The sequence below is a fragment of the Inquilinus limosus DSM 16000 genome (assembly GCF_000423185.1).
Classification (GTDB): domain Bacteria; phylum Pseudomonadota; class Alphaproteobacteria; order DSM-16000; family Inquilinaceae; genus Inquilinus; species Inquilinus limosus.
Genome location: NZ_AUHM01000038.1, coordinates 1 through 54269, shown reverse-complemented (window position 1 = coordinate 54269; position 54269 = coordinate 1). Strand labels below are relative to the sequence as shown.

68 protein-coding genes (1 of these 68 running past the window's edge) are annotated in these 54269 nt (G+C 67.2%); 55 read left to right on the top strand and 13 right to left on the bottom strand.

Annotated elements, in window-relative coordinates:
- A protein-coding gene (locus tag G537_RS0126390) for a DUF4190 domain-containing protein (RefSeq protein ID WP_155888788.1) crosses the window boundary here: on the top strand, positions 1–1566 show its final stretch. The gene continues 2055 nt to the left of window position 1, outside the view; 1566 of the gene's 3621 nt are visible here — the last part of the coding sequence; its start codon lies off the left edge, out of view; its stop codon occupies positions 1564–1566.
- 434 nt (positions 1567–2000) lie between these two features.
- On the opposite strand, the gene G537_RS0126385 is transcribed toward G537_RS0126390, so the two are convergent.
- The gene (locus G537_RS0126385; RefSeq protein WP_026872655.1) at positions 2001–2987 is read right to left on the bottom strand and encodes a methyltransferase; all 987 of its coding nucleotides are present in this window, start codon (positions 2985–2987) and stop codon (positions 2001–2003) included.
- Between the two features lie 213 nt (positions 2988–3200).
- Complete coding sequence (locus G537_RS45485) at positions 3201–3335, bottom strand: hypothetical protein (RefSeq protein WP_281171507.1); 135 nt, start codon at positions 3333–3335, stop codon at positions 3201–3203.
- 733 nt (positions 3336–4068) lie between these two features.
- Between G537_RS45485 and G537_RS0126375 the strand changes: the two genes are divergently transcribed.
- Entirely contained in the window at positions 4069–4815 is a 747-nt protein-coding gene (locus tag G537_RS0126375; RefSeq protein WP_155888787.1) for a hypothetical protein, read from the top strand.
- 3 nt (positions 4816–4818) lie between these two features.
- Positions 4819–5079 carry a hypothetical protein gene (locus G537_RS43950; protein WP_155888786.1) on the top strand — a complete coding sequence of 87 codons (261 nt, stop codon included), beginning with the start codon at positions 4819–4821 and terminating at the stop codon, positions 5077–5079.
- A 185-nt stretch (positions 5080–5264) separates the two neighbouring features.
- On the opposite strand, the gene G537_RS0126365 is transcribed toward G537_RS43950, so the two are convergent.
- Positions 5265–5864, bottom strand: a complete 600-nt coding sequence (locus G537_RS0126365) for a dioxygenase family protein (RefSeq protein WP_026872653.1) — start codon at positions 5862–5864, stop codon at positions 5265–5267.
- A gap of 512 nt (positions 5865–6376) precedes the next feature.
- On the opposite strand from G537_RS0126365, the gene G537_RS40020 reads away from it, so the two are divergent.
- On the top strand, positions 6377–6733 hold the full coding sequence (locus tag G537_RS40020) for a hypothetical protein (RefSeq protein WP_034853085.1): 357 nt from the start codon (positions 6377–6379) through the stop codon (positions 6731–6733).
- A gap of 298 nt (positions 6734–7031) precedes the next feature.
- Here the strand turns inward: G537_RS40020 and G537_RS43945 are convergent, their stop codons facing one another.
- Complete coding sequence (locus tag G537_RS43945; RefSeq protein ID WP_155888785.1) at positions 7032–7634, bottom strand: hypothetical protein; 603 nt, start codon at positions 7632–7634, stop codon at positions 7032–7034.
- Between the two features lie 952 nt (positions 7635–8586).
- Here G537_RS43945 and G537_RS44780 point away from each other — a divergent pair.
- Entirely contained in the window at positions 8587–9372 is a 786-nt protein-coding gene (locus G537_RS44780) for a phage terminase large subunit (RefSeq protein ID WP_051249164.1), read from the top strand.
- Between the two features lie 123 nt (positions 9373–9495).
- Here G537_RS44780 and G537_RS0126350 read toward each other — a convergent pair whose 3' ends face one another.
- Positions 9496–10125 (bottom strand): hypothetical protein, encoded by a 630-nt coding sequence (locus tag G537_RS0126350; RefSeq protein ID WP_026872652.1) that lies wholly within the window; start codon positions 10123–10125, stop codon positions 9496–9498.
- 35 nt (positions 10126–10160) lie between these two features.
- Positions 10161–10955 carry an XRE family transcriptional regulator gene (locus tag G537_RS40010; RefSeq protein ID WP_034853083.1) on the bottom strand — a complete coding sequence of 265 codons (795 nt, stop codon included), beginning with the start codon at positions 10953–10955 and terminating at the stop codon, positions 10161–10163.
- 176 nt (positions 10956–11131) lie between these two features.
- On the opposite strand from G537_RS40010, the gene G537_RS40005 reads away from it, so the two are divergent.
- The 13 genes from G537_RS40005 (at position 11132) to G537_RS0126280 (ending at position 18170) form a co-directional block, all read left to right on the top strand.
- Positions 11132–11527 carry a helix-turn-helix domain-containing protein gene (locus tag G537_RS40005; RefSeq protein ID WP_051249162.1) on the top strand — a complete coding sequence of 132 codons (396 nt, stop codon included), beginning with the start codon at positions 11132–11134 and terminating at the stop codon, positions 11525–11527.
- Positions 11527–12000 carry a hypothetical protein gene (locus tag G537_RS0126335; protein WP_026872651.1) on the top strand — a complete coding sequence of 158 codons (474 nt, stop codon included), beginning with the start codon at positions 11527–11529 and terminating at the stop codon, positions 11998–12000. The genes G537_RS40005 and G537_RS0126335 overlap by 1 nt, the downstream gene beginning before the upstream one ends.
- Positions 12001–12022: 22 nt before the next feature.
- Positions 12023–14074, top strand: a complete 2052-nt coding sequence (locus G537_RS40000) for a Mu transposase C-terminal domain-containing protein (RefSeq protein ID WP_162146152.1) — start codon at positions 12023–12025, stop codon at positions 14072–14074.
- Positions 14074–14841 carry an AAA family ATPase gene (locus G537_RS0126325; RefSeq protein ID WP_026872650.1) on the top strand — a complete coding sequence of 256 codons (768 nt, stop codon included), beginning with the start codon at positions 14074–14076 and terminating at the stop codon, positions 14839–14841. Before G537_RS40000 ends, G537_RS0126325 begins: the two co-directional genes overlap by 1 nt.
- Positions 14841–15407 (top strand): hypothetical protein, encoded by a 567-nt coding sequence (locus G537_RS42400; RefSeq protein WP_051249159.1) that lies wholly within the window; start codon positions 14841–14843, stop codon positions 15405–15407. The genes G537_RS0126325 and G537_RS42400 overlap by 1 nt, the downstream gene beginning before the upstream one ends.
- Complete coding sequence (locus G537_RS0126315) at positions 15391–15732, top strand: hypothetical protein (RefSeq protein ID WP_026872649.1); 342 nt, start codon at positions 15391–15393, stop codon at positions 15730–15732. The genes G537_RS42400 and G537_RS0126315 overlap by 17 nt, the downstream gene beginning before the upstream one ends.
- Positions 15725–15958, top strand: coding sequence for a hypothetical protein (locus G537_RS0126310; RefSeq protein WP_155888784.1), 234 nt, complete (start codon positions 15725–15727; stop codon positions 15956–15958). Before G537_RS0126315 ends, G537_RS0126310 begins: the two co-directional genes overlap by 8 nt.
- The gene (locus G537_RS0126305; RefSeq protein ID WP_026872647.1) at positions 15955–16266 is read left to right on the top strand and encodes a hypothetical protein; all 312 of its coding nucleotides are present in this window, start codon (positions 15955–15957) and stop codon (positions 16264–16266) included. Before G537_RS0126310 ends, G537_RS0126305 begins: the two co-directional genes overlap by 4 nt.
- A 118-nt stretch (positions 16267–16384) precedes the next feature.
- On the top strand, positions 16385–16687 hold the full coding sequence (locus G537_RS0126300) for a hypothetical protein (RefSeq protein WP_026872646.1): 303 nt from the start codon (positions 16385–16387) through the stop codon (positions 16685–16687).
- Positions 16688–16715: 28 nt separating this feature from the next.
- Positions 16716–16994, top strand: coding sequence for a LexA family protein (locus G537_RS39990; RefSeq protein WP_162146151.1), 279 nt, complete (start codon positions 16716–16718; stop codon positions 16992–16994).
- An 8-nt stretch (positions 16995–17002) separates the two neighbouring features.
- The gene (locus tag G537_RS0126290; protein ID WP_026872644.1) at positions 17003–17266 is read left to right on the top strand and encodes a hypothetical protein; all 264 of its coding nucleotides are present in this window, start codon (positions 17003–17005) and stop codon (positions 17264–17266) included.
- A gap of 12 nt (positions 17267–17278) precedes the next feature.
- On the top strand, positions 17279–17695 hold the full coding sequence (locus tag G537_RS0126285) for a hypothetical protein (protein ID WP_026872643.1): 417 nt from the start codon (positions 17279–17281) through the stop codon (positions 17693–17695).
- The gene (locus G537_RS0126280) at positions 17685–18170 is read left to right on the top strand and encodes a DnaA N-terminal domain-containing protein (RefSeq protein WP_026872642.1); all 486 of its coding nucleotides are present in this window, start codon (positions 17685–17687) and stop codon (positions 18168–18170) included. The genes G537_RS0126285 and G537_RS0126280 overlap by 11 nt, the downstream gene beginning before the upstream one ends.
- 5 nt (positions 18171–18175) lie before the next feature.
- Here G537_RS0126280 and G537_RS0126275 read toward each other — a convergent pair whose 3' ends face one another.
- On the bottom strand, positions 18176–18541 hold the full coding sequence (locus G537_RS0126275) for a hypothetical protein (RefSeq protein WP_026872641.1): 366 nt from the start codon (positions 18539–18541) through the stop codon (positions 18176–18178).
- Between the two features lie 137 nt (positions 18542–18678).
- Here G537_RS0126275 and G537_RS42395 point away from each other — a divergent pair, with 137 nt between their 5' ends.
- The 35 genes from G537_RS42395 (at position 18679) to G537_RS42375 (ending at position 48960) form a co-directional block, all read left to right on the top strand.
- Positions 18679–19092, top strand: a complete 414-nt coding sequence (locus tag G537_RS42395) for a regulatory protein GemA (protein ID WP_051249158.1) — start codon at positions 18679–18681, stop codon at positions 19090–19092.
- Positions 19089–19319, top strand: a complete 231-nt coding sequence (locus G537_RS0126265) for a hypothetical protein (RefSeq protein ID WP_026872640.1) — start codon at positions 19089–19091, stop codon at positions 19317–19319. Before G537_RS42395 ends, G537_RS0126265 begins: the two co-directional genes overlap by 4 nt.
- The gene (locus tag G537_RS0126260; RefSeq protein WP_026872639.1) at positions 19316–19561 is read left to right on the top strand and encodes a hypothetical protein; all 246 of its coding nucleotides are present in this window, start codon (positions 19316–19318) and stop codon (positions 19559–19561) included. The genes G537_RS0126265 and G537_RS0126260 overlap by 4 nt, the downstream gene beginning before the upstream one ends.
- The gene (locus tag G537_RS39980) at positions 19558–20211 is read left to right on the top strand and encodes an MT-A70 family methyltransferase (protein ID WP_064742218.1); all 654 of its coding nucleotides are present in this window, start codon (positions 19558–19560) and stop codon (positions 20209–20211) included. The genes G537_RS0126260 and G537_RS39980 overlap by 4 nt, the downstream gene beginning before the upstream one ends.
- A complete protein-coding gene (locus tag G537_RS0126250) occupies positions 20208–20615 on the top strand; it encodes a hypothetical protein (protein ID WP_026872638.1) in 408 nt (135 codons plus the stop codon). Before G537_RS39980 ends, G537_RS0126250 begins: the two co-directional genes overlap by 4 nt.
- A 123-nt stretch (positions 20616–20738) precedes the next feature.
- Positions 20739–21245 (top strand): glycoside hydrolase family 24 protein, encoded by a 507-nt coding sequence (locus G537_RS0126245; protein ID WP_026872637.1) that lies wholly within the window; start codon positions 20739–20741, stop codon positions 21243–21245.
- Positions 21242–21682: a hypothetical protein gene (locus tag G537_RS0126240; RefSeq protein ID WP_026872636.1), complete on the top strand. Its 441-nt coding sequence runs from the start codon at positions 21242–21244 to the stop codon at positions 21680–21682. The genes G537_RS0126245 and G537_RS0126240 overlap by 4 nt, the downstream gene beginning before the upstream one ends.
- Positions 21683–21694: 12 nt before the next feature.
- Positions 21695–21880, top strand: coding sequence for a hypothetical protein (locus G537_RS0126235; RefSeq protein ID WP_026872635.1), 186 nt, complete (start codon positions 21695–21697; stop codon positions 21878–21880).
- Between the two features lie 131 nt (positions 21881–22011).
- Positions 22012–22239 carry a TraR/DksA C4-type zinc finger protein gene (locus G537_RS0126230; protein ID WP_026872634.1) on the top strand — a complete coding sequence of 76 codons (228 nt, stop codon included), beginning with the start codon at positions 22012–22014 and terminating at the stop codon, positions 22237–22239.
- Positions 22239–22598: a DUF2730 family protein gene (locus G537_RS0126225; RefSeq protein WP_026872633.1), complete on the top strand. Its 360-nt coding sequence runs from the start codon at positions 22239–22241 to the stop codon at positions 22596–22598. Before G537_RS0126230 ends, G537_RS0126225 begins: the two co-directional genes overlap by 1 nt.
- Positions 22595–23191: a hypothetical protein gene (locus G537_RS42390; RefSeq protein ID WP_051249157.1), complete on the top strand. Its 597-nt coding sequence runs from the start codon at positions 22595–22597 to the stop codon at positions 23189–23191. Before G537_RS0126225 ends, G537_RS42390 begins: the two co-directional genes overlap by 4 nt.
- Before the next feature lie 2 nt (positions 23192–23193).
- The gene (locus tag G537_RS0126215; RefSeq protein ID WP_026872632.1) at positions 23194–23694 is read left to right on the top strand and encodes a DUF1804 family protein; all 501 of its coding nucleotides are present in this window, start codon (positions 23194–23196) and stop codon (positions 23692–23694) included.
- 2 nt (positions 23695–23696) lie between these two features.
- A complete protein-coding gene (gene terL / locus G537_RS39965; RefSeq protein ID WP_051249156.1) occupies positions 23697–25343 on the top strand; it encodes a phage terminase large subunit in 1647 nt (548 codons plus the stop codon).
- Complete coding sequence (locus G537_RS39960; protein ID WP_081689053.1) at positions 25340–26872, top strand: DUF935 domain-containing protein; 1533 nt, start codon at positions 25340–25342, stop codon at positions 26870–26872. Before terL ends, G537_RS39960 begins: the two co-directional genes overlap by 4 nt.
- Positions 26862–28106 (top strand): PBECR2 nuclease fold domain-containing protein, encoded by a 1245-nt coding sequence (locus G537_RS0126200; RefSeq protein ID WP_026872631.1) that lies wholly within the window; start codon positions 26862–26864, stop codon positions 28104–28106. The genes G537_RS39960 and G537_RS0126200 overlap by 11 nt, the downstream gene beginning before the upstream one ends.
- 168 nt (positions 28107–28274) lie before the next feature.
- A complete protein-coding gene (locus G537_RS43170) occupies positions 28275–29363 on the top strand; it encodes an AAA family ATPase (protein ID WP_162146150.1) in 1089 nt (362 codons plus the stop codon).
- Positions 29364–29367: 4 nt separating this feature from the next.
- The gene (locus G537_RS43935) at positions 29368–30027 is read left to right on the top strand and encodes a DUF3226 domain-containing protein (protein WP_155888783.1); all 660 of its coding nucleotides are present in this window, start codon (positions 29368–29370) and stop codon (positions 30025–30027) included.
- A gap of 249 nt (positions 30028–30276) precedes the next feature.
- Positions 30277–31401 carry a hypothetical protein gene (locus G537_RS39955; protein WP_051249154.1) on the top strand — a complete coding sequence of 375 codons (1125 nt, stop codon included), beginning with the start codon at positions 30277–30279 and terminating at the stop codon, positions 31399–31401.
- Entirely contained in the window at positions 31394–31756 is a 363-nt protein-coding gene (locus G537_RS0126190; protein WP_026872630.1) for a capsid cement protein, read from the top strand. The genes G537_RS39955 and G537_RS0126190 overlap by 8 nt, the downstream gene beginning before the upstream one ends.
- A 17-nt stretch (positions 31757–31773) precedes the next feature.
- A complete protein-coding gene (locus tag G537_RS0126185; RefSeq protein ID WP_026872629.1) occupies positions 31774–32715 on the top strand; it encodes a major capsid protein in 942 nt (313 codons plus the stop codon).
- A complete protein-coding gene (locus G537_RS43930; protein ID WP_155888782.1) occupies positions 32715–32888 on the top strand; it encodes a hypothetical protein in 174 nt (57 codons plus the stop codon). The genes G537_RS0126185 and G537_RS43930 overlap by 1 nt, the downstream gene beginning before the upstream one ends.
- Positions 32885–33313 (top strand): gp436 family protein, encoded by a 429-nt coding sequence (locus G537_RS0126175; protein WP_026872628.1) that lies wholly within the window; start codon positions 32885–32887, stop codon positions 33311–33313. The genes G537_RS43930 and G537_RS0126175 overlap by 4 nt, the downstream gene beginning before the upstream one ends.
- On the top strand, positions 33313–33810 hold the full coding sequence (locus G537_RS42385) for a phage virion morphogenesis protein (RefSeq protein WP_051249153.1): 498 nt from the start codon (positions 33313–33315) through the stop codon (positions 33808–33810). The genes G537_RS0126175 and G537_RS42385 overlap by 1 nt, the downstream gene beginning before the upstream one ends.
- A complete protein-coding gene (locus tag G537_RS0126165; RefSeq protein ID WP_026872627.1) occupies positions 33807–34247 on the top strand; it encodes a phage tail terminator protein in 441 nt (146 codons plus the stop codon). The genes G537_RS42385 and G537_RS0126165 overlap by 4 nt, the downstream gene beginning before the upstream one ends.
- On the top strand, positions 34244–34420 hold the full coding sequence (locus G537_RS43925; RefSeq protein ID WP_155888781.1) for a hypothetical protein: 177 nt from the start codon (positions 34244–34246) through the stop codon (positions 34418–34420). The genes G537_RS0126165 and G537_RS43925 overlap by 4 nt, the downstream gene beginning before the upstream one ends.
- A gap of 3 nt (positions 34421–34423) precedes the next feature.
- Entirely contained in the window at positions 34424–35362 is a 939-nt protein-coding gene (locus G537_RS0126155; RefSeq protein WP_026872626.1) for a hypothetical protein, read from the top strand.
- A 14-nt stretch (positions 35363–35376) separates the two neighbouring features.
- Positions 35377–35709, top strand: coding sequence for a hypothetical protein (locus tag G537_RS0126150; RefSeq protein WP_026872625.1), 333 nt, complete (start codon positions 35377–35379; stop codon positions 35707–35709).
- Positions 35706–36092 carry a DUF1799 domain-containing protein gene (locus tag G537_RS45655; protein WP_064742217.1) on the top strand — a complete coding sequence of 129 codons (387 nt, stop codon included), beginning with the start codon at positions 35706–35708 and terminating at the stop codon, positions 36090–36092. Before G537_RS0126150 ends, G537_RS45655 begins: the two co-directional genes overlap by 4 nt.
- Entirely contained in the window at positions 36089–41050 is a 4962-nt protein-coding gene (locus tag G537_RS0126140) for a tape measure protein (RefSeq protein ID WP_026872623.1), read from the top strand. Before G537_RS45655 ends, G537_RS0126140 begins: the two co-directional genes overlap by 4 nt.
- Positions 41047–41532 carry a hypothetical protein gene (locus tag G537_RS42380; protein ID WP_051249152.1) on the top strand — a complete coding sequence of 162 codons (486 nt, stop codon included), beginning with the start codon at positions 41047–41049 and terminating at the stop codon, positions 41530–41532. Before G537_RS0126140 ends, G537_RS42380 begins: the two co-directional genes overlap by 4 nt.
- A 5-nt stretch (positions 41533–41537) precedes the next feature.
- Positions 41538–43499 carry a hypothetical protein gene (locus G537_RS0126130; RefSeq protein WP_026872622.1) on the top strand — a complete coding sequence of 654 codons (1962 nt, stop codon included), beginning with the start codon at positions 41538–41540 and terminating at the stop codon, positions 43497–43499.
- Positions 43500–43508: 9 nt separating this feature from the next.
- Positions 43509–44258 (top strand): hypothetical protein, encoded by a 750-nt coding sequence (locus G537_RS0126125; protein WP_026872621.1) that lies wholly within the window; start codon positions 43509–43511, stop codon positions 44256–44258.
- A gap of 16 nt (positions 44259–44274) precedes the next feature.
- Positions 44275–44814: a DUF1833 family protein gene (locus G537_RS0126120; protein WP_026872620.1), complete on the top strand. Its 540-nt coding sequence runs from the start codon at positions 44275–44277 to the stop codon at positions 44812–44814.
- Positions 44811–45218: an NlpC/P60 family protein gene (locus tag G537_RS0126115; protein ID WP_026872619.1), complete on the top strand. Its 408-nt coding sequence runs from the start codon at positions 44811–44813 to the stop codon at positions 45216–45218. Before G537_RS0126120 ends, G537_RS0126115 begins: the two co-directional genes overlap by 4 nt.
- Positions 45208–48960, top strand: coding sequence for a host specificity factor TipJ family phage tail protein (locus G537_RS42375; RefSeq protein ID WP_026872618.1), 3753 nt, complete (start codon positions 45208–45210; stop codon positions 48958–48960). Before G537_RS0126115 ends, G537_RS42375 begins: the two co-directional genes overlap by 11 nt.
- 224 nt (positions 48961–49184) lie before the next feature.
- On the opposite strand, the gene G537_RS0126100 is transcribed toward G537_RS42375, so the two are convergent.
- The 5 genes from G537_RS0126100 to G537_RS43920 form a co-directional block, all read right to left on the bottom strand.
- A complete protein-coding gene (locus G537_RS0126100) occupies positions 49185–49901 on the bottom strand; it encodes a TylF/MycF/NovP-related O-methyltransferase (protein ID WP_026872617.1) in 717 nt (238 codons plus the stop codon).
- A 618-nt stretch (positions 49902–50519) separates the two neighbouring features.
- Positions 50520–50723, bottom strand: a complete 204-nt coding sequence (locus G537_RS0126090) for a hypothetical protein (RefSeq protein ID WP_155888780.1) — start codon at positions 50721–50723, stop codon at positions 50520–50522.
- A gap of 45 nt (positions 50724–50768) precedes the next feature.
- Complete coding sequence (locus tag G537_RS0126085) at positions 50769–50945, bottom strand: hypothetical protein (RefSeq protein WP_155888779.1); 177 nt, start codon at positions 50943–50945, stop codon at positions 50769–50771.
- Between the two features lie 35 nt (positions 50946–50980).
- Positions 50981–51679, bottom strand: a complete 699-nt coding sequence (locus G537_RS39935) for an SOS response-associated peptidase (protein ID WP_051249151.1) — start codon at positions 51677–51679, stop codon at positions 50981–50983.
- A 13-nt stretch (positions 51680–51692) separates the two neighbouring features.
- The gene (locus G537_RS43920; RefSeq protein ID WP_155888778.1) at positions 51693–52190 is read right to left on the bottom strand and encodes a hypothetical protein; all 498 of its coding nucleotides are present in this window, start codon (positions 52188–52190) and stop codon (positions 51693–51695) included.
- 181 nt (positions 52191–52371) lie between these two features.
- On the opposite strand from G537_RS43920, the gene G537_RS39930 reads away from it, so the two are divergent.
- On the top strand, positions 52372–53151 hold the full coding sequence (locus G537_RS39930; RefSeq protein ID WP_211230515.1) for a DNA-methyltransferase: 780 nt from the start codon (positions 52372–52374) through the stop codon (positions 53149–53151).
- Here G537_RS39930 and G537_RS43915 read toward each other — a convergent pair.
- A complete protein-coding gene (locus G537_RS43915) occupies positions 53148–53966 on the bottom strand; it encodes a hypothetical protein (protein ID WP_155888777.1) in 819 nt (272 codons plus the stop codon). The genes G537_RS39930 and G537_RS43915 overlap by 4 nt on opposite strands.
- A 37-nt stretch (positions 53967–54003) precedes the next feature.
- Here G537_RS43915 and G537_RS45480 point away from each other — a divergent pair.
- On the top strand, positions 54004–54269 hold a 266-nt coding region (locus G537_RS45480; RefSeq protein ID WP_211230514.1), incomplete at its 3' end, for a phage terminase large subunit.

Sequence of the window (54269 nt, the reverse complement as noted above, 5' to 3'; positions counted from 1 at the left end):
CTCAGGGGCAACCCGGATGCGCTGCCCAGCGAGTATGCCGCCGCGACCATGCAGTTGCTGGGCGGAGTGAGCATCGCCGGGATGGCCGGAACCAGCTTGGCCAGCATGATCGCCGGACCGGCGACGGCCTCGGCGCTCGGCATCGCGTCCGGCGTCCTGGGCATCGCCGGCGTCGGCTTCGGCGCCATCGCCGCCATCGTCACCGGCGTGATCGCCAAGCAGAAGCAGGATCAGAAGGCCGAGGACGTCCGGGACGACTTCAGGAACTGGAGCACGCTGGGCGTCACCGAGGACAGCTGGGGCGACAAGCTCAACTATACCATCCACTCGCGTTACGAATACAATTACTATCACGGCTCCGATCGCTATTACAGTCTCTATCCTGAAGATGTTCCGATGTGGGTCGCACGGCCCGAGCAATATAAAGACTTTACCAAATATGTTGATGAACACGGCAACATCTCGGACGACTGGTTCCGGGGTTGGGACAAGGAGCATGATTCGGGCATCGGCGACGATCGGCCCGATCCGTCCGGCCTGCCGCGCTTCGGCGATGACGGCAATCCCGGAACCTTCGGCGACTTCAAGGAGGATGTCGACCGGGTGGATGTCGGTTCGATCGAGCTGGCGGAGGATGGCCGTGTCATCTTCAAGAAGGATGGCGTCAAGCAGGTTATCGATCCTCTCGTCGGTGGAGAGGCCGATGACAAGGACCGGCAGAAGATCGTCGACTATCTGAAGGATCTGTATGAGATCTCCCATCCCGGAGGCAAGGCCGACCAGGGCATCATCGACAGGATCACCAGGCTGCACGATGAATCGGATCGCTATAACGAGATCGAGGATCTGAAGCGCGCCCTCGACGACTCCAGGCCTCCCCTGCTGGGCAAGGATGGGGAAGGCAGCGCCGGGACGTTCTCCGATTTCAAGGAGGACATCGATCGCGTGGACGTGGGATCGATCGAGCTCGACGCCACGGACAGCGGAAGCCTCACTTTCGTCAAGGACGGCAGGCGGTGGCAGCTGGACAGGGACGACCACGGCGGCCTGTCCAAAAAGGATGCGGACGATATCTTCGATTATCTGAGGAATCTGTACATCATGGTTCACCCGAACGGCGACCTCGATCAGGATCTCGTAAACAAGATCACCGATCTCCACAATCGATCGGATGACTTCAATGATCTCGATGCGCTTCGGGAAGAGCTGGAACTGGATGCCGACCCGACCGGGCTGCCCGTCTTCGGCGATGGCGGGATCCCCGGCACCTTCGGCGACTTCAAGGAGGATATCGACCGGGTGGACGTCGGTTCCATCAAACCGAAGGACGATGGTCGAGTGATCTTCGTGAAGGACGGCGTGAAGCAGATCATCAATCCGTCCGCAGGCGATGAATCGGACCGTGACACCCGCGAATCGATTATTCGCTATCTGAAAGGTTTGTACGAGTTGACCCATCCCGACGGCAAGTTCAGTCAGGATCGGGTTGACAGGATGAACGATATCTTCGGGAAAACTGATCAATACAACGACCTCGATGCAATCAAGGAGTATGTCGAAAAATAGCGAGCCGGCTCTTACCGCCGGCCCGGCAATCGCGGCGGCAGTGCATTTAACAAGCGTCGGCGACCAGTCGGTGAGCGGCCGAGGACCCGCGCGCCGGCGGCATCCTGCCCGAGCTGGAGGGCCGCGAGAACCACGCCATCGACGCCCTGCGCCATGCGCTGGAAGGGCACAGGGCGACACCAGCATGCGCTGGGTGGGATCGGGGTCATGGTGAGGGGCAGGGAAGAGGCGTAGGACTGCGGTCGCCGTGCCTGTCCGCCGTGGATCTTTCATCCTCCACCTCCCTCGGCGGGAGGGGGTGTCGACGATCAGAGCCGGCGTGGGGTTGCCGGGATTTCTGCGGGGCGGGTGGTGACGCTCGACGTCGGTCCCGAGCGGCCTACCGATCTGCCCGGCCCGTCCCCAATCGTGCACTGTCACCGAATTCCCGTGCCTTACGGCTTGCGGCCGATCACGGCGCCGTTCGCGGCGGGTGCGTCGAACCAGACCGTCTCGACGTGCCGGAATCCGGCCTCCTCGAGCCACGCCGAATATTCGGCGGACGTGTAGTTTCGTCCTTCCGTCTCGATCAGCATGTTGAGGCTCATCAGCGCGGCCGGCGCTGGTCCGGTCTTTTCGTCATTGACGAGAAGCTCGCTGATGACGACTGCGCCGCCGCTCGGCAAAGCCTCGAAGGACCGGCGCAGCAGGGCGCGGTTCTTCGCCTCGTCCCAATCGTGCAGGATCATCGACAGGAGATGCACGTCGTGATCCTTCGGAAGCTGCTCGAAGAAGCTGCCGCCTGCGGTCTCGATCCGGTCGGTCAAGCCGGCCTCGGCGATCTTTCCCGCGGCGATCGCGGCCACATGCGGCAGGTCGAACACGGTCGCACGCAGCGCCTCATACTGTTTGCAAAGCTCGATGTCGTACGCGCCCGATCCGCCGCCGATGTCCAGGAGGCGGCGGAACTGACCGAGATCCACGGCTTCGCCGAGCTTGCGCGCGGTCATCGTGGAAAGCGAATGCATCGCCTCCCAGAAGAGTGCCAGCATCGTCGGATCCTCGCCGTCGAAGATCGAGGATTGCACCGCCGGGTCCCACGTGGTCCGCCGGTTCGTGCGCAGCGCCTCCGTAAGCCTTCCCCAGCCCGCGTAGAGCCGCTTGTCGGCCATCTGCACGAAGCCACCGAAGTAATACGGTTTCCCGCGCACGAGATAGGCGTCGCTCAACGGCGTATTGCGATAACGGCCGTCCGTTTTCTCCAGAAGCCCGAGCGCGGCGCAGCCGGTCAACAGCATCTCGGCCGGGCGCGGATGCAGACCGAGCGCTTGCGCCAGCTCCGCAACCGTGGTGCCGGCCCCGCCCGCGAGGCGGCTGAAGAGGTCCAACTCGTGCGCAGCGGCCAGAGTCTTGAAGGCCCAGAAACCGGTCGAAAGCGCCATCAGCGGGACGGCGGAAGGAAGCTCCAACGGGGCGGCAGGAGTTCTTGTTCGAGGCATTTCGGCCTCCCATGTTCCAGACTGCGACCGATCCGCCTGCGAAACTTATGGAAAATTTCGTCAAGGCGCTGTTACCCGGGTCACAGGCCGCGGCCTCTGTGGACTGCACCCCTGGACTGGGACACGGGAATTGGGGTGACATGGGTTGATCGGCGATCAGGAGACGAGGCCGGCCCAGCCCCAGGCCAGGGCTTCGGATGTCATCGGCGACAGACTCAGAAGAAGCACGACGAACAGGACGAGGATCAGCGCGAACCAACGCAGGCGGCGATGCGACAGGGCGAGCGCCATTCCCACCGTGAGAGCGGCCCAGATGGCAATGCTTCCGGCGGCGCTGATCAGGGTAGTTGCGAGGGGACCGATAGGCCCATCCGCCGCCTTCCCAGCCCCAGGGATACCCTTCGGCAAGACCGAGGGCCACATCGACCGCATCGGCCACCACCACCGCCGTCACCAGCCCAGCCAGGGCGACAACGGGCCAGCCGGCCCAGACAGCGATCCTGGATCCGTTCGTTGTAGACGACATCAACCGTCACGCTTTGGCCGTATGCTCTGAGGTGTCCGACGAAGTCGTTCATGCTGCCGGTCAAATCGATGCATCCCGCCGAGCCGGGAATCAAGCCGCCGTGGATGCTGAAACCCTCTCGTCCGAGGGTATTGATGCCCCGCAGCGGCCGCAGCCAGAGTCGGTGATCGCTCCAGCTGAAGCCGTTGCCGATGACAGTGCACTTCCAGCGGGCTGCCGTCCGAGCCTGGCAGGAGCGAGAGGCCGGCCGCTCTCATGTTCGAACCGGTGCAGGAAGTCGAGGCGGCCGGGCAGCCTGCCGGTATGCTCGAATCGCTCTCCAGTTCGTGCGCTGTCAGTCAATTCCGAGAAGGCGATCGCGTCGGTAGATCGCTGTAGGAACTTCAGGCAAGAATGAGGTCGACCGGCCGCCTTCGCGGCGCGTGGTCCTATCCGCCTGGTGGTGTGCCGGAGTGTATGGTGGGCGATCGAACTCTGCGACAGTTGGCGATCCGTTCCGTGGGTGAGAGGGTGCTGGAACATCAATGGATCGGGCCAACGCCAGGCTCGTGGGGCATGTATGGTTTCGGAGACCCGTTGCTTTCGAGGAGTGATGCGCGGGCGTCCGGGCTGTTCACCGCGGAACGCGCCATCGACGGCTTCGTTGGTTACTTCGAAGCGATGCAAGCTGCCATCACGATTCAATGGATGCAGTACGGCTTCTACGGAAAAGAACAAAGGATCCGGGCCGACCTGATCAATCACACGATATCATTTATAATGTACCAAGCGCTTCAGGACATCGGGCTCAGTGTCCAGATTGCAAAGAAAGTCGCCTACCACATCGCCACGACGACGCCGGATTCGGCGCTGGCGCGGACCGCCGCCTCGATCTTGACCTCGAACTCCATATTCGTGAACGCTCTCCGTGAGGGAAGCGCGATCCGAAAAATCATAAGAGTAGGACCTACGGCCGAGGTTCCTCCTGTACGTGGCTTTGTGGTCAGAGCTCTCATCGGTATAGCGAGCTTCACGATGGCAGGCTATGGATCGGCCGTTTTGCTGGTCAATGACGGTCTTCGGGGCTTCGAACACCTCCTGTCTGGCGCGCTGTCCGGCCAGAAACTCGGTGTACCGTTGGAGCAAATTCTCATTCCTGGAGACGATCAAGAGATCATGGATCTCCTGATCGTGGCGGACGAGCTGGCCGACATACTTCGGGAGCTCTACGACTGGGCGTCCGATTTCCCGCTTCTCGACAGGTGACCGATGTTCAATCGGCGGTGCCTGAATTGCGGACAGCGCGCAGTCAACAGAAAATCGTACACGTGCACCGTCTGCGGGACGAAGCATGTCAAGCGCCGTGGCTTTGAGTTGGCATCTGCGACCGTCTGCGGCGTCATGGCGCCGATTCTCTTCATCAACCTGTTCGCGGGTTGGTTGGCATTCGCCGTCGTCTTCGGGCTGATGTTCCTGATCATGGTGCTGATGGACATCTTCTGGCCATTGAAGGTCAAACCCGACGAGTAGGATTCAGAACTACGGGAATTACGGCGGCGGTGCGCTTTCGCCCGCGCTTTGCGGGAGCGAGAGACCGGCCGCTCTCGTGTTCGGGCCGGTCCAGGAAGTCGCGGCTGCTGGGCGCTGCCCGATCTGCTCGGCCCGATGTGCATCGTCACCGAGTTCCCTGGAATTTCGTTGGATCGCCCTACTGCTCACAGCACGATGTCGAACCGCCCGAACCGCCCATCGGCCGTCTCGCCGATGCGCAGAAGCAGGCGCTCGTCGAACAGGCGGTCGCGGGCGTTCCGCGGCTCGCCGGGGAAATAGAGCTGGGTGGTGAGGATCGGCCCCGACGGCTTCCGGGCCTTCAGGTGATAGTGCCGGGTCCGGCCGGAGTAGAGCGCCGGGACGATCGTGGTGAACCACCACCGGCCGCTTCGGTCGGTGAACTGATGGCCGCGGAGGCGATAGCCCGCCGTGTCGTACCGGCCGGTGTCGTCGGCGTGCCAGATCTGCACCATCGCCTCCGGAATCGGGCGGCAGAAGGTGTCCAGCACGAAACCGGCGACGATGATCCTGTCCCCATTCGGCGCGTCGGCGGCGAGGTCCCGCCGCAGCGGCGCATCCGGCTTGAAGAAGGGGCCTTCCGTCTGGGCCGGGGTCGGATGATCGCCGTCGTCGCAGGCCGGCGTGGGCGCCAGCTCCACCGGCTGGGCCAGGGCGAGGCCGAGCCCGGTTAGCTGCAGGGCCGGCGCGGCGAGACATGCGGCGAGAACGGTGCGCCGCGTCGGCGGTTCGGCTCGCGTGACCATCGTCGGATCCTCCTGTGCCCTCGAGGGCTGACCGGTCGGCGCCCGCTCATCATCGCGCTGCCGGACCAAACGGCAAGACAAAGCGACAGGGAGAAGCCGCTCCCTCCATGGGATGTCGGGCGTTTTCGCGTAGCCTCTCCCGCCGGATGCGGGAGAGGTCGGGCTCGCGCAGCGAGACCGGGTGAGGGTTGGTCCCGGCTTCGACAAAATCCCCTCACCCGGAGCCGCTTCGCGGCTCCGACCTCTCCCGCAAGCGGGAGAGGCAACACTTCTCTGCCTTTGATTGAGATGACCCGATCGGGCCTAAACTCATCCCGCTTAGCGGGCTTGGCAGGAGTGAGAGGCCGGCCCGTCCCAATCATGCACCGTCGCCGAATTCCGCCACCGGACTCCGGCTGGAATGCGTCTGAAGCGGAGCTCGCCCGGTCTGCCCTTCCGGCTTTTCATTGCGAGGCCGGAACCACCGCCGCCTCCCGCGCGTGGATCTCATGAGTCACCAATGGAGGCAAAGGATGACGCTCCAGATCCGATCGATCAGGGCCGTCTTCGTCGCCACGGCCCTTGCCATCACGGCTCCGATCGCGGCCGTGCCGCCGGCTCAGGCCCAGTCGGGCTGGGAGTCCAACCAACGCCGCTGGATCCCGCCCGAAGAGCGCTGGGGAGACGACGACCGGTACGACGACCGGCGTCACGACGACCGGTACTACGATCGACGCGACGGCGAGCGGTACTACGAGCGGCGCTCCTACCGCGATCGCGATCGCCGATACGATGACGACGACCGGTATCGATACAGCCGTCGGGACCGTGACCGCGATCGTGACCGCGTCGACGATCCCGCCGAGATCCTTCGGCGGCTGCTGCGTTGAGGCAGGCGCTCGGATCCGGGACTGCCGACCGGATCCGAGCGGGGGCCGCCTGTCGGCGAGGCCGTGCGATCCGAGGTCGCGAGGCACGGCTCGCGCGTGACGGGATCGTGGTGACGGTGCACTTCCGGCGGGCTTCCGCCGCGCCAGGCGGGAGCGAGAGGCTGCCGCTCTCGCGTTCGAGCGAGTGCAGGACGTTACGGCTGGCGAGCGGTCTGCGATCTGCTCGGCCTCTCCCGGATTCGTGCACTGTCACCGAATACCGTCACCGAATTCCTCGGCATCGATCGGCGATCAGTGATCACGGATTGTTGATCTGAAATGCCCAGCCATCCTCGGTCCGGTATGAGCGCTGCCAGTTGTAGGAATCCTTATTATCCCACTCCATCTCCGACCACGGCCCGAAGCAGTTGTTGTCGTGCGAGCACAGGGCTTGGATCCAGCCCGGCGGCGCGTCGCCGTCGCCTCCGGCGATCCCGCCATTGTCGTTGTTGACGGCAATCCACGCCGCGTAGAATTGCCCATTGTACCATGTGCTGCCGGAAAGCTCGCGATGGGTTATTCCGATATAGCCGCCGTATTGCTGGGGGGCTCCGTCAAGAGTAAATGAGACTGCAACAAACTTGTCTTTGCCGTTGCAGCCGTAGCCGTTGTAGTCGAATGCATTGTTAGAGTCGTCCCAATTAATGGTATAAGTTTGGCCAGGATCGATCGTTGAAGGCCAATTGACGGAGTTTCCCCACTCCTTGACGCATCGAGCCTTCCAGTCCTTGAGCCTGAACGTGTACTGTGAATTGTTGATGATTTTGAAGGAGTGCCATTCCTCGGCCTGACTTCCGGCCGTCCCGGCGAGCAAGGCGACTGCGGCAAGCAGGCCTCGATGCCAGCAAGCTGTCATGTGCATGGTTCCATCCCTATATGGCTGGCCCGCCGCTGTCTGCGCCCAGGCTGTATGGTCCTGGAGCGCGATCCCGCGGCTGCGTCGTGCTTTTCAAGCTAAGTCGCGGCGGCCGAACGGCCTGCCGATCCGCTCGGCCGTCAACCCAGTTCGTGCATCGTCACCGAACTGGTCGCCGAATTCCCAATTCCCGAGACTATCGCGGTATTGCTGTCCAGTTTTCGATGGGGACAAGCGTGAACTCGCCACCCCAGCCTATTCTTGCCAACGGAGTCTCATCCCTGATCAATAAAATCGAGCCGTCGCTTTCATGGATCACAGAAAAACGACCGCCAGGCCCCATAGCGGTAAGGACTGTCTGCGGAACAGAACCGGGACAGCCGTACTGGCTGCTGTTATTCGGTACAATAAAATTTGGCCCTTGTATTCCATCGCCAAGCTGCACCTCAAACGCAAACTCGGTGTTATTCCTAATTGTCAACATAGAACCCTCGCATAAGCAGAAATTAATCAACTGCATGAATATATATCTATCCTCGTCGTTACGGAAGACATAATTCTCAAAATTATTTTGAGCGAAAATTTAGAGATTGTTTAGAACCAATTGTTCAGAATTCGTGGACTGGGCGCGCCGCGTCCATTTGGGATCCAGCGATCTGGTCGCGATAGCCCCCAGATCGATACGGTGGGAACTACGGTGACGGCATACTTTAGAGCTTCCGGCGCGTCCATGACCTCGGGCTTGTCGGTGGCGGGCTCTCTGCGCCAGTCTTCCGTCGCTCAGCCTGGAGTCCCTGGATGGCCACGCCTTGCGGGGCTCGCCATGACGGGTCGGGAGTGGGTAATGTTCGCTTTTTGTTCTTGACGTGACGCCGCGTCGCGCCGCATAATTCAGGCATCGTCAGACAGTTGCGCCCGCCCGGCCCCGCCGCGGCGGGTTTTTTCGTGCGAGGGCGGGATGGAGCCGAAGACGCTGGACGAGTGCGACGAGGATTTCGCCGAGTGCTGGGTCAGCCACGGCGATGCGGCCCGGGCGGCCCGCGAAACGGGCCTGTCGGAAAGGAGCGCCGCGGTCCTGGGCTACCGCAAGCTGCATGAGCCGCAGGTCCTGGCCGCCTGCCTCATGAAGGTGGTCGAGATGGTGACCGAGGGGCAGTGGCCGGAGGGCCGGGTGGTGCGCCGGCTGCGCAAGGTGGCCCCGGACTGCCTGGCGAAGGGCCTGAACGAGCACGGTATCGAGGGCCTGCCGCCGGTCGAGGAGGCGTACCGGCAGTTCCGCCTCGCCGTGCGGCTGGACGAACGCAGGACGAGGCGGAAGCCGATGCCGCGGCCGGACGGGACCGGGACGGCGCCGGACGGGGCGGAGGCCGCACCGGCGGAAGCAGCCAGGCCGGCGCCCTTCGGCCCGCCGCGGCTGAGGCTGCCGCGCGCCTTCCGGGACCTCAGGAAGGCGTCGCGCTACAAGGCCGTCCATGGCGGCCGCGGCTCGGGCAAGTCGCATGTCTTCGCCGAGCTCTTGGTGCGGCGCTGCGTCGAGGCGGCGCCGGTGCGGGCGGTGTGCATCCGCGAGGTGCAGCGCTCGCTCGACCAGTCGGTCAAGCGGCTGCTCGAGGACAAGATCCAGGCGCTGGGCCTGGGTCCCGCCTTCACCATCCAGGCCGACCGCATCCTCGGGCCGGGGTATAGGGGGGTGATCGGTTTGGCAGAGGGTCAGAGACCAAAATTCGTCCCTAACCCTCGATAAACCAACAAAAAATCGTCCCAATGGGGCTGCCGGCGCTTTGGCACGGAATGGGCAGAAGTGAGCGTTTTGGGCGGGCGGTTTGGCAGAAAATCGATCAGGACCGATCGGGTCTGGGCCGATCCTTCACGTCGGCAGCAGGGTGGTTCTGCATCGGCTGCGCAGATCGGCGACGACCTCATCAATTCCGACGAGCGAGAAATTCGCGAAAAGATGATAGACCCCGTCAGCCTTGATCGAGAACATCAAGGAGCGGTGGCCGGCAATATCGCGCAGCAGGGCCACAGACGTGCGGCTGACCATCGTTTTCCGATCCTCAGATAATCGCCAATAATCTTTGATGTTGGAGAGCGCATCGATTCCGAATTCCAGGAACATCATCGATTTGACCGGGCGCAGGTGAGACTGCTCGGGCAGCGCTAAGCCCCAATCGACGCCGACCTCGGCCCAGCCATCGGCGCATTGCAGGTAAAGCTTGGGCACGGCCGCCATCGAGCCGATAACGACCGCATCATTCGCGAGTGCTACCCATCGGCTCTGCTGGTTCGGCGTTAGCGCCTCCTCCCTCGACCAATTGGGGCGATCCTTCATCTTGCTGAGGACGCGGTCGAGACACTCCCGTTGCCCGTCGCCGCGCAGAGAAGTGCAAGCCCGGAAGTCCTGCGGATCCAGCTGCACGATGTCTCGCCAGAACGCGGCGACACCAGCGCCCAACAAGACGAAAAGGATCAAGGGCGCAAATATCTTCGTGGCCATTATAGCATCAAACTAAGTTGATGGTCCGAAACGGGCTATCCGCGCGCCAATCCGCCGTGCCAAACGACCAGGCCAACAACATTGATCCGGTTGGCCTCATTCGCCGGCAATTCCTGCGCGGGATAGTTGGTGTTGTCTGAAATGATCTTGAGGGCTTGGCTCTGCAAATCCTTGTAGAGACGCTTCACCATCAGGTCGCCCTCATAGCTGAAGCAATAGATCCCATTGTCCCTGACCCGCTCCACGCTGGTGTCGACGATCAGGACATCACCGTGGGCGATGCGCGGGTACATGCTGTCGCCATGCGCCTGCATGCAAATCAGCTTTTCCGGCGGTCTCCGAAGAGTGCGCCAGAGCCACTCGGCATTGAACAGAAGGTCCGCGGCGAGGGCCTCGTGTTGCACGGCAACGCCCGGCCCGGCCGATACGCGCGGCTCAAGGTAGAGCGGCAGGCGCACATAGATCTTTTCCGGGTCATCATCGAGGGCGAACGCGGCGACGCCTGCAGGGGTGATTGCGGGCGTGATCACCGGGACGGCATCGAGAGAGAGGCCGTGCACGCTGACCTGCATCGACACATTGCTGGCGGTGGCCGGCGGCGCCGATGTCCTTGCGGTAAACATCTGCCCCTTGCCGGCTAGTATCCAATCCGCGCTGCAGCCCAGCTCCATCAAACGCTGGAGCGTGTCGCCGCTCGGCAGGCTTCCGGTCAGTTCCAGCCGCTGCCAGGAACTCTCGCCGAGGCCCAGCAGCTCTGACATCGCTTTCTGTGTTTTGCCTAGCGCCTCGCGCAGTTCGCGAAGTCTGCCGGCCACCTTTTGCTCAGCCAACGTTCTTCGCTCCAACCTTGGCGGGCGCGCCAGCGACTGCGATCAGCCGCCAATCTTCCGGAATTATCCCGAATATCAATGACTTGGCATGGCACTGACAAAAAGATGCCCAATTTCGAACATTGGCACCAATTTCTGTGTTGAGAGGCATCGTTCCCGATGCCATATTCATTGTCATGCCAATCGCACCCGCAACCATCATGCCCCCAAAAAAGCCCGCCATCGGGCGGGAAGACATTCCCCTGGATCCGACTCGGCGCCGGGTCTGGATACAGGGCGAGCTGCGCCTGATCGGGAGCAGCCTCACGGCAATCGCGGCCTCGCTTGGTGTGTCGCGCCAGGCCGTAGGGCAAGCGCTGCTAGTCCCGAGCGAACGGATCGAGCAGGCCATCGCGGATGCGCTCGGCCTGCCAGTCGCATGGCTGTTCCCTGATCGGTTCGGCGCCGACGGGCAGCGCATCCCCAACACCAGGCCGGGGAACCGTATCACGGCACAGAACGCGAGGCGAACGTCAAAACCCGAGCGCGATCTGAACATCGTTTCCGATGTGGCGCGCCAGGAGCGCCGCTGATGTCACGCCGGCGGGCCAGCACGGACCCCAACCAGCCCAGCCTGCTCGATTGGCGACCTGCTGAGGTCGTCCGGCGGTTCGCCTCGGATCTCATCCGGTCGGCGAGCCTGGCAGCCCGCCTGTGCCGGGGACTCAAGCTTGCTCTGGCGGACAGCGAGATGAGCAGGGCCGAGGTGGCGGCCCGGATGTCGGACTACCTCGGCGAAACGGTCAGCGAGGCGATGCTCAACGCCTACGTCTCGGAAGCGCGAGGACAGCACGTCATCAATGCCGTTCGCCTCGTCTCATTCCTTGCTGTGACGCAGGACCCGCGCCCCCTGAATGCCCTTCTCGACGAGCTGGGCTGGGTGGTGATCGACAAGAAATGGTTGCCCTGGATCGAGGTCGGCATGTTGCGGGAGCAGCGCGAGAAGCTCGACCGCGACATCGACTTTGCCCGCCGCCGCGCTGCACTGGGGCTGAGCCGTGACTGAGGCTTGGTTCACCGCGAAGGCGTTGGCCGCGCTGGGCCTGCCGGGACTCTCCAGCGACTTCTCGACCATCATTCGCCGCGCCAAACGGGAGCGTTGGCCGAACCGCGAGCGCCAAGGGCGTGGTGGCGGCCGGGAATATCCGGTCTCGGCGTTGCCGGCAGCCGCGCGCAAGGCGCTGGCGCAGCGGGCGATTCAGGCTCCGGCGCCGGTCCCCGCGCCCCCATCGGCTCTCCCCGCGCGGGCAGACCATCTGAAAGGCTGGCAGCGCGCCACGATGGATGCCCGGGCGCAGCTGGTGGCTGAGGTCGCCCGGTTGCAGGCGGCGCTTCAGATGTCGCGCAGCCAGGCTGCGGCGCTGCTGGCGGAGCAGGCGCAGTCGGGTGCCCTCCGTTCAGACTTGGCCGAGGCTGCTCGAATCGCCAATGCGCGCGCCGGAGCGTCCGGCGTACGGACATTGTCTTACCGCTCTCTCATGCGGTGGTGCGAAACGACAGACGCTTCCGGCGCCGTCGCCCTGGCGCCGCGCGAGGCGGCGCCGGCCCGGCCGGTGGTGCCCGAATGGGTGCGGCCGTTCTGGTCGTTCTGGGCGCGGCCCCAGAAGCTGTCGATCGCCCATTGCCTGGAGCTGCTGCGCGGCGAGTTGCCGGCCAATGTCGCCGTCCCGAGCTACGACCAGGTCAAGCGGTTCCTCAGGCAAATGTCCGTCATCGACCGCAATCGCGGGAGGATGGGGCCGCGGCAGCTCAAGACGATGCGGGCCTATGTCACCCGCGATTTCGGCGACCTGTGGCCGACCGCAATCTATGTCGCTGACGGCCACACCTTCGACGCCGAGGTGTCGCACCCTATCCACGGCCAGCCCTTCCGGCCCGAGGTGACAGTCGTGGTCGACGTGGCTACCCGCGTCATCGTCGGGTGGTCGATCGGCATCGTCGAGAACACCTGGGGCGTGGCCGACGCGCTGCGGCACGCCTGTCAAAGCTGGGGCGTGCCGGCGCTGTGGTACGTCGACCGCGGCAAGGGCTTCAACAACGCCTATTTCGACGGCCCCCACACCGGCTTCTTGTCTCGGCTGGGCGTCCATAAGGAGAACTCGCTCCCGTATAGCTCGCAGGCCCGCGGCGTGGTCGAGCGGGTGCACCAGTCCTGCCTGGTCCGGGCCGCGAAGGAGCTGCCGACCTATATCGGCGCGAAGATGGACGCGGAGGCCAAGAACCGCATCCACAAGCTGACCCGCGCCGACATCAGGATGATCGGCCGGTCGCGGCTGCTGATGTCGTTCGGCGAGTTCCGGGAATACATCGCGGCCCAGGTCGCTGCCTACAACGGCCGGCGCCACAGCGAGCTGGGCATGTCGCCCCTCGACCGGTGGGAGAAGCTCCTCCGCGACCAGCCCGACACGATGATCGACCGGCTGGCGCCGGAGGAGGCGGCGGACCTGTTCCGTCCGACCGTCGAGCGCGTCGCCCGGCGCGGCCAGGTCGAGCTGTGGACCAACATCTACTTTTTGCGGGACCTGGAGCACTACCACGGCCAGACCGTCCAGGTCGGGTTCGACCTGCACGACGCCAGCCAGGTATGGGTCCGCGACCAGGCCGGACGCCTGATCGGTGTCGCCAAGCTGGACGGCAACAAAGTGCCGTTCATGCCGACGCTGTCCCGCGCGGAGCGGGAACAGCAGATCCGCACCAAGGGCCGGCGCGATCGCCTGAACCGGAATCTGGCGATCGTCGAGGCCGAGTTGAACGGCGGCCCGACGCTGATCGAGCACGTGCACCGGACGACGGTGGACGAGTTCTTCCTGGACGCCGCCCGGCGGCAGCTGGACGCCCTGGAGACCGTTAGCGCAACGCCGGCGCCGGCCCCCACTAACGCCGCCGAGGCGTCCGCGCGCCCGATCTTCGGCACCGATCACGACTTCGCCGCCTGGCTGGCCGTCAATCCCGGCCGGGCGACCCCCGCCGACCTGGCGTGGCTCAAGCCCCGCCTGGCCGACCCCCACTTCCTGCTGCTCCTCGACGCCTGCTCGATCGATGTCGAGGCGCTGAAATCCCTGTGCAGAGAGGCTGCCTGATGAAGCCCGTGTTTATCCCGAAAGTATCAAACGTCATGGCCTGGCTGGGCGCCTTCAATGCGCTCAAGAACCGCGGCGCATCGGAAAGCTGCCTGATGCTGGTCGATGGCGAGCCCGGCCTCGGCAAGACGGGCACGGCGGTGTGGTGGGGCGTCCAGAATCAGGCGATCCACGTCCGCGCCAAGCAAGGCTGGACCCATAGCTGGTGCCTGCGGGACATCTACGCCGCTGCCACCGGCCGGCCGGCCCCGACGCGCGACACGGCGAAGCTGTTCGAGACGGTGGTGGCGGCGCTGACGGCCCGGCAGGCGCAGGCCGCCCGCCTGGGCCACGCCACCACGGTGATCCTGATCGACGAGGCCGACCACGCCGTCGCCGCCGGCCGGGACGTGGTCGAGGGCATCCGCGACATCACCGACCACCTGGAGATCCCGACCGTGCTGGTGGGGATGGACCGGATCAGGAAGCGGCTGGATCGCTATCCGCAGGTGGCCTCGCGCATCAGCCAGAAGGTCGAGTTCAAGCCGCTGACCCTGGACGACGTGCGGGCGGTCATCGCCGGCATCAGCGAGGTCGAGGTCAAGGATGACCTGATCGCTTACACGCATCGGGCCTGCGGCGGCTACATCCGCGAGCTGAAAGAGGCGGTGGCGGCGATCGAGCGCTTCGGCCTGCGCCAAGCCGGCGCCGCCGTGGGCGTCGAGGCGATGCGCGGCCAGGTGCTGCTGCACAGCCGTGAGACCGGCGCGCCGGTGGTGGTGGCCTGATGCGCGCGCTGCTGGATGCGCTGGCCGAACCCGGCGCCTGCGTCACCATCGACCAGCTGCCGGGGCTGCTCGGCAAGAGCTACCGCGATGCCTGCACCGACTTGCGGCGCGCCTATGCGGCCGGCCTGATCGAGCGCGCATCGGAGGGATGCTACCGGCTGACCGAGCGCGGCCAGTCGGACGACGTCGAGCCCCTGATGGTCACCACGGCACCGACCGGCACCGGCGGGGCCTGGGACGCCACGGCCCGGACCCGGATCTGGGCGGCGATGCGGCAGCTCGGCCGGTTCTGCCGCGCTGATCTCGTCGAGGCGGTTGCCGGGCCAGAGAGCGACCGCAAGGCGCTGGAGAGTTCGATCCGCCGCTACGTCAACCGCCTGGTCGGCGCCGGCTATCTCTTGCCGCTGACCGGCCGGGTCAGGGTGGCGGCCCACCCCAATTCGGGTCAGAAGCGCTACCGCCTGGTCCGCAACACCGGCCCCGCCAGCCCCCTGGTGCGGCGGGACGGGTCGATCTTCGACCGCAACCTGGGCCGCGTGGTGACCGCCGATGACCAGGCCGGTTGACCCCGCCGTGGTGGCGCTGCTGCGCGCGGAGGCGTCGCGCCGCGGCAGCATCCGGGCCGTAGCCGACGCCATCGGCCGCAGCCGCACCGCGGTCTCCCTGGCCCTCTCGGGCAAGTACCCGGCCGCCGACACGAGCCGGTTCGAGGCGGCGGTGCTGGCCGCCCTGGACCAGGTGGAGTGCCCGTTCCTGGCCGAGCGCGTGCAGCGGGACCGCTGCCGCTTGGCGCTCGGCCCCTGTCCCACCCATGCCCCGCATGCCGCCGCCCATTGGCGGGCCTGCCAAACCTGCCCCAACAAGCCCCAGGAGGAGAGATCCCGTGGTTAGGTTGCTGTCGCCCCTGTCCCGCGAGCTGCATTCGATGCGCCGCACGTTGAACACCCGCCTGTCCAGCCGGCAGCCGCTGAGCGAGGCCGAGGTCAAGCGGATGGTCGAGCTGCTCGGCATCATGGAGGTCGAGGCTGTGGCGCTCGAATCCCGGCCGACCGTCGCTGTGTCGGAGAAGACGCTCGACCTGGCCCGGCGCCTCGAAGCCGCGGGGATCGTGCCGTGACGGCGCGCCTCATCGGCCGCGAGGTCAGCTTCGAGCTGGCGGGCCACGGCACAGTGCGCGGCATCGTCCAGACCTATCGGCAGCTGCGCGACAACCGCTACGCCGTCACGGCGACGAACGGCAATGAGACTCTGTCCGGCATCGTCGACGTGACCCCGGAAGGCGAGGTCGCCACCGTGATCGACGACGAGACGGCCGACCGGATCGCCCAGGCCATCCTGGACGGCCGGTCGGTGCGGATGCCGATCGGCCGGCAGATGCATGCGCTCGCTGCCGCCTGGCTGAGCCGGCGTGGGGCGCAGCGATGATCGCGCGCCTGCTTCGGCTCCTCGGGCTGCGCCGCCGGCCAGCCCCGATCCCCAACGCTCATCTTCTCGCCCTGCACATCGGCCGGGCGACGCCACCAGCCCCGAGGTCCTGACCACCATGACGATGCTGCTGCCCGAGGGTGTCCGCGCGGACATTCGGGTCTACCTGGTCAGCGCCGCCCGCGAAGAAATCGTGATCGACGTTCCGGGCGTCCGCTACCTCCCGCCCTTCGACACGCCGGCCGACCCGCTGGAGTTCCTGCGCCTGGTCCGCTGGCCGGGCGTGGGCCGAATACACGTCCGCGGGACCTGGCGCTTCATGACGAACGCCGAGATCGAGGACTACCTCAGCCGCGAGCGAGACGACGGCTTCAACGCCTGGGGCTGCGGCCCGGTGCCGGTGGAGCCCCGCAATGTCTAGCCTGGCTCCCGAGCCGGCCCCGGTCGGAATGGGTCTTACCAGGGCCATGGCCGACTGCATGCGCGTCATCCAGGAACTGATGGACCAATCGGGCGTCTGCCCGTCCTACCAGGAGCTGGCGGACGAGCTGGACATCCGGTCCAAGCACACCGTGCACTCAATAATCCACGGCCTGATCGAGCGCGGCTATCTCCGCCGACTGCCGTCCCGCCGCCGCGCGCTGGAGATCATCCGCCGCGTCCCCATGAACCTCGATGAACCGACCTTCGTCCTCTCCGCCGACCTGGCGGATAGGCGAGGCCAGTAGGAGGCACTATGCCCCGGCATCCCGACCCGATCGGACTGGACGAGATCACGCGCGCGCTCCATCGAGCGGGCGAAGGCAAGGGCGTCCAGCTGGCCTGCCTAATCAAGCGCTGCAGCCGCGAGGATCTGGCCGTCGCCTTCTCTCGCTACGGGACCGACCTTGGCCAGGCGCTGGCCATGGTCAGCGGCCGACAGCAGGCGCGGCAGGAAGTCGCCGCCATGCGCGCTCGCGCCCGCAGCCGCGCCGACCGCGCGGAACGGCGGGACCGGTAGGAGGCAGCGGCGATGACCGGACTCGAAGCGGCCTTGTGCCAGTTTCGGCTCAACAGGATCTATCAGCAGACCCGCGGCCTGTCGCGGTCGGCCAAGTCCGCGGCCAATGAAACCGTGTTCGCAATCGCCGCCGCGTTCATGCGCCTGCAGACGCCGGCCCGCGCCATCCCGGAGCTGGCGATCACCGAAGACGATGCTCGGGCGCTGATCGCCGGCACCATCGAGATCATGGAAGGCGCCGGCATCGCCCGGCCCGACATCGCCGCCATCTTCAACACCATCATCCGCGGCCTGCCGGCGCCGGCCGCGCACCCACCCCTTGCCATCCCCGAGATCCCGAACGGCTTCGTGCTGGTGCGCGACGACGTACTGACGTCGCTGGCGGCCGGCGCGCCCGTCTCGGCGACGGAGACCAGCAATGCCCCGTAAGCCCCCCGACGATCCCGTTTTCGACGCCTTCTGGGCCGTCTATCCCGCGCGGCGACCGAACCCGCGAGAGCGGGCGCGGAAGCTGTTCAACGCCTTGATCAAGGCCGGCACCGTGACCGCTGAGGAGCTGACCGCTGCGGCCCGTGCTTATGCGGCCGAGAGGCGCGCGGCGAAGGCGGACCCGAAATTCAACTGGATGGCCTCGACGTTCCTCGCCGACGAGCGCTGGCGCGACTACCTGGCGGCGGAGGAGGCGGCCGAGGCGCCGCCGACGCCGGGCGTCCATCCATTCGCCGGCCTTGTCGACCGGGTCGGCATCAAGAAGTGGTCGACGTGGTTCCGGCCGCTGCGGCTGGAGCGGCACGGCGAACTGCACATTATCGTCGCGCCGACCAGGTTCCATGCCGACCGAGTCCGGGCCGACTTCGAGCAACTGCTCCGCCAGCTGCTGGGCGAGATCGAGGTGCGGCCGTGAGCAAGTCAGTGAGTGGCGAGGCTGCGCGCCTCACCAGCGCACCGGATGCTCCTCGTGGCGGGTGGGTATGTCACAATCAAATCGCGATAGCAGGCAATGACAGCCTCACAGGTTGCCCGAAGCCCCGCGCTTATCGCATCAGCATCGCTGGCGCTCTCCTCGGCCAGCATAAAGAGCACTTGCTCGATCTCATACAACTGGACCGATCGGACCTCCCAGCTCCGCTCACCTTCGGGCCGATGCGGGTCCAAGATGGCGTCATAGAGTCCATTAAGCCACTCGGCCAATGTGTTGACATCTCCAATGACGGCCGGGCGACCATCCCTGCGTCGAAAGGAAATGGGCGGCTCGATCCGGGTGAGGCCGTACATCGCGCACTCTCCTTTCATCGCGCATTCTCTTCACCCCCCAACCGACCAATAAGGATTCCAGCCCCCGGAGTTCCCCGCAACCGGCTCAACGCACCGAAGCCGAGGACTGGCACGTTTCCTCGTCGGGAGGTCGCGGAATGACGCGCGCTCTCCTGATCGCCAAAGTCCATGTGGCCAAGAAGCAACTGGGGCTGGATGACGACACCTATCGCGACGTGCTGCGCCGTGCCACTGGCCGGGACAGCGCGGCCGACCTCAATGACGTCCAGCTCGGCAACGTCATCCGCGAATTCGTCCGGCTCGGATGGAAGGGCGGTGCCGACCTGCGTACCGGCCGGACGCCGGCCGGCCGCCTGATCCGCGTCCTCTGGCGCGAGGCGTCCCGAGAGAAATCGGAGGCGTCCCTCCGCTCCATGATCCGCCGCGTCCTCGGCCTGGCCGACGACGTGATCCCCGACCCCGACATGCTGACCGTCGCCGACGCCACCAAGGTGGTCGAGGCGCTCAAGGCCATGAAGCGCCAGGCGGCGAAGCGAGGAGCCGACCAATGAACAGCCAACAGCGGAACCACCTTTTCCAGGTCGTGATGGACCGTCTCATGGCCCATGGCATCAAGTCGTCTTCGGCCGAAGTCTACGCGACCGATATTGTCGCGAGGGCATCCGCCACCTGGCCGCCATCGGCGCCGCCGCTCTACCGAGCCGACCCCAACGGCTCCGTTCACGTCGTCGAATGCGAGCGCTGCCAGTCCTCGCCGGCGGCGGAGCGGCGTCCGTGACCCGACCGCGCGAGAAGCTGCGGCTGGTTCCGCAAACGGTGCAGCTCATCGACCAACTGGCCGAACACAGCCCCATCCTGGCCGCTGATCGCCAATGGTGGTGGTCCCTGGTCGGCGCCCTGCAGCGGGAGCGCCTGGTCACTGTCCTGCTCGGCCGCGAGCGGGGCGTGACCTCGGCCCGAATTGCCTGGACGCAAGCCGGCGCCGAAGCGGCATGCCAAGCCAGGGAGGCGTCGCGGTGACCCCCTGGCCCTTCGGCGCCCTGCAGATGTTCGGCTACGGGCTGGTGCTCGCCGATCCGCCCTGGCTGTACGAGATCTATTCGGAGAAGGGCCAGGCGAAGTCGGCCCAGGCGCATTACGAGTGCATGCCGACCGACGAGATCGCCGCGCTCAACGCCGGGCGCCTGGCCGGCCGGGACGCCATCTGCCTGATGTGGGCGACCTTCCCGATGCTGCCGGATGCGCTGCGCGTGATGGCGGCCTGGGGTTTCGATTACAAATCGGGGGCATCGTGGGCGAAGCGGTCCAGCCGCAATCGGGGCTGGGCTTTCGGCTCCGGCTACATCTTCCGCAGCGCGTCCGAGCTGCTGCTGCTCGGCACCACCGGCGCCCCCGAGATCCTGTCGAAATCCGTCCGAAACCTCATCGTCGCCCCGGTGCGGGGGCACAGCCGCAAGCCCGACCAGGTCTACGAGCTGGCGGAGGCGCTTTCCCGCGGCCCCTATGTCGAGCTGTTCGGGCGCCAGCGCCGCAAGGGGTGGGCTGCCTGGGGCAACGAGACCGACAAGTTCACGTTCGGCGACGACACCGTTAGCGCGCCACGGAAGCCGGCGCCGCTAACGCCGGTGCCGGCGCCGCTGCTCGACCTGTGCGCGAGGGCGACGGCATGAACGCGCTGCCGCCCGTCACGCCGGAATACTTCCCCGGCCTGCTCTACGGACTGGCCGTCCGCGGCTACGTGAAGGAGGCGCGCGCCCTGGCGAAGGTCTGGGGCGGCGGCAAGCGCTATATCCCGAGCCCGGCCGAGGTGCGCGAGACCTCGCCACTGGTCGGCATCATCGGCCTGGAGGCGACCCGCGTGCTTGCCGAGATGTACGGCCCGAGCCACCGGGCCATCCCGCGGGCCTGCGGCGTCGGCGCGCTGGTCCGCGAGATCCTGCAGCACCCCGGCGGGACGCGGGCCTGCGCGCGCGACCTCGGCTGCACGGAGGAATGGGTGCGGCGCGTCCGGAACAAGCGCGGGCGCGGCGAGGGGCAGCCCGATCTGTTTGGTGATCCTGGCCGCTCGTCGTAAGCTCGCGTCGAAGCTCATCAGCCTCTGCCCCAACCCTTGGGGCAACCGGCCGCCCTAGGGGCGGCGCTTTTATGTCGGGCACCAGGCGGCCGAGCCGCCCCCTCTGCGGAGCCGTGCCCGACCATGCCGCGCCTGTCCCTTCGAGAACTTGGCTCTTCGAATGTCGCCGCCTTCCTCGACATGCTGGCCTATTCCGAGGGCACCAGGACGATCGCGAGCAGCGACGACGGCTACAACGTCCTGGTCGGCGGGACGCTGTTCCACAGCTACGCCGCGCACCCGCGCATCTTCGTCAAGCTGCCCCGGTACAAGATCACGTCGTCCGCGGCGGGACGGTACCAGTTCCTCGCCCGCACCTGGGACGAGCTGGCGGCGCGGCTTCGGCTCCGCGATTTCTCGCCGGAGGCCCAGGACCGCGCCGCGGTCGAGCTGATCCGCGGCCGGCGCGCGCTGGACGCGGTCAAGGCCGGACGCATCGCCGAGGCGATCGACCGCTGCCGCACCATCTGGGCCAGCCTTCCCGGCGCCGGCTACGGCCAGCGCGAACACAAGCTTGAGCGGCTGCTCGACGCCTATGTCGCCGCCGGCGGCTCGCTTGCCGACACCACCACCCCCAAGGAGCGGAAATGATCTCCCTGCGGCCCCTGGCCATCTGGGCGGCGCTCGTCCTGCTGCTGCTCGTCGTCGCGCCCGTCGCCTTCGCCGGCGATGGCGCCGTCATCGACCTGACCCCGACCATCGACTACGTCGTCGGCCTGGTCGTGTCCGTCCTCGGCGCCGGCGTCGCTGCCGTCATCGGCTGGGTCGCCAAGCTGCTGCGGCTCAAGGCCGAAGACGCCGTCCGGACCTATCTCGACACGATCGCGGCCCGCGCCGTCACCTTCGCCCGAAACCGCCTCCTCGAGCTGGGCCATGACCTCTCGAAGATCGAGGTTCGGGACCAGTGGATTGCCGACGCCGGCAACTACCTGGCGCGCTCGGCGCCGGATGCCCTGAAGCGGTTCGGCCTGACCGAGGATCGCCTGGCCGACTACATCCGGGCGCGCCTGCCGGCGCCGGGCTCCTGACCGGCGGCGCCGATGTGGGGCGACGTTGTCCAGGGACTGGTGGAGCTGTTCCGCGCGCTGCTGGTCCCGTTCCTCGCCTGGCAGGCCGCGGAAGGCGCCCAGGCCACCCGAAACGCCGAAATCCTGGCCCGCCAGAATGAAATCGCTGCCCGCCCTGATGTGCCTGACGCTGATCTCGACCGCTGGCTGCGCTCCTAGCGGCGTCTGCCCGGCCTTTCCGAGGCCCGGGGCCGGCGTCGCGGACGAGCTGGCGGCGCCGCCGCCCAAACCCGCGACGCGCGCCTGGTACCAGGATCTCAAGCGGCTCGACGAGCAGCTGCAGGCTTGCCGTGGCTGACGAGATCGACCGCGCCGCCGAGCTGGTCGAGCGCTTCCACGCGGAGGCGCTCGACCCGCACCGCCGCAGACGGCGGCGCGAGGCCGGCGCCGAGGATGCCGGGCCGCGCGACTGCCTCGATTGCGAGGAGCCGATTCCGCCCGAGCGCCGCAAGGCCGCGCCCTGGTCGCGCCGCTGCGCCGACTGCCAATCCCTGGTCGAGCGCGGGGGGCGCTCCTGATGGCCGACTTCTTCGAGCTGCTGCGGCAGCACTGGTTCTGGATCAGCGGCGTGGTCTCGCTGGGCGGCGCCCTCGGCGTTCTGCTGCTGAGCACCCGCTTCGCCCAATCGGACGCGGTCGACCAGATCGCCGGCCGGGTCGGCGCACTGGAGCGGCGGGCCGACCTGACCGACGAGCGCATGCGCCATATGCCCACCGGCGAGGACATGAAGGCCCTGCAGGCGGCGCTGGCCGTGCAGAACGCCTCGATCGAGAAGCTCAACGCGAAGTCCGAGGCCCAGGCCGGGACGCTGCTCGCGATCTCCGAGCAGCTGGCCATGCTGACCCGCCATCTCCTCGACCGCGGAGGCGAGAAGTGATCCCGCTGGCCGAGCGTCTGGCCGAGCACCGCCGCCTCGCCATCCTGCGCTGCCTCGCCGACCAGCCGGCCGAGGAGCGGGAGCGCCTGCTGATCCTCGCGGTTCTGGTCCTGCTGCCGCAGGGCGCCGGCAACGTCTCGCTGCTGCGCGACCTGACCCTCGACGCCGGCGCGCCGATCCTCCGCGACAAGATCCTGGCGCACGCCGCCTGGCTGGCCGATCACGGCCTGGTCGTCACCGGCCGGGACCAGAGCGGCGTCGACACCCTGGCGGTGACCGAACGCGGCGCCGAGATCGCCGAAGGCCGGCGCGCCTGGCCGGGTGTGGCGCCCGTGGCCAATCTCGATTGGCTGTGCTCCCGGCTGGCCAGCCTGGCCGTCGCCGCAAATCGGGCCGAGGTCGAGGCGGACATCGCCTTCCTGGCCGGCGCGGGGCTGGTCGACGCCAGCGCCGCCGGCCCCATGCTGGTGCTGACCGGCCGTGGCGGAGACGTGGCCGCGGGCCGCGAGGTGGTGGCGGGCGTGCGCAAGCCGTCCTTCGGCGCCGTGATGCGCGCCGGCGCGGCTGCGGCGCGCTCGATCCTGGAGCGCTGAGCATGGCACACGCCCAGGAAGTCAAGACCGCCGTCCGCGGCTCCTACATCTACGAGCGGATGTCGCTGGAACAGGCGGCGGCGAAGCATGACGTCCCGGTTGCCACCATCCGGCGATGGAAGAGCCTGGCCGCCGCCATGGGCGACGATTGGGACAAGGCGCGCGGCGCCGCGGCACTATCGACGTCCGGGGCCGGCATGATCGCTCAGGTCGTGCTGACCGACTTCCTGACGCTGCACCAGGCCACGATGGCGCAGCTGCTGGACGCGGACGACGTTGCCCCGCTGGACAAGGCCGAGGCGATCAGCCGTCTGTCGGACGCCTTCCACAAGACCATGGCCGCGGTTGCCCGCGCCGCGCCGGACCTCGGCCGCTACGCCGTCGCGACCGAGCTGCTGCAGCTGCTCGCCGTCTTCGTCCGCGAGAAGTTCCCGCAGCACGCCGAGGCGCTGGCCGAGGTGCTGGAGCCGTTCGCCGGCCATGTCGCTGAGCGGTATGGCTGACGATGGCGAAGCCCGCGTCGAAACAAACGAAGTCCGCCGACTTCCTGGCGGCGATGGCGGCGCTGTCCGCCGAGATCCGCCAGGAGATCGAGAACAAGGTCCAGGGCTTCAGCCCCGACCCGGTGGCGCAGCGAGAGCGCAAGAAGCGGGCAGCCGTCGATTTCGACTACTTCTGCGCGACCTACTTTCCGCACTACGTCACCAGCGCCGCCAGCGGCTTCCACACCTGGCTCTATGCCACGCTGCCGGGGCTGATCCACAACCCGGCAAAGACGGCCGGCGCCCGCGAGGCCATCGCGGCGCCGCGCGGCAACGCCAAGACGACGCATGGCCAGATGTTCATCCTCTGGTGCATCGTCCATGGGTACAAACGGTTCCCCGTGGTGATGTCGGACGCCAGCGACCAGGCGGCCGCCATCCTGGAGGGGATCAAGGTCGAGCTGGAGGTCAACCCTCGGCTCGCCCAGGACTTCCCCGACGCCACCGGCCCCGGCCGGGTCTGGCAGGTCGGCGTCATCGTCACCCGCAACCAGGTCAAGGTGCAGGCTTTCGGCAGCGGCAAGCGGCTGCGCGGCGTGCGCCATGGCGCCTACCGGCCCGACCTCTGCTGGCTCGACGATCTGGAGAACGACGAGAACGTCCGCAGCCCGGAGCAACGCGACAAGCTCGAAGCCTGGATCGACAAGGCGGTCGAGCCGCTGGGGCCGCCGGACGGCTCCATGGACATCATCTATGTCGGGACGATCCTGCACTACGATGCTGTCCTGGCCCGCAAGCTGCGCAACCCGCTGTGGCGAGCGACCGTCTTCCGCGCGATCGTCCGCTGGCCCGACCGGATGGACCTGTGGGAGCGGTGGGAGGAGGTTCTCCGCAACGACGGCGAGCCGGCCGCCGACGCCTTCCATGCCGAGAACCGGGAGCTGATGGAGGCCGGCGCCGAAGTGCTGTGGCCGGCCGTCCAGCCCTTCGTCAAGCTCATGAAGATCCGGGTCCGCATCAAGGTCGGCCCGTTCGACTGCGAATATCAGAACGACCCGGTCAGCAGCGACGATGCGCTGTTCGGCAAGGTGACGTTCTGGGTCTCGCGCCTGGCGCATTGGATGATGTTCGGCGCCTGCGATCCCAGCCTCGGGAAGCAGAACCGCGGGCGCGACCCGTCCGCCCTCCTGGTCGGCGGCCTCAACCGCGAGACCGGCATCCTCGACGTGGTCGAGGCCCGGATCGCCCGCCGGCTGCCGGACAAGATCATCGAGGACGTCATCGCTCTGCAGCGCGAGCACCGGTGCCTGGTCTGGGGTGTCGAGGCGGTGCAGTTCCAGGAGTTCTTTCGGACCGAGTTGGTGCGGCGCTCCGCCGAGCGGGGCGTCCCGGTCCCCGCCGTGCCGATCATGACCAAGTCGGACAAGGCACTCCGCATCGAGAGCCTGCAGCCGCACGTGGCCAACGGCCTCATCCGCTTTCACCCGTCGCAGACGGTGCTGCTCGATCAGCTCCGCCACTACCCGAAGGGCGACCATGACGACGGCCCCGACGCCCTCGAAATGCTGTGGGTGCTGGCCATCAAGCGCATGCGCATGACGGCGGGCATCCAGCGCGCAGGCGCCCCGCCGATGCCTTACGAACAGATCCACAACGGGTTCGCGCGATGACTGACACCTCCGCAACGGCGCCGGCGGTGACCCGCATCGGCGAGGTCGCGACCGCCAGGCTGGACATCACCATCCTGGGCTGGGGCGACATCCTCCGGCCGCAGGATGACATCCTCGCCCAGCGCAGCGTCGGGAAGGGCCTAAAGCTGTATGAGGACCTGGCGCGCGACGCCCGCGCCGGCGCCGTGCTCGACAAGCGCAAGCGGGCCGTGGTGGCGCGTGACTGGACGGTGACGCCGGGCGGGCCGAAGCGGGCGGACAAGCAGGCGGCGAAGCTGGCCGAGCGCGTCCTGGATGGCGAGTGGGGCCTCGCCTTCGACAAGCTCTGCCTCGATCTGCTCGACGCCCAGCTCAAGGGCTATGCCGTCAGCGAGCTGATCTGGGAGATGCGGGACGGATTCGCCGTCCCGGTGCAGGCCAAGGCGCGAGATCCGCGCCGCTTCGTGTTCAGCCGGGATTGGGAGCTGCGGCTCCTGACCCCGGAGAACCAGCTCGACGGGATGGCGCTGCCGCCCCGGAAATTCCTGGTGCATCGCTTCGGCACCAGCTTCGACCCCTACGGCCTCGGTCTCGGGCATCGCCTGTTCTGGCCGATCTTCTTCAAGCGGAATTCGTTGCAGTTCTGGGCGAGATTCTGCGAGCGGTTCGGGACGCCCTTCATCAAGGGCACCGCCGCCCCCGGCCAGGACCCTGGCGAGCTGCTCAAGCACCTCATCGGCCTCGGCCAGGACAGTGCGATTGCCGTTCCCGATGGAACGCTCGTCGAGCTGCTCGACGGCGCCAAGTCGGCCGGCGTCGACACCTATGAGAAGTTCTGCCGCTACCTGGACGAACAGATCTCCGAGGCCGTGCTCGGCGAAACGCTCTCGACCAATGTCGGCCAGGCCGGCAGCCGGGCCGCGAGCCAGACGCACAACGAGGTCCGGCAGGATCTCTGCGACGGCGACTGCGATGAGCTGTCGGCCACGCTGAACGGCCAGCTGCTGACCTGGCTGACCGAGGCCAACTATCCCGATGCCGCGCCGCCGACCGTCTGGCGCCCCCGGCCGGAGAACCGGAAGGAGAATGCGGAGACGGACAAGGCCGAGACCGACGCCAAGTCTGCCGCGGTCGACTATGTCGAACGGATGCGGCGGGCCGGCTACGAACCCGAGGACCCCGACGCCGAGTTCGTCGACCAGGCCAAGGGCCGGTGGTTCTTCGTCGGCCGGCCGGCACCGGAGGTGACGCCGCCGCCGGCCGTGCAGCAACAGCCGGCCGCCTTCGCGACGCCGGCCGAGCGCGATCCGGCCGACGATCTCGTCGACCAGGTTGAGGAGACGGCCGGCCCGGCGCTGGACCAGATGATCGACGCGATCAAGGGCGAGCTGGACGAGTCCGTGAGGCTGCGCGAGACGCCGGCGCAGTTCGCCGAGCGGCTGGCCCGGCTGGAGTCGACCGTGCCGATCGACGGCTTGGCCGAGCTGCTGCGCGACGGCCTGGCGCTGTCGGCCGTGACCGGCATGGGCGACCAGCTCGATGGCCGGTGAAGCCGTCCAGGTCGCTGCGGCGCCGGTCCACTTCGTCGAGGCGATCGACTACTTCCGCAGCAAGGTGAACCTGCCGACCAATAGCTGGTCGGACCTGATGCACCAGGCGCACACCCGCGCATTCTCCGTCGCGGGCGCGACGTCGACCGCTTTGCTCGCCGACTTCCGGGAGGCCCTGGACCGCGCGATCTCGGCCGGCGGCACGCTGGAGACCTTCCGCCAGGACTTCGACCGGATCGTCGCCCAGCATGGCTGGGCCTATCGCGGCGGCCGGAACTGGCGCAGCCGTGTCATCTTCGAGACCAATGTGCGCATGGCGTACAGCTCGGGCCGATGGCAGCAGGCCCAGCGGCTGAAGGCGACCAGGCCCTATGCTCGCTATGTCGACGTCCATGATTCACGCACCAGGCCGGAACACTACGCCTGGCACGACATCATCCTGCCGATCGATCATCCGTGGTGGCGTACCCACTGGCCGCCCAACGGCTGGAACTGCAGGTGCCATGCCCAGAGCCTGTCGGAGCGGGACCTCAAGCGCTTCGGCCTGAAGGTCACCATCGACCCGCCCGAGATCGAGATGGAGCCGCGCGAGGTGCGCGCGCCGGACGGCTCGGTCGAGACCGTCTGGACGCCGAAGGGCATCGACACCGGCTTCGGCTACAACCCCGGCGACAGCTGGATGCGGGGCGTCACCCCGCCCGAGCTGCGCAAGCCGCTGCCGCCGCCGGACGTGCCCGCTCCAGCGTCTCCGCCTCCGCCGATGCCGGCGCCGCAAGACCCTGGTGTCACGTCGATGCCGGACGGCCTCGCAGAGGAGGACTATGTCCGCGCGTTCTTGCGGCCGTTCGGCGCCGATATAGGCCGGTCCGTTGTCTGGCGCGATCCGAGCGGATCGCGGATCACTCTTTCCGACGAGCTGTTCCGCAACAGCCGGGGCGAGCTGAAGGTGACCAAGTTCGATCGCCACCGGCAGATTCTCGCCCTCGCGATGGCCATCCTCGATCCCGACGAGATCTGGGTGGACTGGCAGAACATCGCCCCGAAGGACACGCCACCGAAATGGCGCCTGCGCCGGCGCTACATCCGCCGGTTCGACATGGACGGGCGCAAGGGCGGGATCGCCATCTTCGGTTGGATGGACCAGGGCTGGAGCGGCGCGACGGCGTTTCCGCCGGATACGGTCTCGTATCTCGATCGCCAGCGCACGGGAGTGCTGCTGTACCAGCGTCCATGATGACGGCCGGGAACCCGCCCCCCGGCCTGCCCCACGCCTTAACGATGCCGGGCGGTGCGGCTCAGTCGTGGCGGCAGTAGAAGACTACCATAGCAGGTCGCAGCTTGCCATGGCATGCTGCCCGGATCGAAGCCCTCCCACGGGCGACACCGTCCCGAAGGCAAGACAATGTCGGCCGATCTGTATTTCCAGAACGTCGAAGTTGAAAATTTCAGAGCATTTCGGAAGCTCAACATAGAGAAGTTCTCTCGCATCAATGTAATCGGCGGATTTAATGCGGTTGGAAAATCAACGCTGCTTGAGGTTCTTTTTCTGACTGTTGATCGCAGGAATTTTCTAAGCATGATAAGGCCGTACGCCTGGCGCAGAATGCCTACGGAGGGAAGATTTTCCCTTAGATCCTTCTTTCCGATGCAAGATTCAGATTTCGCCCATATCGAGCATCAGAGCAGATTGGGCAAGATTCGTATTGATTTTGCTTATGCTGAGATTCCCGCAAAGACCGTCGTCGAAATAAATTCGGCCGCTATAACTCGGTCGACGGGCGAAACTCCGTTCGTTCAAGAGAACGAATTGGGGACAAAAGGTGTGATCATGAAATCGACCGTTAATGACGAAAAAGACGGCTCGATCTTATTTGTTGAATCTAGCACTGGAATCTTAACAAAGATTAACGAGAATGGAATTCACCCCATTCCAAATGCTAAATACCTGAGCGTTTCAACAGGTGTTTTGCAGACAGACGATGTTCAAAGCCTTTCGGACGCAACGATGGCTCGGTTTTTACCAGACATCGTAGCTGACCTCAAGGCGGTACTTCCTAGAATCCAGGGGCTCCAAATACTAATGCTTGGAGGTCAGCCCGCGATACATGCGGTTATGGACGACGGTCAGATATTTCCAATGGCATTGCTGGGGGACGGGGCCAAGGGAATGCTCGCCCTCATGCTGTCTGTCTATAATAATAAGCATGGAGTGATTTTTATAGATGAACTCGATTCGGCGTACCACTATTCAGTGGTGGCGAAAATCTGGGGAAAGATCAGCGAATTGGCCAAGAAACTTAATGTGCAAATATTTATAGTCAGCCATTCGCGCGAAACTATAACTAGTATCGCGAAGGGCGTGGCTGATGCAGGTAATTCTAACGAGTTTCTCTATATGAGACTTGAGAAGAAAGACGGAGATCATAACTGTGTGTACTATACGGCACAAGATGTAATCGACTCTGGTCACTTCGAGATAGAGATTAGGTGACACTATGCCGAAATATTTTATCGATGACGTCAGATCAAGTTCGGGAAAGCTCAAAATAGCGGATTATTTGATATTTGTTGAAGGGAAAGATGATGCGTGGTTTTTTGAGTGTCTAATGGATCACATGAGGATCGATCCGACAAAAGCTTCCGTGAATTATGCCGGAGGTAAGGATCGCCTCGCCTCATATATCGGGCTAGCCCTTCGGTCCCATGATTATACTTCAAAGAGGGTGCTGGGGTATGCCATCGTCCGAGATGCCGACGGTGACAAGGACGTCGCCGAGAAAGCCATAGAAGAAATATTGCAGGAGTTAGGTGAAGCCTGCCCGAGCGCCGGAAGCGTAGGTCAGACCGTCGACGGGCGTCGCCTAGGATTCTACTTGTTTCCAGGAAACGGGAAGATTGGCGATTTAGAAACACTGCTGTTGGGAGTGGCCGCTCACCCGATGAAGGCGGCATCTATAGCTACTCACTATTCTGATATTGTGGCGAAACATGGCGAGTTGGACCATTCGAGCAAGAGAATGGTCCAAGCTTACCTTGCCGTGGCGAGTTCTCCGCTCTGCTCCGGAGCCGGGCGCGGCATGCAAGTCGGAGCGTTCGATCGCTCCGCGCCCGCATTGAATGATATCGCCCGATTCATCAGAGATCTGATCATATAGACGCTGAGCGGCGCAGGATGCCGGGATTACCGCAACCCCGGCCACCCCCCCCCGTCCGGGCTCCCTAAGTCCGTAGAGGCCGTTAGACCCCCGTTAGCGACGATGCTGCGGGCGCGTGGACATAGCGGTCGCGCAATGGCAGCCTGAGACCGTCCAGGAGGGGCGCTCTGCCCCAACGATTGGGCCAGCTTAGGCCGGGGCCTCCCAACATATCACAGCCCTCGATCCCGTTCCGATCGAGGTTCGCCTGTGCCCAACGCCCCGCTCAATCCCTTCGACGCCTTCCGCGCCGGCACCCGCACGGACGCCAGCGGCGCCCGCGTCACCATCACGGCGGAGGATCTGGCGGCGTCGGCTGCCGCGTATGACCCGGCGCTGCGCCCCGCACCGCTCGTCATCGGACATCCCAAGATCGAGGACCCGGCCTGGGGCTGGGTCGGGAAGGTCGAGGCCAAGGGCAACACGCTGCGGGTCGCGCCCGAGCGGGTCGAGGCCGCCTTCACCCAGCTCGTCAATGACGGGCGGTACTCCAACGTTTCCGCCTGCTTCTACCGGCCCGACGCCAAGTCCAACCCGGCGCCCGGCACCTGGTACCTCAAGCATATCGGCTTCCTCGGCGCCCACCCGCCTGCGGTCGAGGGGCTGCCGCCGGTCCAGTTCGCGGCCGAGGACGACGGCGACACGGTCGAGTTCGCCTGGGCCGAGCGCACCCTCGCCAGCATTCTCCGCCGCCTCCGCGAATGGCTCATCAGCAAGGACGGGCTGGAGACGGCCGACCAGGTGATCCCGACCTGGGACGTGGACTTCATCGCCGAGGCCGCGGCCAGGCCCGATGACCCGGTCGCGAGCCGCGTCGCCTATGCGGCGCCGGCCACGCCCACCACTGACACCCCCACCATCACGGAGAACCCGATGTCCGAAGAGGACAAGGCGGAGCTGGATCGGCTGCGCCAGGAAAACCAGGCGAAGGACCGGCAGCTCGCCGCCTTCGCCGCCCAGCGCCGGCAGGAGGCCGAGACGGCCTTCGTCGACGGCCTGGTCGCCCAGAACAAGGTGCCCGCCGGCCATCGGGCGGAGGTCGCCGCGTTCCTGGCCGCGCTGGACGACAGCGAGGCCGTGGCCTTCGCCTCGGGGGAAGGCGCCGAGAAGGAGACGCCGGCCGCCTTCTTCCGCCGCTTCCTGTCGGCGCTGAAGCCGACGGTCGCCTTCGGCGAGGTCGTCGGCGCCGGTGGCCGCCCGGCCGAGGAATCGCCGAAGTCCATCGCCGATCGCGCGGCCAGGTATCAGGCCGAGCAGGCGGAGCTGGGCCACGCCGTCAGCTTCGCGGCGGCGGTCGACCACGTCACCAGCTTCGGGGAGGCCCGCCGTGCGTAACCATGGCCTGGTCAAGACCTTCACTGCCGCTGCGGCCATCGCCGGCCACCGCATCGTCAAGTTCGGCGCCGACGACGACACCGTCGCCCTGGCGACCGCGCCGGCCGACAAGACCATCGGTGTAGTCGACTTTCTAGGCTCCATCGGGCCGGGCATCTCCTGCGACGTCGTCCTGACCGGGGTCGCGGAGGTCGAGTATGGCGGCCCCGTGACCCGCGGCGACGATCTGACCGCCGACGCCCAGGGCCGGGCGGTGGTCGCCGCCGCCGGCAATCGCGTCATCGGCAAGGCGATGGCGACCGGCGTCCTCGGCGACATCGGCTCCGTCCTCATCGATCGCGGCGTCGCCGCCTAACTCCCAAGAGAGGTCCCATGGCCATTCAGGCGCCGTTCCCGGTCGACCCGAAGCTCACCGCCGTTGCGGTGGGCTACCGCAACCAGGCGTACATCGCCGACCAGGTGCTGCCCCGCGCGGTGGTGCCGTCCCGCCTGTTCAAGTGGTGGGAATACCCGATCGACGAATCCTTCGCGACCGGTGACACCAAGGTCGGCCGCACGGGCCGTCCCAACGAGATCGAGTTCCGCGCCCAGGAGCGCGACGGCTCGGTCGATGACTACGGCCTGGAGGACCCGATCCCCCAGGAGGACATCGACATCGGCGCCACCATGAACTACGACCCGCGGACCCACGCGACCGAGCGGCTGACCGACTACATCGCCCTCGGCCGCGAGATCCGCGCGGCCCGGTTGCTGTTCAGCCCGGCCACCTATCCGGTGGGCAACAAGATCCAGCTCGCCACGCCGGCCGACCGCTGGGACGACTACGAGAACAGCGATCCGATCGAGGACATCCTCGAAGGTCTCGACGCCTGCCTGGTGCGGCCGACCATCGGCGTCCTCGGCCAGAAGGTGTGGTCGAAGCTGCGCCGGCATCCGAAGGTCGCGAAGGCGATCCACGGCAACTCCGGCGACCAGGCGGTGGCCACGCGCCAGGCGGTGGCCGACCTGCTGGAGCTGGAAGAGATCATCGTCGGCCAGTCGCGGCTGAACACGGCCCGCAAGGGCCAGCCCGCCGCGCTGTCTCGGGTCTGGGGCAATCACGCCGCGTTCATCTACCGCAACCGCAACTTCTCGTTCCGTTCGCCGGACCTGACCTTCGCGGCGACCGCGCAATGGGGCGACAAGGTCGCGGGCTCGCGCCCCGACCCGGACATCGGCCTCCGTGGCGGCGAGCGCGTCCGGACGGGCGAGAGCGTCCGCGAGCTGGTGATCGCCGCCTATGCCGGCTACCTGATCGAGGACGCGGTCAGCTGATGGCAGACGCCAATCCCACACGCCGCGTTGCCCTGGTCGCGATGAAGTATCGCGGCCAGCGCTTCGAAATCGGCGATCCACTCCCCGACCTCTCGGAAGCGGACGTGTCCCAGCTTGGCGAGCGCATCGGCCCGGCATCCGCTAACGCCAGCCGCAAGGGCAAGGCGAAGTGACCTACGCCACCCAGGCTCAGCTCGAGGCCCGGTACGGGGCCAAGCTGCTGGGGCAGCTCACCGACCGGGGCCAGCCCGCGACGGGCCAAGTCGACGCCGAGGTTGTCGAGCGCGCCTTGGTCGACACCGACGCGACGATCGACGGCTACCTTGCCGCACGCTACCGGCTGCCGATCGCATCCGTGCCCAAGCTGTTGGTCGACATCGCCGAGGTGGTCGCAGTCTACAAGCTGCACCGCAAAGCGCCGGACGAGAAGATCGCCGCGGACTACCGCGACGCGATCAGGACGCTGCAGGACCTGGCGGCCGGCCGGCAGCGGCTGGACCTCGACGGCATCGAGCCCGAGGCCGGCCCCGGCGCCGGGACGGCCTCGGCCAGCGCGCCGCGCGTGTTCACGCCCGAGAACCTGCGGGGCTTCGCCTGATGGTCGGCATTTCGACACGGGTCGACAGCGCTGTCGTCCAGGCGGCGCTTGGGCGGGTGTCCGAGCGGATGACGAACGCCCGCGGCCTGTACGACAATATCGGCGCCGCGATGGTGGTCTCGACCCAGGCCCGGTTCGAGCGCGAGCAGGCGCCGGACGGCAGCCCTTGGCCGAAGTCCCTGCGCGCCTTGATCGAGGGCGGCAACACGCTGCGCCTGTCGGGGCGGCTGTACCAGAGCATCACCCACCTGGCCGATGATCACGGCGTCGAGTGGGGGAGCGACGTCGAGTACGCCCGCATCCACCAGATGGGCGGCACCATCGTGCCGAAAGCCGCTGGGGCGCTGCACTTCAAGTTGCCCGGGGACCTGGGCTGGCGCATGGCGGCCTCGGTGAAGATGCCGGCACGGCCGTATCTCGGCATCGACGACGACGACACGGCCGAGATCGTCGCCCAGGCCGAGGACTGGCTCGCCATCGCGGAGCCGCGGCCATGACCGTGGTCGACGAGGTCATGGCGCGGCTGGCCGAGAGGATCCCGAGCCTGGCCGGCCGGATCGGCCGGGCCGGCGAGCTGGAGGCGCTGATCAAGGCCGGCTCACTGCCGCAAGGGGGAACCGCGGCCTTCGTCGTGCCGCTGGGCTTCCGCGCCGGCGCACCAACCTCGGCCACCGGTTTGCACAGCCAGGAGCTGGTCCGGCGCCTGGCCGTGATCCTGGTCGTGGAGTTCGCCGGCGATGCGATCGGTGAGGCCACCATCCCGGAGGTCGACCAGCTCGAAGACCTGGTCCTTCGGGCCGTGGCCGGATGGAAGGCGCCGAGCGCCTGGGGGCCGCTCGCAGCCGAGCGCGGCGCGCTTCTCGGTCTCAATGCCGGGACGGCCTTCTACCAGGTCGATTTTTCCATGTCGCAACTTCTGAGGGTCACCCCATGAGCATCCCAAAGGCGGGCGGCAGCTACGTCCGCAAGCCGGACGGCACGCTGCAGCGTGTCGCCTTCACCGACACCCGGCCGCAGGCGCCGGCCCCGGCGCCGCAGCCGGCGACAACGCCCGCCGCGGCGCCCGAGGCCCCGGCCGACACCCCCAAGACCAACGCGAAGGGCTGATCCATGGCCGAGCCGCTGCGCTGGGAGAGCAAGACTCTCCTGATCAAGACCGAGGCCACCTACGGCACCGATGCCGCTCCCACCGCGGCGGACGCCATGCTGGTGACCGACGTCGAGTTCCGCCCGATGGAGGGGACGGACGAGGCGCGCAACCTCGAAATGCCCTGGCTTGGCGCGGACGAGGAGCTGCCCGCCGGCCTGCACGCGATCCTGACCTTCAGCGTCGAGCTGGTCGGGTCCGGCACCGCCGGCACGGCGCCGGCCTGGAGCCCGATCGCCCGCGCCTGCGGCCTGGCTGAGGTCATCACCGCCGGGACCAGCGTCGAATACCGTCCGGTCAGCCGGGCGCATGAGGCGGTGACGGTGCATTTCTTCATCGAAAGCACCAAGCATGCGCTGATCGGCACCCGTGACACCGCCGTGCTGCAGGTCGAGGCCCAGAAGATCCCCAAGCTGCGGGTCACGCTCACCGGCCTCTGGCGCAAGCCGACCAAGCAGGCGCCGCCGGCGGGCATCAGCTTCGCCGGCTTCAAAGACCCCGAGCTGGCGACGTCCGTCAATACGCCCGTCTACCAGATCGACGGCATCACGATGGTGATGCGGTCGACCAACGTGGATCTCGGCAACGACGTCCAGGGCCGGTTCCTGGTGGGTTCGGAGTCCATCCTGATCGTCGATCGGGCGGAGTCCATCGCCGCCGTCGTAGAGGCGATGGAGCTGGACGTCTTCGACCCCTTCGACGCCGCGGTCGAGCGCCGCAAGGTGCCGTTCCTCATGCAGCACGGCACGGACCCCGGCTTCATCACCGAAGTCGAGTGCCCGAAGTGCCAAGTCAAGCGGCTGAGCGGCTACCAGAACAATCAGAAGATCGTCGAGTGGCCGCTGTCCCTCACGCCGCTCCCGACCGCCGGCAACGACCAGTTCACCATCACGCTCACCTAAAGGACACAGCTCAGATGTTCAAAGTCGAGGCCAATCCGACCTTCAAGCGCAAGGTCGAAATCCGCACGCCGACCATGGGCGGCGGCTACACGGATTCGTCCTTCTTCGCGACGTACAACCTGCTGTCGGTCGAGGAGACGAACAGCTTCGACCTGATGAAGGCCGACGACACCACACGGTTCCTGCATCGGGTTATTGTCGAGCTGTCCGACATCACGGATGAGACCGGTAAGACGCTGTCCTACAGCGATACCGTCCGCGACCAGGTGCTTAATCATCCGATCGCGCGACGCGGCCTGATCGACACGTATTTCGACGGCATCACGGCGGCCCGAAAGGGAAACTGATCGAGGCGGCCCAGCGATGGGCGCGCGGAAAGCCCAGCCGGGCGGAGGGCGAGCCGGAGGCCATCAAGGATCTCCGGCGGCTCGGCGCCACCGAGGCCGAGATCGCGGAGGCGAAGCGACGCCTCGGTCTCCTCTCGACCGGCGACTTCGGCGTGTTTCCCGAGAACTGGCCCGCCGTCTGCGCCTGGTCCGCCGTCTGCACCCAATGGCGCACCGGCGCCGTTCCCGGCGGGCTCGGTCCCGGCCGGATCCTCTACCTCGGCCTCGACTACGCCGGCGCCCGCGCCGGCCTCGCCCTGGCCAGTATCGACAACACCCCTGAACTCTGGGCCGGCCTCCAGATCATGGAAGGCGCGGCGATCGAGGAACTGAACCGCCGATGACCCTCAAGATCGCGATGCGCATCGATGTCGACGCCGATGAGGCCGAGAAGCGCGTCCGCGACTTCAAGGCGTCGATCGCAGACATCGGCAAGGCGGCGCCGGCCGACGGTGCGGCGGCGGCGATCGACCAGATCGGCGATGCGGCGCAGGCCGCGGCAGCCGACACGGCGAAGCTGACCACGGCCGAGCAGGCGGCCGGCGCCGCTGCCGCCGCCATGGCGCGCCAGGCCGCCACGGCGGCCAACGATGCTGGGACGCTGGGGCAGAGGTCCGGTGCGGCCGGCCGCGATGTCGCCGAGCTAGCGGCTGCGGCGCGGGCGATGAGTGCCGCTGCCGCGGCCATGGCGCTGCAGGCGGCCTCGGGCGCTGCCGGCGTCCGCCAGCTCGGCGCGGCGGCGCAGCAGGCCACCGGCGAGGTTGCCGGGCTGGAGCGCCAGGCCGCCAACAGCAACAGCGCGGTTTCGGTCCTTACCGGCTCGCTCGGCGGCCTTCGCGGGATGCTGGCGGCGCTCGGGATCGGCGTCACGGTCCAGCAGCTCACCCAGATGGCCGATGGCTGGACCATCGTCGGCAACCGCCTGCGCCTGGTCGCGGCCAACGAGAACGACGTCACGCGTCTCCGGCTGGCCGTCTTCGGCCTGGCGCAGGACACCCGCAGCGCGCTCGGCTCCACGGCCGAGCTGTTCTCGGGGATTTCGCGCGCCGCCGCGACCCTCAAGGTGTCCGAGGGCTCGATCCTCGCCGTGACCAGGACCATCAACCAGGGCTTCCGCGTCTCCGGCGGTTCCCAGGCGTCGGCCGACGCCGCGGTCATGCAGCTGCTGCAGGGTTTGTCCTCGGGCGTCCTGCGCGGCGAAGAGTTCAACAGCGTCATGGAGCAGGCACCGCGCCTGGCCCAGGCGCTCGCGGATGCCTTGGGCAAGACCCGGGGCGAGCTTCGCGCGATGGCGGAGCAAGGCCAGCTCACGGCCGAGACCGTGGTCAAGGCGCTGCTGTCCCAGGCCGAGGCGATCGACGCCGAATACCAGCGGATGCAGGCGACCATCGGCGAAGGCTGGACGGTCATGTTGAACGGGGCGGAGCGGTGGGTGGGCCAAGCCGCAGCCGCCACCGGCGCCGCCGCTCTGCTCGCGAATACCCTTGTGGCGCTCGGGGGCAACTTCGAGCTGGTGGGGGCTGCGGTCGCCGGCCTGGCGGCGGTTGGGCTCGTCCGGCTGGCGACTTCCATGAGAAGCAGCATCGCTGATGCCGCTGCTCGGCGTGCGGCGGTGCTCGCCCAGTCGCAGGCGGAAGTGGCCGCGGCCCAGGCTGCCTACCAGCACGCCGCCGCTGATCTGGCAGCGGCACGGGCTGCCGTCCAGAGACGAGCCGCGATTGGGGTGTCGGTTGAAGCTCTTGCCCAGTTGCGTGCTGCCGATCTCGCCGCAGCGACCGCGGCCGAGGCGAATGCAGCCGCGACCAGCGCGAATGCGGCAGCCCAGGAGCGGGCGAGCATGGCGGCGCGGGCGCGGGGCTTGGCATCCAGCGCGCTGACCTTTGTCGGCGGCGTTCCCGGCATCGTGGCGACTGCCGCCGTGATCGGAGTCACGCTCCTGGCAACCGCCCAGGACGCTGGCGAGCGCTCGGCGCAGTCCTACTCCCGTGCCATGGAGCTGGCGGCGCGCTCCCTCGACTACGTGCCGCAGGCCGCGGAGGCGGCGAGCGGCGCAGTCAAGCAGCTGGGCACCGACATGCTGGCCTCGACGCAGGCGGCGGCAAGGCGCAGTGCCGAGGACGCGACGGCGGCGATCGACGCGATCCAGGCAAGGATCTCGGGCGCAGCCGGCCGGGCGACCGTGTCCGCCGGCGGCTCGCTGCTGGACCGGCTGTTCGGCAATGACGCTGGCCTCGAGTTCACCAAGTTGGCCGACGAGGTCGAGAAGTCGACCCCACGCACGGTGGCCGAGCTGGACGGCGTTATCGACCGGCTGAACGGCGTGCGCGAGCGGGCGCAGGCCCTCGGCGCCGGCGGCGTGGTGACCCGCATCGACACCTTCACCAAGGCGCTGCTCGACCAGCGGACGGTCCTGGCGGAGGAGGAGAATCGCCTCGCCAACGCCAACCGGGTGCTCGCCGAGACCGAGCGCCGGCAGCAGGCTGCGGCCCGTGAAGCACAGGGCTTCAACCAGGCCCTGCGCGAGCAGCGCGACATGATGAACCGGTACACCGGCAATGACGGCGCCGGTGTCCGCCGGGATATCGCCGCAGCCGCGGCACCGCAGGTCACCGCCGCGCGTGGTGCCGCGGCGGCGCTGGACAGCGCCGGCTTGGCGGGTCTGTCCCGGTTTCGGGTCGAGCAGCAGCTCGCTGCGCAGGCCGCGAAAGACGCCGAGAAGATCTTCAAGGACTATCAGGCCGCGCAGGGGGTGACCGGCGAAAAGGCCCTTTCGCTGGCCGAAGGGCTGAAGTCGCAGAACGCGCAGCTGCGCCTGGCCGCGCAGGCGGCGCAGGAAGCCGGACGCGCCACGGCCGAGCTGAACGCCGAGACCGAGCGGCGAGAGCGCCTGGCCAAGCTGGACCAGGACAATCGCGACCTGCAGGTGGCGCTTCTGGCCTGGCGCGCGCTGCCCAATGGCGTGCGGGACTATGCCCGCGCCGTGGAAGAGGCGACCGTCTCCAGCCGTGCGGCGGCCATGGCGCGGGATATCGGCCGCGGCGACGATCCGGCGGCGATCGAGGCCATCACGGCGAAGCTGCGCCAGCGGCTCGACCTGGAACGGCAGATCAAGGAGGAGCAGGACAAGCAGGCGCTGGCGGCCCGAATCCACGACACCGCGACCGGCGGCCTGTCCGGCTACAACCGCGAGCTGGAACTCGCGGCGAAGCTCCTGGCGGAGGGCCGCATCAGCCAGGAGGAGTTCTCGGCGGCGGCGTCGCGCATCTCGGTCGAGGGCTTCGAGGCGTACAGGAAGGCCGTCAAGGACGGCAACACCGAGCTGGCCGCCGCCATCAAGGCGCAGATCGAGGCCCAGGCCAAGATCGCGTGGGGGGCTATGCAGGCCAAGGCGGCGCTCGATGACGTGATCAGCCGGGCGCTCGACGCCATGATCTCGCTGACCCAGGCAGGATCGCAGGCGGGCGGCATCCTCGGCTGGGTCGCCGGCATGGCCAACGGCGTCCTGACCCGCGCGCGCCAAGCGCAGGGTGAGCCGGAGACGGTGCCGAGCTGGGACGAGTATTGGAAGGGCGTCCAGGGCCAGTGGTCGACCTGGAGCCAGGGCCACGGCGGCTCCGGTGGGTCGAAGAAGGAGTCCGACTTCGACAAGGAGTCGAAGCGGCTCAAGGATCAGATCCGCGACGTGCAGCTGCAGGCCGACACCATCGGCCTGTCGTCCGAGGCCGCGGCCCGGCTGACCGCGCAGCGCCGGCTGCTGACCGCGGCCGAGCAGGACGGCCGGAAGGTCACGGCCGAGCTGACCGCCGAGATCGACAAGCAGGCGGATTCCTACGCCAAGGCGTCCGAGGCGCAGCGCCAGGCGCAGATCGCCCAGCGCCAGCGGGAGACCCTGGCGGGGAATACGGTCTCGCTCGTCGGCTCCACGGCGCGCCCGGCCGAGGCCCGCAGCCGCGAGCTGGCCGACTTGTCCCGCATGGGGCGGCTGATCCAAGGCGGTGATCCGACCATGCTGGATAAGTTGGCGGAGTCGGGCTACTCGGTCGCGGACGCGCTCGAAGCCATCCGGCGCCGCACGCTGGAGCTGCAGAACCCCGGCCTGTCCGGCTTTCTCGACGGGTTCAAGACCAGCTTCCGTGAGCTGGCGACCACCATCGTCAAGGGCGGCGCCGATGCCAGCAACGCGCTGCAGTCCTTCCTGGACAGCCTCTACAGCCTGGCGCTGGACAAGTTCGCGTTCGAGCCGCTCGGCGAGGCGGCCGACGCGCTGTTCGACGACATCGCCCGCGGTGCCGGACTCGGCCGGTCGCCCGGCCCGACCCAGCCGGCCAATGACAACCCGAGTGGCGGCGGTATCGGCGGCCTGCTGGGCGGCCTGGCCAGCAGCCTGTTCGGAGGCGCGGCCAACGACAACGCGGCGGCGGCCTCGATCTCGATCGGCACGGCCTCTATCACGGTGGGTTCCGGCCTGCCGGGCATCGGCGGCGGCGCCAACGGCGACCTGCTGGGCGGCATCGCCCAGGCGGCGACCGACACCAAGATGGCGGCCGACCAGTTCAACCAGAATTTCGGCTCCGGCCTCAACTCGGTGACCGAAGGGGTCGAGCAGCAGGGCAGCGGCTTCCTGTCCGGCCTGGGCGGCGCGTTCGGGAGCATCGTCAACGGGATCGGCAGCTTCCTGGGCGATATCGGCGGCGGCATCGGGGACTTCCTCGGCTCGGTCGGCTCCTGGCTCGGCTTCGCCAAGGGCGCGGCGTTCGTCCGCGGCGCGGTGCAGCCCTTCGCCGCCGGCACCGTGGTGACCGGCCCGACCTACTTCCCGATGGCGGGCGGCCGCACCGGGCTGATGGGCGAGGCCGGCCCCGAAGCGATCATGCCGCTGATCAGCGGTGCCCGCGGCCTGGCCGTGCGCGCCGCCAATCACAACGGCCAGATCGTGCCGTTGCACCTGACCCGCCTGTCCGATGGCACGCTCGGCGTCGCGCTGCCGCCGGCCCAGCCATTCGCCCAGGGCGGCGTGTTCGGCGGCTACATCCCGGCGCCGCCGCCGGCAACGGTCGGCGGCGCGGCCGGCGCAGGTGGCGGCCAGCCGGCAGCGAACGTCAAGGTCGAGGTAGTCCGGGGCGACGGGGTGCGCGCGGACGTCCAGCAGGATCGCGGGCCGGATGGCGAGGAGATCATCCGGATCGTGACCCGGCGGGTCACCCAGAATTTCGTGCAGGGCATGGCGCGTGGCGACAGCGACGAGGCCCAGGCCATCGCGACCCGCTTCGCCCTCAACCGCGCGATGGGGAACCGGTCATGAGCGAGACCTGGCCGCTTGGACTGACCTACCAGCCGTCGCGGGACGATTTCGACTTCGACCCGCATGAGCCGAACCTCCGCACCGACATGGAGGCAGGACCGCCACGGGAGCGGGCGCGGTTCAGCCGGTCGCCAGCGACGTTCCGCCAGACATGGCTGTGGGACCTCGACGAGTTCGAGCTGTTCAAGGGCTGGTATCGCCACACGCTCGGCAACGGGCTGAAATGGTTCACAATGCCGCTGTTCACGGGGGCGAAGTACGAGCCGACCGAGGTGAAGTTCATCGGCCCGTACCGCCCGAAGCTGCGCGGCTCGATGACCTGGGCCGTCTCGGCGACGCTCCTCGTCCGCCAGCTCCCCACCATCAACGCCGACTCCGTCTGGTTCCTCGGGACCTACGGCCCCGCGGATGCGGCCCGGCTGATGGCGAGCTTGGACCAGCTCGTCAACGTCACCCTGCCCACCGCGCTTCCCACAGAGTGATCTCGATGGCCCTCGAAGACGATATCGCCAAGTTCCAGGCCAACGCGCAGCGCGCCAGCCAGATCGTCAACGGCGACGCCTCGACTGTCGTGCAGACTGATGGCGGGCCGGTGAAGAGCTTCGCCAACGCCATCAAAGGTCTGAACCTTGTCGGGGCGCGGCGCTACGCGACCAAAGCGGACCTCGACCTCGACCTCGCCTGGGACGCCGGCACGCTCGCCCAGGTCGAGAAGGATCCAATCAGGGACAACAACGGCGTATTCGAGAAGATCGGCAACGCCGGCGAGGGACGGTGGGTGTTCCTGAACCAAACGGCGTTCACCGAGCTGTCGGGCCAGGTCGCCCGCACCGGAGAGGACGTGGCGGCACTTCAGGATGTGGTCGTGCCAGAGAAGGACGTACCCGAGGGGGCCGTGGACGCCGACGGTTACCCGCTCCGCTACATCGTCGCGACGAAATCGGGGCGGTCGCCGATGCATGTCAACCGGCTGGGCGACATCCGCCTCGGCAACATCGCTCTCAAAAACCGCGTCTACACCGCGGATCCGACGACCGCGCCCGCCATTGAGGTGATCCGGACGCCGGGTCCGGGCCTGGTGTTCATCAACCGGAATGGCCGGGCCATCGCGCGGACACCGTCCTATCCGGATGAACGGATTCCGCTCATCGGCGGCGGGGCGGCGACCGCCAAGATGAACCGGACCGGATTGCTCGCGGATCGCAATTTGCTCATCGGCTACGGGCAGAGCCTGTCTAACGGGGCAATCAGTGGGGCGACTCCGTCCTCCGGCACGCCGGTGGTGCTGTCCACCACTCAGCCGTATCTGAATCTCAAATTCGCCACCGGCCCGCGCTTCGACGGGACGCAAGCCTTGACCGCCTTCGCTCCACTCACGGAAGTCGTCGGCGGCACCAGCGGCGAGACACCATGCTCCGCCGCCGCGAATGCACTGGTCGCGCGCATCGCCAAAACCACCGGCCTGGCTGCTTCCGAGCATGGAGGCGCCGTGCTCGCCGCAGCCTGCGGCCAGAACGGCTCCTCACTCGCCCAAATCGCGCCCGGAACCGCGATCTTCGACCGCATCGCCACCGTGATTGCAGCGGCCTACGACCTGACCCAGGCCGAAGGATCGACGCTGGCCGTCCCGGCGATGCTGATGACCCACGGCGAAGCCGATCAGGCGCAGCAGACCCCGCGGGCGACATATACGGCCGGCTTGCGTGCGCTGAAGGACCGCTTCATCGAGGTGGTTGCGGAGAAGGTGCCGTCGCAGCGGTTCCGGCCTTTCATGCTGACCGATCAGCCGGCCAGCCACCTGCGCTACTACAGCCGCCCGACGCCCCCCAACGGCCTTCCGACGCCGGAGATCGCCCTGGCTCTGCGGGATGCTGCGATCCAGGACCCCGACATCTTCTGCATCACGCCGCTCTACTGGGCGGACCACTACGAGGGCGACTGGGTCCATCTGACCGTGGAGAGCTACCGCATGCTTGGCCACTACTACGGCCGGGCTGGGCACAAGATCATGCTGGCGCGGGCCTTGGGCGAGCCTGACCCGGTAGTGGCCGTCGACCTGATTTCTGCCGAATGGCAGGGCCGGGTCATCGATCTCCATCTCAGCGTCCCCGAGGGCCGGCTGCAGTTCGAGACCTCATGGGTGGCGGCGGCCCCGAACATGGGCCTCGACCTGTTCGACGCCGACGGCACCGTGATCGACGAGATTGTGTCCGTGGACCTCCGGGGTCCTGATCGTGTGCGTGTCGTCTGCTCGGGCACGCAGCCGGCCGGCACCACCCTGCGCTATGCCGCTGGCCGCCCCAGCGTTCAGACCGTGTCGGGCCGGCTGGCCGGGCCGCGCGGCAATCTTTGCGACACCGCAGGGCTGACCGACCGCTACACGGACAGCAGCGGCGTCGAACGCCTGCTCCACAACCGCTGCCTGGTCTTCGAAACCGCCAAGCCTTGAGGGTGCTGAATGCCTGTTTACGTCATGCTTCCGGGTGACGATTTCGACGATCCGACCATGCCGATCGTCTACACGCCGATCGACCGGCGCCGCCTGCTCGGCTGGTGGCGCTTCGATAACGGCGAAGCTAGCCTGAACGCCCTGGGCGGCTTCGGCGGAACCCTGGCTAAGGAGGGATCGCCAACCTTCCTGGCCGATGGAGTCAAGACCGACTGGAACAATCGGCTGGCCACCGCCATTGCCGACCGTCTCACCTGCACCGTGATCGTCGTGGCCCGGCCGGCATCGGTGGGCGCGCCGTATCGCATTCAGGCAGTCTCCTCGCTTGGCGTCGCCGCCACGCGCGACAACGGCCGCGTCTGCTACCTGGTCGGCGACAGCACCGGCTACATCTCGACCCGGGCACGAGACGCCGCCGCGGGTCTGGTCGCGGTGAACTCCCCCGCTGTCCCGCTCTCCGACCTCGGCGGTCATCGGTTCTCGGCGCATGTCTTCGACCAAGAGGCCGGAGAGCTTCGGCTGTTCGCGCCCAGATACCAGTCGGCGATGGTCTCGACGCCAATCACCATGGGGGCCAATGCTGCCGGGACTGCTTTCCGCATCGGCGGCCCCGCACCCGGCGGGACTCAGCCGTCGCAATCCACTGAAGGTGTTCAGGCAGAGGTGCAGATCTGGGGGACGGCGCTGACCGAGGTGGAGATCCTGAGACTCTACGCCGAGAGCCAGGATTACTGGTCGGCAAAGGGCATCGCCCTGTGATGCTGAGCACAACGCGATGACCGCTCCCACCATCACCGCGGCGCTTGCCGAAGCCTATGCCTATGCCGCGCCCCAGACGCTAATCCTGCACACGCTGGAGATGCGGCATCCGGCGTTCCGCACCGAAAGCGGATCACCCGATGCCATCCGGGTCGTGCTCGATCACGACGATCATATCCTGACCCTCGAAGCCGACGCACCGCTTCACGGCGGTTTGGCGGTGGCGTTCAAAGGCTTCGCCTTCATGGTCGGACTGCCCGAGCAGGCCGCCGGCCGCCTGCCCGAGATGGAGATCACGGTCGACAATGTCAGCCGCGAGATCGCCGACCGCCTGGGCCAGGCCATCGCCGTGCGGGCACCGATCGAGCTGACCTATCGGGAGTACCTGGCCGCCGACACGTCAGCCCCGCAGCGGGTCATGAGCGGTTTCACGCTGCGCGAGGCCGTCGCCACCATTTACCGAGTGACCGGCCGGGCCGGCTTCCTCGACTTCATCAACCGCACCTTTCCGGGTCTCCGCTACACCCGCGAAGGCTTCCCGCTGCTCGCCCGATGACGCCTGCCGATTTCGTCAACAACCTGGTCGGGCTGCCCTGGTCACTGGGCGGCCAGGGGCCGGACACCTTCGACTGCTGGGGGCTCTGCCGCCACGTCCAGCGCGAGTTGTTCGGGCGCGAGCTGCCGATCGTCCGCGTTGGCACCGATGACGCTCTTACCATCGCGCGCACGATCCGGCACCACCACGCGCGCTCGGCCTGGACGCCGATCCCGGCAGCGGTTCACGGCGCGATCGTTGAAATGAGCCATGCCTCGACCCCGCACCACGTTGGCGTCTGGCTGCACCTCGACGAGGGCGGAGTCCTGCATGCGGCCCGCTCCGGCGGAGTTCTGTTCGACACCCCGGCCAAGCTGACCGCGGGCGGCTGGCGCTGTCTGACCTGGTACGATCATGCCGTTTGACGGGATCGAGCCGACAATCTGCCGGACGACGCCGCTCGGGCCGATCGCGCATTTCGAGCTGGCGGAGCCAGTGACCATCGCCGGGTGGCTGGAGAGCCACCCGATCGATCCGCGGATCCCGATCGTCTGCATCCGCAACGATGCCCCGGTGCTGCGCGCCGACTGGTCGTCCACCGTGATCGATCCGACCGATCGCGTCGCTTTCGTCGAGCTGCCGGGGGACGGCGGCGGCGGCTCGGCCGGCATCTTCCGGATCGTGGCCATGCTGGCGCTCGCCGTCGCCGCTCCGTACCTGGCGCCCGTCATCGCGGGCGCCGGGGCCACCGCGGCGACCCTGTCGCTGGTGACCGCCGGCATCACGCTGGTCGGCGGCGTCCTCATCAACATGATCCTGCCGCCGGCAACACCCCGGTCTCCCGGTGGCACGGGTGGGCTGCCGGCCGCGTCGCCGACCTACAATCTCCAGGCGCAGGGCAACCAGGCGCGCCTCGACCAGCCGATTCCCGAGCTGTTCGGCCGCCATATCATAGTCCCCGACTTCGCGGCGCCGCCCTGGGCGGATTTCCAGGACAACGAGCAGTTCCTGTACCAGCTGTTTTGCCTCGGCGTCGGTCGCTACCAGCATCACGAGGTGCTGATCGCGAACACCTCGCTCTGGCGCGAGGACATCGGCCTGACCGGCAACTTCGTCGGCGTCGAGCTGCAGTTCATCCCGCCCGGCGGCAAGGTGAAGTGGCCGTTCAACGTCGTCACCTCGGCCGAGGTTTCGGGCCAGAGCCTGCGCCACCTGCGGGCCGAAGGGAACGTCGAGATCCACGCGGCCGACCGGTCCATCCGGTTCACCGGCAACGACGGTCCCTTCGACCAGGACAAGTCGCAGGGCGCCGAGGGCTTCATCGTCGGCGATCGGGTGATCGTCAGCGGGTCGGCTCACAACAACGGCACGTTCACGATCGTGTCGATCTCACCCGACAGCAAGACGGTGATCGTGGCGGAGCCGGTGACGGACGAGTCCGCCGACATCGAGATCGTCCTGGAAGGCTGGGTCGGCCCCTTCGCGGCGTCCGGTCCTGGTCAGATCTGCAATAGGCTCGCCTTCGACATCGTGTTCCCGCAGGGGCTCTTCGAGGCCGACGAGAAGGACGGCGACATCGGCGACGAGTCGGTCACCTTCGAATGCCAGGCGCGCCAGATCGATGACATCGGCAACCCGATTGGGGAGTGGGTGACGCTCGGCACGCCCTTCGTGCAGCGGGCGACCGTCGACCCGCAGCGCATCACGGTGCCGTTCGACGTGGCCGATGGCCGCTACCAGGGCCGGATGCGGAGGACCAGCAGGAATTCCGACGAGACCAACGTCCGCGATATCTCGGTTTGGGGCGGGTTCCGCGCCTACATCGTGGGCGAGCAGACCTATCCCGACACCTCGCTTCTGGCTGTCCGCATCAAGGCGACGGACCAGCTGTCCGAGCAGTCGTCGCGCCAGTTCAAGGTCATCCAGACCCGCATGCTGCCGATCTGGACCGGAGCCGGATGGACCGAGGAGCGGCCGACGCGCTCGATCGCCTGGGCCGCGACCTACATGCTGCGGAACGATCGCTCCGGCGCGGGCGTGCCGGACAGCCGGATCGACCTCCCGGCCTTCCTGGCGCTGGACCAGGTGTGGGCGCAGCGCGGCGACACGTTCGATGGCATCTTCGACACCGAGCGTTCGTTCGAGGATGCGCTCGCGGCGCTGCTGCGGGTGGGCCGCGCGCAGCACATCAACCTGGGCGGCATCATCACCGTCACCCGCGACCGGCCGCAGACCATCGCCAAGGCGGTATTCACGCCGCGGTCCATCGTGCGCGGCACCTTCGAGGTCACGTATAAGCTCTGGGACCCGGACGCGCCGGACGACGTGATCGTCGAATATGTCGACGAGCGGGTCTGGACGGACCAGGAGGTGCGGTGTGCGCTCCCCGGCAGCGCGTCGAAGAAGCCGGCGCGGATGTCGCTGTTCGGCTGCGTCAAGCGGGACCAGGCGTTCCGCGAAGGCACCTATGAGGCGGCCGTCAACTCCCGCCGGCGCGTGTTCGCCAAGTTCCAGGCCGAGATGGAGGGGCGTCTGCTCCAGCGCGGCGACCTGGTCATCGTCAATCACGACATGCCGCAGTGGGGGTATGGCGGCGATGTCATGGGGTTTGATCCGGCCACCCTGACGCTCGACCTATCCGAGCCGATCGGTTGGACAGGGGCGCAATTCTGGATGTCCTTCCGCCGGCCGACCGCCGGAGAATGGGGGCCGGTGAAGGTCTCGCGCGGGGCGCACGACGATCAGGTGATCGTGGACCGGGCGGATCACGACCTGGTCGCGTCCCAGCAGGGCGTCACGCTCGCACAGATCATGCGGCTCGATCCGGATGCTGTCGTGACGCAATGGGCGGCCGGGCCAGGGAAGGAGTTCATCAAGCGGTTCCTGCTCGTCTCGGCGAAGCCGATCGACCTCACGCACGCCGAGCTGCTGCTGCAGATCGAGGACGACTACGTCCATACCGCCGAGCAGGGCCTTCCGGTCCCGCCCATGCCGCCGATCCTGCCGCTGCCGCCGGACGCCCCGGTGATGCGCGACCTGCGGATTGCGCAGGACCCGAACAGCCTCGACCCGATCCTGCACCTGTCCTGGGCCGTGGCGCCGGGGGCGGCGAGCTACATCATCCAGACGTCGCGGGACACCATTGCCTGGTCGACGGTCTATGCCGGCGAGGCCAACCGCGTCACCCTGCGGCCCGAGCCGGGGATGCTCTACATCCGCGGTGCCGCGGTCGGGACGTTCCGCGGGCCGTTCACCGCGCCGATCGGCGGGGTCTACGGCCAGCCGCAGATTCTGCCCGCGGTGGTCTCGGGCCTTGCCCTCGAAACCCGGTACGCCGCCGGCTCGGCACGGCTGCGGTTCAATCTGGCACCGCGCGCCGCATCCTACCAGGTGTCGGTCTACATCGAGGACGCCACGCCCGGCGTGTTCGACAAGCTCGCGTTAGCGCTCTCCACACCGCTGCCGCCGCTAACGATCTCGGCCGGCGACGTGCAGCCAGTCGGTGGCCCCTGGCGACGGTTCGAGATCCGGGTGGTCGGCGTCAACGAGGCTGGGCAATCCCCCACGCCCGCCGTGCTGCGCGTCCTCGATCCAGCGCCCGAACCGCCGGCCAACATCACCGTCACGCCCCAGCTCAACGGGCGGATGCGGGTGAGCTGGGATGCGGTCGCCGAGCCGGATTTCAAGTCGTATGCCGTCTACCGGGGATCGTCCGCCGACTTCACGCCGCTGCCGTCCAACCTGGTCTATGAGGGGACCGCGACCCAGCTCGAGGTCGACGCGCCGCCGGCCGGCCAGACGCACCATGTGCGGGTGGAAGCCCGAGACCTCTTTCCCGGTGACTACCTGATCTCGGCAGGAATTCCGCTGACGACTGCCCAGCAGCCGCCGCCGGCACCGGAGAACCCGGAGCTGACCAACGCCTACACCTCGCCGGATTTGGTGTTCCAGTGGGAGCCGTCGACCGGGGCGACCGAGTACCAGATCGCGGTGCGGCCGAACGGCCAGGCCACGGCGGTGCGCACCTACCGGGCGCTCTACAACGGCTGGACCTACACGGCCGACCTGATTGCGGCCGATGGCGGCCCCTGGCCTGCGCTGGAGCTGGACATCAGGGCCAAGAACGGTGCCGGCCTGTCGCCGGCGACCACGCTGGCGCTGCCGTAAGGCCGCCTGGCGGAGGCCAGCTCGGCCTCGCGGATCTTGAACAGGTGAATCCGAGGGGAGGCGCGGCGCGTCCGAGCCGCGCCTCCTCAACTAACCCAAGTCGTCGTCGGGATGCCGTGACATGCCAATGTCTTCGCCGCGGCAGACGCGCACGAGCAGGACGACACCTTCGACCCACAAGAGGCCGAAAAGGATCGCCGTCAGGAAGCTTGTAGCGTCGTGGATCACCGGCCGCTCTTTCGCAGTATCACATTCTCGCCGTCCTCGACGGCAAAGTCGCGCCGGGCTGCGAGGAACTCGTCGGTCGCCGTCTTGCAGCTCGGGTAGTCATGATAGTCGTCGAGAACGATCACACCGCCTGGGCTCAGGCGGTCGGCGACGGCATTGAGGCAGAACCGCACCGGGTCATACCAGTCGCAGTCGATGTGCGCGAAGGCGATGGATTGGACCGGTGCAACCGGCACAGTCTCCTCGAACAGGCCTTTGTGGAGGCTGATGGACCGACCGTCCACCGGCAGTCCGTGCCGTGCCATCGCGCGGCAGACGTCGCCGTACAGATCCTTGCGGTAACCATAATACACGTCGCCCCCGATGCCCTGCGAGGCGCCGCTGGCGATCACCTCGTATCGCTTCCGGGCCTTGGCATCGTCCTTTTCGGATGTCGGCGGCGGGATCATGCCGAAGACATCGAATCCGTGGAACGGCCGACCGGCCGCGGTGGCCTGCTTGCCCAGCAGGATCGTCGAGCCGCCGAGGGCGATGCCGAATTCAAGAACATCGCCGGCCACGCCGGCGCGCAGAACGCTGCGGGCTGAGCGCTCCAGCCGGTTCAGCTTCACGGGGGAGAGATAGGTCAGCCTGTCCCGGACCACCGCCCGTGCGGCGGGGCTCATCGATAACCTGTTCTGCACGCGCTTGATTCGCTGGATCAGCGACCGCATCTGCTCCCCCCACATTGCCACGCCGCAGGATAGGCGGCCCGTCCTGCTCTGTCACGCTGGCGTGGAGGCATGCCGTGGCCGCCGGCCTCGGCACCGGCAAATCGCCTAAGCAGGCGTTGGCTTTCGGGCCGCGCCATCAGCGCCACGGCCGCCGCACGGATCGTGCTCGCGACAGTACCAGGCAGTGCGGGCGCCGACCTCATGTCCGTAGCTGCCCCAGGCGGTGCAGCCGGGGGCCTCGCAATAGTGCGTCCAGTGGACGTCGTTGGGCTTTGGCGGGGTCAGGATGTCGGTCATGGGCGATCGATAGCGCGGCGGGGCTGAGTCGCCAAGTCGCTAAGCGCGCGGCCTGATCACCGCGTCGATCGCCTCCTGGGCTGCGCGGTTCACTGGTCCATCGTCCTCCGGCTCCGGCCCGACCTGCCAGATGATCTGAACGACACCGTTCGGCCGCACCTTGAAGCGTCCGCGGTACTCGGCGCTCCGCACTGTGCCTTCGTAGCCGCCGTGCGTAACCGTCCAGTCTGAAGCGTCGCGACCCTTGGCCATGCGCCAGCAACAGGCGCAGCAGATCGCGAGTTCCGATCAGTGGCGGGGTCGGCGTTTCGGTCGCCAGCCTCACCGTGGCAGCATGCAAAGTTGGATGCGGGAGGCTGCCCTGGTCCTGCAGCGCCGGCATTTCAAGATCAGCTCCAGCTTGATCAGCCGAGCCGTTGGGCCGAATGCCTCGACCAATTTGCGCCGGTCCAGCTCCCGCCGCGTCTTGCACCGGCCGCACAGCGCCACGATGGCGGTACCCGACGAGACGTCGGACAGCCGCATTCCGACGTCCCAATTGTCGACGATGCGTTCGCGGACCAAAGCACCCTAGCGCGCCTCCGGGTCGCCGTAGATCTGCCGCTCGGCCGCGTCGATCCCAAGCGCCAGCAACTCGCGAATCTGCTGCTCGGTCATCGCCCTGTCGCGAGCTGCGGCGACCACTCGTTCGCGCCGAGATCTCACCCGGTACAGCGTCAGCTCCGGGTCGGCGTCGTTGCGGGCCATCCGGAGGAACTCGGAGAATGGGCCTCGCCGGTGTTTCATGCTGCCAGCTCCGGCCGCAGGGCGTCGAGCAGATCACGATTGCTCATGCCTCGGTCGCGAAGCTGGATGGGACGCGAACTCATCCGGGCGCAATCCGGATACGGCCGCAGCATCGCCTTCAATTCGGCCTCGGTCGCTGGCGTCTCACCCAGCCAGGCCGACCAATGCTCCGGCGGCATAATCGCCGGCATCCGGTCATGGACCTCAGTCACCACCGGATTCGCCGGGACCGTGATGACGGTATAGCTCTTGACCCACGTACCGCTGGGCGAGCGCCAGCCGTCCCAAAGGCCCGCGAGGGTCATGGGGCTGCCATCGGAGAAGCTGAACGCATGCTTGACGCCCCGTCCATGGCGCCCGACCGTTTTCCGTTCGATGAAGGCCGCTGCCGGAACCAGGCAGCGGCGCCGGCGGAACGGCTCGATCCAACAGCGCCGCTCGGTCAGGTTCTCGGCCCTGGCGTTGTAGGTCTTCTGGTACTGCGCCGGATCGCGGGCGAAGTGGGGGATCAGGCCCCATAGCAACAGGTCGGCCGACCGTTCCTGGGTTGCCGGGTTGTAGCGGATCACCAGGCCCCAACTGCCGGGCCGCTGGTCGGCTTCGAGCCGTGGCCGCGTGCCGTCCTTCGGCAGGGTCAGGCGGTACAGCGCGTGGATCTGCGGCCAGTCGAGATTATTGGTGTTCTCGCCGCACATTGCGGCCTCCCTCTCACATTTCCGCGAAGCCCTCGGGCAGGCGCCCGTAGCGGGCCAGGATCACCGGCTCGTCGTAATCCCCGGCATCCGGGTCTGCGGTCTGCTGCACGGCGACGGCGCCGGTCGCCCGGCCAGCCTCGACCATCCGCTCGGCCGCCCGGAGCGCTTGGCTCTTCGCCTTGAAGCCGGCATCGGGCAGGCGCTGCCATCCCAGCTTCTTGCCGCGCCTGGCCCGCATCTCGCCCCATTTGGCGGCGGCGACGATGTACAGGGTGTTTCGGCCGCTGCGCGGCTCGTCCGCGAACTCCGCCTGCTTCGCCGCGGAGGGCGTGATCAGCGGCGCTTGGGGAAGGGTGGGCGCGGCGACCCTCGCCGGCTCGGCGGCAGGCGCAGGTGCCGCGTCCGCCTCTGGTTTTGCGGTTTTCGCCAGGAACGACGCCTCGGCCGCCCGCACGGCGGCCTCCAGGTCCGCGTCCGGTGCCTGGGCATCGAGCGGCAGGGCCAGCGTCATCTGGGGCTTGGTCTTCTTCGTCCGTTTCATGATCTCCGAACTCCTCCGTCGCGTCGACGGGGGCTGGGGCGCTGCAACGCCCCGAGCCGCGAGAGGGGCACTCGCTCGTTTCCGACCCGTCGATCGCCGCGCGACGACGTGAACAAAGGTAGAACAGATTTTGCGAGAGTCGAGTCGAATCTTGGGGGCTCCGGCCCTCATCCATCGGGCCAAGGTGCGTCGGATCGGCGACGCCACCCTGTACTGCGGCGAGTCGCTGGGCATCATCCCGGACCTCGATCCGGTCGATGCTCTGGTGGCCGACCCGCCCTACAGCTCGGGCGGCGTCCACTCCACCGACCGGATGGCCAAGCCATCGCAGAAGTATGTGAGCGCCGCCCAGCGGCACCTTTACCGGGACTTCTCCGGGGACAACCGCGACCAGCGCAGCTATCTCGCCTGGTCGGCCCTCTGGCTGGCTGCCGCGTTGAAGATCGCGCGCCCAGGCGCCCTCTGCCTGGTTTTTAGCGATTGGCGGCAGCTGCCGGTGACGACCGACGCTATCCAGGCTGGAGGCTGGCTCTGGCGCGGATTGTGCATCTGGGACAAGACCGAGGCGGCCAGGCCGCAGCGGGGGCGCTACCGAAACCAGGCGGAGTACATCGCTTGGGGCTCCAACGGGCCGCTGCCTGTCGACGGCCCATGCCTACCGGGGGTGTTTCGGCACCGGGTGCTGCCCGATGACAAGCATCACCTGACTGGCAAGCCGACACGGCTCATGAGTGATCTACTTCCGCTCTGCGGCCAGACGGTGCTCGATCCCTTCATGGGCTCGGGCACGACCGGCGTCGCCTGCGTCCAGCTCGGCCGGCGATTCATCGGCATCGAGCAGGATGAAGGGTATTTCGAGGTGGCGTGCCGCCGGATCGAGGAGGCTTGTAGGTTGCTCGATCAGGCGCCACCCGCGGCCAACGAGCCCTAGGATGCAGAGGCGGGGCCGGCCGAAGACGGCCGCCCCGCCATTTGGCGATGGAGGCTGTCAAGAAACTCGATCACGAAGCCAGCCTTAAGGATGTGCAGAAGCGTTGCGCCGCCCCGAACGATGATGCCCGCGAAGTAGGCGCGCGGCTGTTCATCTTCAATCTGTAGGACAAAGGCCGGCCCACCACTCATACCATTGGGATCGAAGGTCAGAGGTTGGACAGGTTGAACAGTTATCAGCGCTGGGTCTGCTGACTGAGAATGAAACGTGCAGGTGATGTGTCTGCGCCGAAGGCCCAGATGGTTATTCTCAGCGAGGTCGTAGTTCTGATCATTGAAGGGATAGCCACACAGCAGGAACCCGACAACGTGATCCCTCGGGACGTCGGGTGGCCTCCTGGTCAGGTTGAAAAACCGACCTCCAAGTTCGGGAATGTCCCTGCACGGCTCTGTGAAATCGAATGCGATGATGTCATGGGCATCTGTGTCCGGATGAAGGCTATACCCCGCGCGTCCCGCCGTCGTGACAAGGTTTCTTCCATTGCCGATAAGCATTGACACCTGTGACTCATCGACCCCCTGAAGTTGATGCTGTGACGTCAGGAGAAGCTCGCGACCGCGATGGCGAACCGGTGTCGCCGAGCCCCGGAGCCAAACCTTGTACGTCTCGTCCTCGTTGTTGTTGATAACGAGCGGGTGCGCATGATGTGCCAAGGCACCTTCGATCGAGCGCCCAGGAACGAGCACACCGTTGAGGTCGACGGCAAGGTCGGCGAGCTGGCTAAGGATGGTGCCGCCCCCCTGTTGGCCGGGCATCAATGAGTTACCTGATCAGCGAGCAACATGAGGATCTATGTATCACCGATCCCGGTTGCCCCGCATAGATCGGCGGGCTTTCGGTCCAAAACCGACTGCCCCATCATCCAAAATCGCGCGCCCGGCTATACCCGGCTATAACCGCATCCTGACGCCGGGCGGCGGCCGGATCATCTTCCAGGGCATGCAGAACCACACGGCCGAGAGCATCAAGTCGCTGGAGGGCTACGACATCGCCTGGGTCGAGGAGGCGCAGTCGCTGTCGAAGCGCAGCCTGGAGCTGCTGCGCCCGACCATCCGCAA

What these genes read in the sequence shown, in the direction of transcription:
- G537_RS0126385 (WP_026872655.1), bottom strand. Translation starts at nt 2,987, where the DNA reads ATGGCGCTTTCGACCGGTTTCTGGGCCTTCAAGACTCTGGCCGCTGCG.
- G537_RS45485 (WP_281171507.1), bottom strand. Translation starts at nt 3,335, where the DNA reads ATGGCGCTCGCCCTGTCGCATCGCCGCCTGCGTTGGTTCGCGCTGATC.
- G537_RS43950 (WP_155888786.1), top strand. Translation starts at nt 4,819, where the DNA reads ATGTTCAATCGGCGGTGCCTGAATTGCGGACAGCGCGCAGTCAACAGA.
- G537_RS0126365 (WP_026872653.1), bottom strand. Translation starts at nt 5,864, where the DNA reads ATGGTCACGCGAGCCGAACCGCCGACGCGGCGCACCGTTCTCGCCGCA.
- G537_RS40020 (WP_034853085.1), top strand. Translation starts at nt 6,377, where the DNA reads ATGACGCTCCAGATCCGATCGATCAGGGCCGTCTTCGTCGCCACGGCC.
- G537_RS43945 (WP_155888785.1), bottom strand. Translation starts at nt 7,634, where the DNA reads ATGCACATGACAGCTTGCTGGCATCGAGGCCTGCTTGCCGCAGTCGCC.
- G537_RS44780 (WP_051249164.1), top strand. Translation starts at nt 8,587, where the DNA reads ATGGAGCCGAAGACGCTGGACGAGTGCGACGAGGATTTCGCCGAGTGC.
- G537_RS0126350 (WP_026872652.1), bottom strand. Translation starts at nt 10,125, where the DNA reads ATGGCCACGAAGATATTTGCGCCCTTGATCCTTTTCGTCTTGTTGGGC.
- G537_RS40005 (WP_051249162.1), top strand. Translation starts at nt 11,132, where the DNA reads ATGCCAATCGCACCCGCAACCATCATGCCCCCAAAAAAGCCCGCCATC.
- G537_RS0126335 (WP_026872651.1), top strand. Translation starts at nt 11,527, where the DNA reads ATGTCACGCCGGCGGGCCAGCACGGACCCCAACCAGCCCAGCCTGCTC.
- G537_RS0126325 (WP_026872650.1), top strand. Translation starts at nt 14,074, where the DNA reads ATGAAGCCCGTGTTTATCCCGAAAGTATCAAACGTCATGGCCTGGCTG.
- G537_RS42400 (WP_051249159.1), top strand. Translation starts at nt 14,841, where the DNA reads ATGCGCGCGCTGCTGGATGCGCTGGCCGAACCCGGCGCCTGCGTCACC.
- G537_RS0126315 (WP_026872649.1), top strand. Translation starts at nt 15,391, where the DNA reads ATGACCAGGCCGGTTGACCCCGCCGTGGTGGCGCTGCTGCGCGCGGAG.
- G537_RS0126300 (WP_026872646.1), top strand. Translation starts at nt 16,385, where the DNA reads ATGACGATGCTGCTGCCCGAGGGTGTCCGCGCGGACATTCGGGTCTAC.
- G537_RS39990 (WP_162146151.1), top strand. Translation starts at nt 16,716, where the DNA reads ATGGGTCTTACCAGGGCCATGGCCGACTGCATGCGCGTCATCCAGGAA.
- G537_RS0126290 (WP_026872644.1), top strand. Translation starts at nt 17,003, where the DNA reads ATGCCCCGGCATCCCGACCCGATCGGACTGGACGAGATCACGCGCGCG.
- G537_RS0126285 (WP_026872643.1), top strand. Translation starts at nt 17,279, where the DNA reads ATGACCGGACTCGAAGCGGCCTTGTGCCAGTTTCGGCTCAACAGGATC.
- G537_RS0126280 (WP_026872642.1), top strand. Translation starts at nt 17,685, where the DNA reads ATGCCCCGTAAGCCCCCCGACGATCCCGTTTTCGACGCCTTCTGGGCC.
- G537_RS0126275 (WP_026872641.1), bottom strand. Translation starts at nt 18,541, where the DNA reads ATGTACGGCCTCACCCGGATCGAGCCGCCCATTTCCTTTCGACGCAGG.
- G537_RS42395 (WP_051249158.1), top strand. Translation starts at nt 18,679, where the DNA reads ATGACGCGCGCTCTCCTGATCGCCAAAGTCCATGTGGCCAAGAAGCAA.
- G537_RS0126265 (WP_026872640.1), top strand. Translation starts at nt 19,089, where the DNA reads ATGAACAGCCAACAGCGGAACCACCTTTTCCAGGTCGTGATGGACCGT.
- G537_RS0126250 (WP_026872638.1), top strand. Translation starts at nt 20,208, where the DNA reads ATGAACGCGCTGCCGCCCGTCACGCCGGAATACTTCCCCGGCCTGCTC.
- G537_RS0126245 (WP_026872637.1), top strand. Translation starts at nt 20,739, where the DNA reads ATGCCGCGCCTGTCCCTTCGAGAACTTGGCTCTTCGAATGTCGCCGCC.
- G537_RS0126240 (WP_026872636.1), top strand. Translation starts at nt 21,242, where the DNA reads ATGATCTCCCTGCGGCCCCTGGCCATCTGGGCGGCGCTCGTCCTGCTG.
- G537_RS0126235 (WP_026872635.1), top strand. Translation starts at nt 21,695, where the DNA reads ATGTGGGGCGACGTTGTCCAGGGACTGGTGGAGCTGTTCCGCGCGCTG.
- G537_RS0126225 (WP_026872633.1), top strand. Translation starts at nt 22,239, where the DNA reads ATGGCCGACTTCTTCGAGCTGCTGCGGCAGCACTGGTTCTGGATCAGC.
- G537_RS0126215 (WP_026872632.1), top strand. Translation starts at nt 23,194, where the DNA reads ATGGCACACGCCCAGGAAGTCAAGACCGCCGTCCGCGGCTCCTACATC.
- terL (WP_051249156.1), top strand. Translation starts at nt 23,697, where the DNA reads ATGGCGAAGCCCGCGTCGAAACAAACGAAGTCCGCCGACTTCCTGGCG.
- G537_RS39960 (WP_081689053.1), top strand. Translation starts at nt 25,340, where the DNA reads ATGACTGACACCTCCGCAACGGCGCCGGCGGTGACCCGCATCGGCGAG.
- G537_RS0126200 (WP_026872631.1), top strand. Translation starts at nt 26,862, where the DNA reads ATGGCCGGTGAAGCCGTCCAGGTCGCTGCGGCGCCGGTCCACTTCGTC.
- G537_RS43170 (WP_162146150.1), top strand. Translation starts at nt 28,275, where the DNA reads ATGTCGGCCGATCTGTATTTCCAGAACGTCGAAGTTGAAAATTTCAGA.
- G537_RS43935 (WP_155888783.1), top strand. Translation starts at nt 29,368, where the DNA reads ATGCCGAAATATTTTATCGATGACGTCAGATCAAGTTCGGGAAAGCTC.
- G537_RS0126185 (WP_026872629.1), top strand. Translation starts at nt 31,774, where the DNA reads ATGGCCATTCAGGCGCCGTTCCCGGTCGACCCGAAGCTCACCGCCGTT.
- G537_RS43930 (WP_155888782.1), top strand. Translation starts at nt 32,715, where the DNA reads ATGGCAGACGCCAATCCCACACGCCGCGTTGCCCTGGTCGCGATGAAG.
- G537_RS42385 (WP_051249153.1), top strand. Translation starts at nt 33,313, where the DNA reads ATGGTCGGCATTTCGACACGGGTCGACAGCGCTGTCGTCCAGGCGGCG.
- G537_RS0126165 (WP_026872627.1), top strand. Translation starts at nt 33,807, where the DNA reads ATGACCGTGGTCGACGAGGTCATGGCGCGGCTGGCCGAGAGGATCCCG.
- G537_RS43925 (WP_155888781.1), top strand. Translation starts at nt 34,244, where the DNA reads ATGAGCATCCCAAAGGCGGGCGGCAGCTACGTCCGCAAGCCGGACGGC.
- G537_RS0126155 (WP_026872626.1), top strand. Translation starts at nt 34,424, where the DNA reads ATGGCCGAGCCGCTGCGCTGGGAGAGCAAGACTCTCCTGATCAAGACC.
- G537_RS0126150 (WP_026872625.1), top strand. Translation starts at nt 35,377, where the DNA reads ATGTTCAAAGTCGAGGCCAATCCGACCTTCAAGCGCAAGGTCGAAATC.
- G537_RS0126140 (WP_026872623.1), top strand. Translation starts at nt 36,089, where the DNA reads ATGACCCTCAAGATCGCGATGCGCATCGATGTCGACGCCGATGAGGCC.
- G537_RS42380 (WP_051249152.1), top strand. Translation starts at nt 41,047, where the DNA reads ATGAGCGAGACCTGGCCGCTTGGACTGACCTACCAGCCGTCGCGGGAC.
- G537_RS0126130 (WP_026872622.1), top strand. Translation starts at nt 41,538, where the DNA reads ATGGCCCTCGAAGACGATATCGCCAAGTTCCAGGCCAACGCGCAGCGC.
- G537_RS0126125 (WP_026872621.1), top strand. Translation starts at nt 43,509, where the DNA reads ATGCCTGTTTACGTCATGCTTCCGGGTGACGATTTCGACGATCCGACC.
- G537_RS0126120 (WP_026872620.1), top strand. Translation starts at nt 44,275, where the DNA reads ATGACCGCTCCCACCATCACCGCGGCGCTTGCCGAAGCCTATGCCTAT.
- G537_RS0126115 (WP_026872619.1), top strand. Translation starts at nt 44,811, where the DNA reads ATGACGCCTGCCGATTTCGTCAACAACCTGGTCGGGCTGCCCTGGTCA.
- G537_RS42375 (WP_026872618.1), top strand. Translation starts at nt 45,208, where the DNA reads ATGCCGTTTGACGGGATCGAGCCGACAATCTGCCGGACGACGCCGCTC.
- G537_RS0126100 (WP_026872617.1), bottom strand. Translation starts at nt 49,901, where the DNA reads ATGCGGTCGCTGATCCAGCGAATCAAGCGCGTGCAGAACAGGTTATCG.
- G537_RS0126090 (WP_155888780.1), bottom strand. Translation starts at nt 50,723, where the DNA reads ATGCGGCTGTCCGACGTCTCGTCGGGTACCGCCATCGTGGCGCTGTGC.
- G537_RS0126085 (WP_155888779.1), bottom strand. Translation starts at nt 50,945, where the DNA reads ATGGCCCGCAACGACGCCGACCCGGAGCTGACGCTGTACCGGGTGAGA.
- G537_RS39935 (WP_051249151.1), bottom strand. Translation starts at nt 51,679, where the DNA reads ATGTGCGGCGAGAACACCAATAATCTCGACTGGCCGCAGATCCACGCG.
- G537_RS43920 (WP_155888778.1), bottom strand. Translation starts at nt 52,190, where the DNA reads ATGACGCTGGCCCTGCCGCTCGATGCCCAGGCACCGGACGCGGACCTG.
- G537_RS43915 (WP_155888777.1), bottom strand. Translation starts at nt 53,966, where the DNA reads ATGCCCGGCCAACAGGGGGGCGGCACCATCCTTAGCCAGCTCGCCGAC.